Raw genomic sequence first — 50,292 nt, 5'->3', positions numbered from 1 at the left:
TAGAAACTCCTGCTGCCTGAAAAAATTATTTTCAGAAAACCTGCGCTCCTTGGTCCTGCGGGATAACAGGCACAAAAAAACACAGGCCCCTGCAAAGAGCCTGTGCTTTATAGTCCTTTTCGGTTGTCTGGCGATTATAAATCCTGAATGACGCAGCCGCCAAATTCCGGCGAGCAGCTGCCGCCGGCAATGGGAGCTGCTTCCTGTACGGCAAAGTCTGCTTTCCAGAGACCATGGAGGTTGCAGTATGCATATACCGTGCCGGCATCGCCTGCTTCAAAATCTGCTTTCGGTGCCTGACCGGGTTTGAGATAACGGATATCGACTTTGTCATCCGTTACGAGGGCAATCCATTCAATATAATGCTTTTCTTCCATGGGATGCGTTACGGAGCCAACTTCCACTACCAGATGGCTGTCAATTTTCTGCAGCGCCGGTACATGTTTTTCCTTGGCTGCATCTACCGAATCGGGAACGAGGAGCGTATATTTCTGACCGCCAATGGTAAGATCTTTATTCGTATCTACTGCGCCTGCCAATACGACGACAGAACCATCTTGTTCATTGCGATAAAACTGTACTTGTTTCATAGGGCATATCTCCTTTTTGTTAATATTTATCTAAAATTAGTAATTGTTCTTTGTTATGCTCTAATCATACACTACTTTGGTATAGAAGTCAATAGTAAATAATAATTATTTTTAATTATTTCTTATTGACAGCTGCATGGCATACCGGTTTCTGCTTCAATCCCATGACGAACGCATCGTCCGCTTCTTCTGCCCGTTCTTCTACGACGGCATTGGCTTTGGCATTGCGGCCATACAGGGCATAATACAGGAAGAAGCAGACCAGGGCAATGGCGCCGGCAACGGCATAGAGCTGCGGGAAGGTCAGGATATGATGCAGCGAGCCCAGTACATAGGGCCCTACGCCAATGCCCAGGTCCAGGGCGACAAAGTACGTCGACAAGGCGACGCTGATGCGGTGTGCCGGTGTCAGCTTAATGCATACAGCCTGTCCATTGGACATGAACGTGCCATATCCCAGGCCAACAAATACGCCGGCCAGCAGCAGCTGCCAGGCAGCACCGGTCATTTCCAGCAGGAATAAGCCGGCTGCCAGGAAGATGTAACACGGATAGAGGACGTAGTTTTCCCCTTTCCGGTCAAAAATAATGCCCGTCACCGGCCGCGTAACCGTAATGACGACGGCATAGACGACAAAGAAGAAGGTGCTGGCCTGAACCAGATTAATTTCCCGGGCATAGGCGGCCAAAAAGGTGAGGACACTGGAATAGGCAAAGCCCATGAGAAAGCCAATGCCGGAAATGACCATAACCCGGCGTTCCACATAGTTTTCCAGGGTCATGGCCTTCATCTGCTGCCGTTCTTCTTCGCTCAGTTCCATTTCATCAATATGGAGGAAGAAACAGCCGACAATACACAGCACAATCAGTACGGTGCACAGGCCGATGATAAATTCAAAGTTGGAAACCAGCATGAGGAACATGCCCAGGAAAGGCCCAATAGCAGCAGCCAGGCTGGTGCTGAGGCCATAGTAGTTAATGCCTTCCCCTTTTTCATCATCAGGAATGCACGAAGCGACAATGGTGTTGGTCGCCGTGGACGTAATGCCGTAGGCCAGCCCGTTGAGCAGACGGATGAGATACATCATGCCCAGATTGGGGATGTAAAAGTACAGCAGCGTCGTAGCCAGATAGAACAGGATGCCGCCGTACAGCGTGCGGCGCCGCCCGTACAGTTCGATGGCCTTGCCAAACTGAAGGCGGGCCAGTAAGGTACCGACAATAAAAATACCCGATGCCAGCCCGGCTTCGCTGAGCGAGGCATTGAGCTGGTCTTTTGCAACAACAGCAATGATGACCATTAACAGATAATAAATGAGATAGACGACAAAGTTAATTCCCGTATCCAACAGGAAGTCTTTGTTCCAAAGCGATTTCTGCGCTACCATGATACATATGACAACTCCTTTTGTGTGATACCGCTATTCTACTCGCTCTGTCGGGTCTTGTATAATTGAAACATGCGATAAGGGCCATCAGAAAAAACGATATCACGGCACCACGTGATAGGTCTGCTTCATGTACTGAATAAATACCTGTATGGCCTGATAGTTGGGATTGCTTCGTTTATACAGCAGATAGCAGGGCAGGCTGACTGCCGGCGTGATGGCATACATGCCGGCAGCAGTGCCCATGGCTTCCAGAAATCGCTGCGGCAGCAGGGCCCCAATGTGATGCTGCTGGCAGTATCTCCAGATCGCGTACGGCGTGGAAAACCAGGCCCGCGTCTGCGGCGCTGTTCCGGCATGGTGCTGCAGATACCGTTCCAGGTAGTCATTCATCAGATAGTGCGGAGAATACTGGGCCAGCGGATGAGACGTAATAAATTCGGCACTGACTGTCGGCGACGGGACATCGAGGTTCGGCGCATAATACACAATAGGTTCATGACAGAAACAGACGCTTTCATATCCGCTTACATCCATGCCTGGCAGGAGGAACAGCGAAATAATGTCCAGTTCATCGTCTTTCAGCTTCTGCAGCAATTCCCGGGCTTCCAGATTATATACGCGAAAGGATGCGCCGCTGTGATGCTGCTGAAACCAGGCCAGATGGCGGTTCATGTGTACATCTCCCAGGGACAGCATGATGCCGATCGACAGGGGCTGTGCTTCGCCGCTGAATGTTTTCATTTCGCACAGACAGCCTTCCAGTTCGCTGAGCAGCGGCTCTACGCGGAGGAAAAAGTGCTCTCCCGCTTTGGTCAGGTGACTGCCCCGGTTGGAACGGGCAATGAGCTGCACGCCGACGATTTCTTCCAGTTTCTTAATCTGCGCACTGAATGCCGACTGTGTAATATTAGCCGCTTCTGCAGCTGCCGTGAAATTTCGGTACTTTCCATAGATAATAAAATCTTTTAATTGCTGTATACTTGGTAATTCTCCCATTATTTTCTCCTGTATAGAAAAAAAGACACGCCTCTCAGCATGTCCTTTTTTCCAGTATGGCCCTGATTATTCGTCCAGGCCTTCTTCTTCAGCAGCGGCAAACAGTTCTTCGAACTTGATGCGGGCTGCTTCAAATTCTTCTTCCGTCGGTTCTACATAGACAGGTTCGCCGTCTTCTTCATCAATACGGGCGATGATCGTATCCCCTTCTTCTTCGTCGTCGCAAATCTGAACGAGCAGAGAGAAGAGCTTACCGTCGACTTCAATGGTGTCGACTTCTTCAAAATCCGTTTCCGTACCATCGGGAGCGGTGATCGTAATGACCATTACTTCATCCATTTCTTCTGCCATGTTAGCCTCCTTGAGCGTCTAAATAATTCTGTAATATGAGAACAGCTGCCATTTTATCGACAAACTGTTTTCGCTTTTCCCGCCGTACACCGCCCTCCATGAGGACTTGCCGGGCCATGACGGTTGTCAGGCGTTCATCCCAATAGACAAATTCCATCTTGGGCATGACTTTCTGCAGTTCCTGTACGAAGCTTTCTATGTCTTTCATGTTTTCGCTGTAATCGCCGTTCATATGACGGGGCCTGCCGACGACGATGCGGTGGACATCCTTTTCCTGTACCAGCTCCCGGAGGCGCTGGAAATCTTTCTTTTTGGAAACACGCCGTATCGTTTCCACGCCCTGCGCCGTAATGAGCAGGGCATCGCTGCAGGCTACGCCTATGGTCTTTGAACCAACGTCTAATCCTAAAATCCGCATACTACTCCTATAAGCCGCGAGTCTTGACATAGGACCGGACCAGCTCTTCAATGAGCTCGTCCCGTTCAATACGCCGTATATTGCTGCGGGCATTGTTATGGCTCGTAATATACGTAGGGTCTCCGGAAAGGAGATAGCCTACGATCTGATTCACCGGATTGTAGCCTTTCTCTTCCAACGCATGGTATACGTCTTCCAAAATCATCGAAGCGACAGTCTGTTCTTCACTTCTGTTTTTTACAATCATCGTTTCATCGCTAATTGCCATACAATCACATCCTTTGCGACCTTGCGGCCAAAACCATTTTATGCCAGTATGTCACGGACAGCCTGCTGTCCGGCAGCCAGAGCTTCCGTCAGTTTTTCCGGGTCCCTGCCGCCGGCCTGGGCCATATCAGGACGGCCGCCGCCGTTGCCGCCGGCTGCCGTTGCTGCGGCTTTGATAATTTTTCCGGCATGGAGACCTTTTTTCGTATCTGCTTTGGCAACTTTGCAGACAAAGTTCACTTTGCCGCCGTTTACGGCACCGAGAAGAACGACGCCGCTGCCGACTTTATCCATTACCGTATCGGCCAGATCCCGCAGGCCATCCATGGAATCGGCCTGTCCCTGGGCAGCAATGACGGAAACGCCGCCAATGGTTTCCTGCGCAGCCAGAATGCTGTCCAGATCGGATAAGGAAGCTGCTTTTTTCAGGTTCTGTACTTCTTTTTCCGCTTCTTTCAGCGCTGCCAGAAGCTGTTCGACTTTTTCCGGCGCCTGACCGGCTTTGGCCTTGACCAGGGCCGTAATCTGAGCCAGCTGGGCTGCATCTTCCCGGGCTTTGGCCAGGGCAGCTGCACCGGTAACGGCTTCAATGCGGCGGACGCCGCTTCCCGTACCGCCTTCGGACAGAATGCGGAAGGTCCCGATTACAGCCGTCGACGGTACGTGCGAACCGCCGCAGAGTTCGCGGCTGAAGTCGTCTACCGATACGACGCGGACCACATCGCCGTATTTTTCGCCAAACAGGGCAATGGCTCCCTGTTTCTTCGCTTCATCGACAGGCATTTCTTCAATATGGACGGGGACATTTTTCAGGATTTCATCATTTACCATCTGTTCCACATCAGCCAGTTCCTGTGCCGTTACAGGCGAGAAATGGGTGAAGTCGAAACGCAGGTGATCCGGCGTTACCAGGGACCCTGCCTGGGTGACATGGTTGCCGAGAACGCGGCGCAGCGCAGCCTGCAGCAGATGGGTTGCCGTATGATTGCGGGCCAGTGCCATGTGCCGTTCCTGGTCGACAGCAATCTGTACGGCGTCACCGGTACGGAGCACCCCTTCCTGTACGGAAGCAACGAGGTATACCAGTCCGTTCGGCAGCGCTTTGGCATCGGTAACAGCGGCCTTTCCGGCTGCTGCCGTAAGCACGCCTGTATCGCCAAGCTGTCCGCCTCCTTCAGGATGGAAGGGATTGGAGTCGAGAATAACCGTTACTTCTTCTCCGTCCCGGGCTTCCGGCACTTCGACGCCGTCCTTGCCGAGCATGACCACCGTTGCCTGTACAGCCGACGGATCATTGACGAGTTTGCTCTGATCGAGTTTGGTCGTATCCGGCGTCGCTACCTTGGCCGATACGTCTGCATGAGCAGCGCGGGCCCGTTCCTGCTGCTCCTTCATGGCTGCATCAAATCCGTCATGGTCAATGGCTACGCCCTGTTCCTGGGCAATTTCTTCGGTCAGTTCCACCGGGAAGCCGTATGTATCGTACAGCTTGAACACGTCGCGGCCGGCCAGAACCTTCGTATCGCCGGCAGCAGCGAGCAGGCCGTCCAGCAGTTCCATGCCCTGGGCCAGAGTCGTGCTGAACTGTTTTTCTTCCGTATCAATAACTTTACGGATCAGGTCTTCATGATCCCGCAGTTCCGGATATTCCACAGCCATAATGGACATGACCGTATCAATAAGGCGGCTGAGGAACAGGTCCTGAATGCCCAGAAGGCGGCCAAACCGTACGGCCCGGCGCAGAATCCGGCGCAGTACATAGCCGCGGCCTTCATTAGACGGCAGAATGCCGTCAGAAATCATCATCATAATGGCCCGGATATGGTCAGCAATAACCTTCATGGCAATTTTCTGCTGGGGATCGCTGTAATCACCGCCGCTGATTTCGATGACTTTTTCAATAATCGGGAAAATCAGATCCGTTTCAAAGTTGGATTCTTTCTGCTGAATAACCGATGCCAGCCGTTCCAGACCGCAGCCGGTATCGATGTTTTTCTTGGCCAGCGGCACGTATTTGCCGTCTTTCGTCCGGTTATACTGGGTAAACACGAGGTTCCAGATTTCCAGATAGCGGTCGCAGTCACAGCCCACATTGCACGTCGGCTTGCCGCAGCCCCGTTCCGGTCCCAGATCGTAGAAGATTTCACTGTCCGGACCGCAGGGGCCTTCGCCGATTTCCCAGAAATTATCTTCAAATTTGAAAATCCGTTCATCTGCCAGGCCGATCATGTTGTGCCAGTAGTCATAGGCTTCTGTGTCATCGGGGTAAATTGTCACATAGAGCTTGTCCGTATCCAGTTCGAGAACCTTGGTCAGAAATTCCCAGGCCCAGGAAATGGCTTCTTTTTTGAAATAATCGCCAAAGGAGAAGTTTCCCAGCATTTCAAAAAACGTATGATGGCGGGCTGTCCGGCCTACATTGTCAATATCGCCGGTACGAATACACTTCTGGCTCGTCGTCACGCGATACGACGGCGGTACCAGTTTACCTGTAAAATAGGGCTTCAGCGGAGCCATGCCGGCACCAATCAGCAGGAGGCTCGGATCATTTTCCGGAATCAGGGGGAAACTGTGGAGGATTAAATGTCCCTTGCTCTTAAAAAACTCCAAATAGGCTTTACGGATTTCATTACCCGTCATATACTTCATCAAAAACACTCCTTCTGCATTTTCTGTATCATATGAAAAAATTATACGCTCATTTACCCCTGATAAGCAACCTTTTCACAGGATTTTTTCAATTTTCTCTGTCCAACAGAATGTGACGAAATGGCTAGCAAGGCGGCAATGCTTCCCTGCTAGCCATTATCTTGTCTATCGGACCCGCTTTGCGCCGACATACCGATCAGCCCAGTACCGGCTGTCCAGGCTGTCTACACGGATTCCGCCGCTGCTCGTAGCGCTGATAAAGTTGTTGTCGCCTACGTAAATTCCCGTATGCGACACCCCTGGTTCGTAGGTCGTAAAGAATACCAGATCTCCCGGAATCAGTTCGCTTCGCGACACCTTTGCTCCCAGGCGGTACTGTTCGTCTGCCATGCGGGGCAAGGTAATGCCGTTGTGAGAAAAGACGTACTTCGTAAATCCGGAGCAGTCAAATCCATCTGGCGTATTGCCGCCAAATACATAGGGAACGCCAATATACTGATAGGCTGAATTGACGAGCTGGCTGCCCAGTTTATCGGCACCGCGCAGCTTTTTGAGATTCGTATACTGAACGCCTGTTTTCCCCTTGCCTTTATAGGTTTTGCTCTGGTCGGATTTCGATCCACCCTGGGACCCTGCCTTTTCCAGCAGCGTTCTCTTGCCGGTAAGCAAATAATAGGTCCAGCCGCCGACGTTGCCGCTGACCTGTATTTTTTTATCTTTCTGGAATTTTGCTACTGCTTTGGCCATGCTTTTGGAATATACTCCATCCGCTTTGACCTGATAGCCCAGTTTTCGCAGCTGTTTCTGCATAGCCAGTACATCGCTGCCCTTACTTCCTACGGTATAATAGGAAGATGCTGCTCCTGCTGAAATAGCTGTCATGGCGAAGAGAGCCGTCATGCAGCATACTTTACTTACTTTTTTCCACATAGAAAGCCTCCTCTCTGCCTTCCTGTCCCATACAGAAAGGCTTACCGCGTTTTCTGCTCTTCTGAATCGGTACTGCCTGTCTGGCCGAGTTCGGCACGCAGCCAGTAGAGAGGACGGTGTTTGACTTCCTCAAAAATACGGCCGATGTATTCTCCCATAATACCCATAAACATAAGCTGCAGGCCGCCAAGCATGCAGATGACGATCATCGTCGTCGTCCATCCCGGCGCCGCTTCGCCTACAATATGACAATACAGGGCATGCACGATAAGGCCTATGCTCAGCAGGCCGCTGACCATGCCTGTATAAAAGGAAATACGCAGCGGAATTTTTGAATAAGCCATAATGCCGTCCAGTGCAAAGTGGAGCATTTTTCGCATTGAAAATTTAGATTTGCCGGCAAACCGCTTGGGTGCTACAAAAGAGATGGTCTTCTGCTTATAGCCAATATCGCCGATAATGCCGCGAATAAAACGGTCATGTTCCCGAAACAGCTTAAATGTTTCCAGTACGCGGCGATCGACAAGGCGGAAATCCGATCCCCCCGGTGTAATGTGCACCGGTGATACGGCATTGAGAATAATATAGTACCACTTCGACGTCTGCCGCTTCACAAAGCCGGAATCATCTGTCGCCTTCCGTACAGTCTGCACGACGTCGTACCCTTCCCGCCAGCGTTTGACCAGATCGGGAATCATAGCCGGCGGATGCTGTAAATCGCCGTCCATCGTAATGACTGCATCCCCTCTGGCATGATCCATGCCGCACGTAATGGCCAGCTGATGGCCAAAGTTCCGGGCCAGAATCAATGCCCGCACATGGCAGTCCTGCTGACTGAGCCGGCTCAAAATAAGGGGCGTCGTGTCCTTGGAGCCATCATCGACGAAGATGATTTCATAGTTCATCCCCACAGACTGCATGGCCTTTGTCGCTTCTTCATAGAACTTTTCTATATTCAGCTGTTCATTGTATACAGGAACGACAATCGACAGCATAGCTCCGTCTTTCTGATTACATCTATCCATCATTTATTATACCACCCCAAGGTTTTTACTGTCAAAATATGGTCATACCTCATTGTCCTTATCTTAGTTATTATACCAAATGAAGCCTGTATTTTCCAGAAAAATATCCGGCGCCAAACCGGCGCCGGACAGGGCTGTCTGTTATGTCGCTGGCTCCAGCCGTTCCAGCATATGGGCCAGCAGCTGCTGCGTTCCTTCCCGCTTCAGCGACGAGTAGGCAATGGCCTTGTACGCTGTCGGAAACAGGCGGTTGAGCTGAGCCAGATTTTTCTGTTTTTCACTGCTTTTCAGCTTATCTGCTTTCGTGCCGATAATCTGCAGCGGAATGTCATGAGCTGTAAGCCACTCATAGGCCTGACAGTCAATGGAAAGGCCCGGATGCCGCAGGTCGACAAGAAGGCACAGCAAGGTCAGCCGCGGCGATGTCGTTACGTATTGGCCAATAAAATCACTCCAGATCTGCCGGTTCTTTCCCCCGGTCCGGGCAAAGCCATAGCCAGGCAGATCGACGAGAAAGAAGGGGATTTTTCGGATATCCTCCCCATTCCGTTCCCGCAGGGCTGCTGTAAAATAATTAATGGTCTGCGTCTTTCCCGGCTCACCGCTGACCCGGGCCAGGCCCCGGTAATTGCACAGGGAGTTAATCAGGCTGGACTTGCCCACATTGGAGCGCCCCAGAAAGGCAATTTCTCCTCTGTCCCCGGCAGGATACTGATCCGGACGAACGGCTGAGGCAGCATACTTGGGGTTGATGATCTGCAGTTCTGCTGCCATTATGACTTCACCAGTGCCTGATCGAGCACTTCATCCATATTGTGTACAAATACGAAGGTAACGTCTTTTTTGACCGACTGGGGCACATCATCCATATCCCGTTTGTTTTCTTCCGGCAGGAGGATTTTTTTAATGCCTGCCCGATGAGCAGCAATGACTTTTTCCTTAATGCCCCCTACAGGAAGAACGGTTCCGCGCAGCGTAATTTCACCGGTCATGGCAACGTCGTGGCGCACAGGCCTGCCCGTCAGGGCTGAAGCCAGGGCTGTGGCCATGGTAATCCCTGCAGACGGGCCGTCTTTGGGAATGGCCCCTTCCGGCAGATGAATGTGAATATCCAGATGGGAATAAAAATCGTCTTTCAGGCCCAGATCACTGGCCCGGCGGCGAATATAGGTCATGCCGGCTTCAGCCGATTCCTTCATGACACTGCCCAGCTGACCGGTCAGCTTCAGCGTTCCCTTGCCTTTGACGGCTACGGCTTCCGTTTCGAGGACTTCCCCGCCGACCTGCGTCCAGGCCATGCCGGTGACGATGCCGACTTCATCCTGTTTATTCACCGTTTCCGGCAAAAATTTAACCGGTCCCAACATGGCCGGTATATTTTTTACCGACACCGTAAGGGTATCTTCATCAGGAAGGAGCAGGGATTTTCCCACTTTCCGGCACACGGCGCCAATCATCTTTTCCAGCGTACGCACGCCAGATTCCCGCGTATATCCTTCAATAATGGAACGCAGCACGGCATCGGAAAACCGGGCCTGACTGGCGCGCAGACCGTTTTCCTTGATCTGCTTCGGTACGAGGTACTGTTTGGCAATCTGAACCTTTTCTTCTTCTGTATAACTGGTAAACTCAATGATTTCCATTCGGTCCAGCAGAGGCCGGGGAATATCACTGACCACATTGGCCGTCGTAATCCAGAACACTTTGGACAAATCAAAGGGGATTTCAATAAAATGGTCGCTGAAGGCATTATTCTGTTCCGGGTCCAGTACTTCCAGGAGAGCTGCTGACGGATCGCCGCGCATATCGGACGTCATCTTGTCGATTTCATCCAGGAGAAACACCGGGTTCTTGACGCCGGCCTGCTTCATGCCGGAAATAATCCGCCCCGGCAGTGCGCCGATGTAGGTCCGGCGATGGCCGCGGATTTCTGCTTCATCGCGGACGCCGCCCAGGGACACGCGCACATACTTGCGGTTCATGGCCCGGGCAATGGAGCGGGCAATACTGGTCTTGCCCGTGCCCGGAGGACCGACGAAGCACAAAATCGGACCTTTTAAGCTGTGCGTCAGCTGTTTGACCGCCAGATATTCAATAATCCGTTCCTTTACTTTTTTCAGGCCGTAGTGATCTTCATCCAGTACGTTCTGCGCTTCTTCCAGATCGAGCCGGTCTTTTGTTTCCTTTTTCCACGGCAGCGCCATGGCCCAGTCCAGGTACGTACGGATAATGGCCGATTCCGGCATCATAGGCGGCATGGAATCGAGGCGGTCCACTTCTTTCAGCAGCGGTTCTTCTATCTTCTTCGCCAGTTTCATTTTACGGATTTTTTTGCGCAGTTCCTGCATTTCCGTATCTTTATCGACTTTATCGCCCAGTTCCTGATGAATGGCCTTGATCTTTTCGCGGAGATAATATTCCTTTTGCTGCTGATCCAGCTTATTGCGCACTTCCATGTTCAGGGACGATTCCAGATTGGCAATGTCTACTTCCGTATCGAGGAGTTCACTGGCACGGCGGAGCCGCACGCCTACTTCCACCGTTTCCAGCATCTGCTGCTGTACGATAAGGCGCACAGGGAGCTGAGAGGTTACAAAATCGGCCAGAACGCCGGGCAGTTCAATATCCTTCGCCCGTTCTTTCAGTTCATCGCCGTTGCGCAGGTTTTCCAGCCAGCTCATAAACTTCTTGTAAACCAGGCGGCGCAGTGCTTCTTCTTCGACAGCATTTACTTCCACATCGGCAACCTTGACGGCTGCTACTTCCAGGTAGTCCCGCTTATTGGAAAACCCCTGCAGCTGAACGCGGGAAACACCGTCTACCAGAAGGCGGACCATGCCGCCTGGCAGGCGGAGAAGCTGCTGAATCTTCACGACCGTGCCAATCTGATAGACATCATCAAAGCCCGGATTATCAATATCTTCATCGATCTGAGCCGACACGATCAGCATGCGGTCGTGTTCCATGGCGTAATCGACAGCTGCCAGCGATTTATCCCGGCCCACATCAATATGGCTGAGCAGCTTCGGATATACAACAAGCCCCCGCAAAGGGATGAAGGGCATGGCTAAAATATCTTGTTCATTCATATATACTTCACCTTCTTTAATTTAAAAATAAAACTCATTTCCAGCACAAGAAATGAGTTTTATTCTTATAGTATATCATTTTGCCTGTTTTAATACAAGCTCAGGCTCTACGCCTTTGGTTACGCAGTCTTCTGTAACTACGCATTTTTCCACATCTTTGCGGCTCGGCACATCAAACATGACGTCCAGCATAATGCGTTCAATAATGGATCGCAGTCCCCGGGCCCCTGTGTTCCGGCGCAGTGCTTCTTTGGCAATGGCCCGCAGCGCTTCCGGCGTAAAGGTCAGTTCTACATGATCCATGTCCAGCATCTTCTGATACTGTTTGACCAGAGCATTTTTCGGTTCCGTCAGGATGTGAACCATGGCGTCTTCATCGAGAGGATTCAGTGTAACCAGTACGGGAAGACGGCCGATTAATTCGGGAATGAGGCCGAACTTCTGCAGGTCTGTAGGAATAATTTCCTTTAACAGCGATTCTACAGAATGTTCCGTTTTGGAATGAATATCGGCGCCAAAACCCATGTTTTTATCTGTCGTCCGGTTTAAAATCGTCTTGTCAATGCCGTCGAAGGCACCGCCGCAGATAAAGAGAATATTGGTCGTATCGATTTGCAGCATTTCCTGGTGGGGATGCTTCCGTCCGCCCTGAGGCGGAACACCGGCAATGGTGCCTTCCAGGATTTTCAGCAGCGCCTGCTGTACGCCTTCACCGGAAACATCGCGCGTAATCGACGGATTTTCCGATTTCCGGGCAATCTTATCGATTTCGTCGATATAGATAATGCCCCGTTCGGCCTTGGCAATATCGTAATCTGCTGCCTGAATCAGTTTGAGCAGACAGTTTTCAACGTCTTCGCCAACGTAACCGGCTTCGGTCAGGCTCGTCGCATCGGCAATGGCAAAGGGAACATCCAGCAGCCGGGCCAGCGTCTGAGCCAGCAGGGTTTTGCCGCTCCCTGTGGGACCGACCATGATAATGTTGGATTTCTGCAGTTCTACGTCTTCGACGACACTGTGGGTCTGCAGCCGCTTATAGTGGTTGTACACGGCAACGGACAGTGTCTTTTTGGCCGCTTCCTGGCCGATGACATATTCATCCAGCGTTTCCTTGATTTGATGCGGCGTCGGCAGATCTTTCAGTTGGAAGTCAGACGATACATCCTGTTTTTCTTCTTCCAGGATGTGCTGCGCAACGGCAATGCATTCGTCGCAAATATACACGCCTGGCCCGGCAATGAGCTTCTGCACTTCACTTTGCGGCCGGCCGCAGAAACTGCATCTCGGTTCATCGTTCTTATCGTTCACAAGTCTTCCTCCTGTTTCTCTAGTCTTTTACCGCATCCTGAGGACGAGTCAGGATTTCATCGACCAGGCCATAGGCCTTGGCATCGGCGGCAGTCATGAAGTTATCCCGGTCCGTATCCTTCTGGATAACTTCAATAGGCTGACCCGTATGCTGAGCCAACAGGCCGTTCAGTTCTTTCCGCATCCGCAGGATTTCACGGGCATGGATTTCAATTTCCGTAGCCTGGCCCTGCACACCGCCCAGAGGCTGGTGAATCATGACCTGCGAATGAGGCAGGGCAAAGCGCTTGCCCTTTGCGCCGGCTGCCAGCAGGACAGAAGCCATGCTGGCTGCGGAACCGACGCAGATCGTCGAAACGTCCGGCTTAATATACTGCATCGTGTCATAAATAGCCATGCCGGCTGTAACGACGCCGCCGGGACTGTTAATGTACAGATGAATATCCTTGTCTGGATTATCAGCTTCCAGAAACAGAAGCTGAGCAATAATAATATTTGCCGTCGTATCGTCAATAGGACCTCCCAAAAATACGATGCGGTCCTTCAGAAGACGGGAATAAATATCATAGCTTCGTTCACCCTGCGACGTCTGTTCGACGACAATGGGAACATACATACTCATATAAACACCTCCGGATCTTACGCTTCCGGTTTGTCTTCAGCCTTTACCTTTTCTACTTCAGGTTCTTCAGCCTTGGCAGCTTTTTCATTCGTATCGACAGCATTCTTCAGAATGAAGCTTGCTGCTTTCTTGCGGCCAACAGACTGGACAAGCATGGGAACGCGGTTTTCTTTCATAATAATTTTGTAAACTTCTTTCGGATCAGCGCCGAAGTTCTGGGCCATCGTAATGATTTCTGCCTGCAGATCAATGTCTTTTACTTCAATCTTTTCTGCTTTGGCAATGGCTTCGAGAACCAGATCCATCTTGACGTTTTCTTTGGCCGGTCCGGCATACTGTTCTTTCAGTTTGTCCATATCCTGGCCCATGTATTTCAGATAGTCATCAAGATTCATGCGCTGTGTTTCCAGTTTCATCGACAGTTCTTCGATCATCTGATCGATTTTGTCATCAATCATGACCTGGGGAATATCTACTTCCGCAGCGTTGACGGCGGTCTTCAGTACTTCGGAATTGAATTTTTCCAGAGCCTGGAAGGACGCTTTCGATTCCAGACGCTTGCGGATATCGGCTTTCAGTTCATCAACGGAATCAAACTTGCCGGCTTCTTTGGCAAATTCATCGTCAATGGCCGGAAGTTCACTCCGTTTTACATCGTTGACTTTAACGGCAAATACAGCTTCTTTGCCGGCCAGAGATTTTTCAAAGTAGTCTTCCGGGAACGTAACAGTAACGTCCTTTTCATCACCGGCCTTGCAGCCCAGCAGCTGATCTTCAAAGCCCGGAATAAAGCTGCCCGAACCGATCTGCAGCGGATATGCCTTGCCTTCGCCGCCTTCAAAGGCCTTGCCGTCTACAGTGCCTTTGAAATCAATAATGGCAAAGTCGTCTTTTGCCAGTTCCGTTCCTTCCGGAGCTACGACGAGCTTGGCGTGCTGTTTCTGGAGGTTAGCCAGTTCTTTGGCTACATCTTCGTCCGTAACGGAAACCGTATCTTTGGCAATGGCAATGCCTTTGTATTCGCCCAGCTTAACAGCCGGTTTCTTGGTAATTGTTGCTTCGAATACGACATCTTTACCCTTTTCATCAGAAATAACTTTGATTTCCGGATCCGTTACAGGGACAATATCCTTTTCTTTTAATGCATCGCTGTACGCTTTATTGGCAATGGCTTCAAAGACTTCCTGTTTGACAGCATCTTTGCCCAAGAAGCTTTCCAGTACCATGCGCGGAGCCTTGCCTTTACGGAAGCCAGGGATATTGACCCGGCTTGCCAGGTTTTTGCAGGCTGCGGCAGCTGCCTTGGAAGCATCCTTTGCAGGAACTTCAATATGCAGGGTTACTTTGTGCTGGTCTACTTCATTAACAGTTACGTTCATTCTAATTATGTCCTCCTTATGGGTTCTTCACCCTAAATTATCTCTAAAATACCATACTACGCTCTCCATCATACCACAACTTTACTTTTTTTACAATAAACTTTTTGACTGGCTGCAGTACCTAAAAAACGGCTTCCGCAGAAGCCGTTTTTCCTGTAGAGCCGGCTGCTACCGCAGTTCGCAGCCCAGTTTTTCCTTCAAATCGGCAATGATGGCATCGACGGGTTCCTGAATATCGCTGTCGGTCAGCGTGCCTTCTTCAGACCGGAATACCAGCGCGTAGGCCAGGCTCTTGAATCCGCGCGGCACCTGCTTGCCTGTGTACATGTCAAACAGGTGAACTGCTTCCAGATGGGGGCCGCCGTCAGCTTTGATAACATCGACAATGGCCGCATTGGTGACGGAAAGAGGCGCCAGGAAGGCCAGGTCGCGGCTGGAAGCCGGGAATTTGGCTACTTTGTGGTAGTCCGGGAGCAAGTTGACCATGGGCAGCAGCTGAGTCAGGGACATTTCAAACAGGTAAACCGGACCGGCTACATCATAGTTATCCATGGCTTTCGGATGGAGTTCGCCAAACCGGCAGAGAACCTTGCCGTCTTTGACAAACTGCGCAGCTTTGCCCGGATGAAGCGGTGCAAAGTCAGATACTTCCAGATCGGCATGAATGCCAAGGCCCGTGAGAACGGCTTCTACCAGTCCCTTGACATCGTAAAAATCATAGGGCTGTGCCGTATTGGGCCATTCACCGCCAGGGCGCTTGCCGTACAGCAGGCCCGATACGTACAGTTCCTGGTCCGGAAGTTCCGTAATGGGCAGGGATTTTGGCTTGTATACCGGCGCAATTTCATAAATGCCAACCGATTCATTCTTAACGGCCTGATTGCGGACCAGTACGTCCATGAGCGACGGAATCAGGGTCGTCCGCATCCACGGAAATTCTTCCGTAATCGGGTTCAGAATCGGCACGGCCTTATATACGGGATCGCCTTCAGGAAAGAGCAGTTTCTTCAGGGAATCAGGGTGAACGAAGCTGAATGTCACCGTTTCATTCAGGCCGCAGCTGCTCAGAAGGGCGGAAACTTTTTCGCTGACCTGATGATCATAGCCTTCTTCACCTTTGGAAATGTTGGCCCATGGCCGGGTCGACGGAATGTGTTCATACCCATATACGCGGGCTACTTCTTCGGCAATATCCGGCATTTCCGTGCAGTCGCCGCGGTACGACGGAACGTCGGCAGTCAGCTGGTCTCCGTCTTTTTCGATAGCAAACTGCAGCGTTTCGAGCATGCCGATCATTTCGGCTTCCGCAATATCTGTTCCCAGGAACGTATTGATCTGTTTGGCTGTAAAGGATATTTTCGTCGGTTCTACCGGCCGGGGATAGACATCGACAACACCCTGGGCGACATCGCAGGCTCCCATTTGCTGCAGCAGCTGAGCACAGCGATCGAGGGAATGAATGCACCCTTCCGAATCGAGGCCCCGTTCAAAGCGGGCTGATGCTTCCGAGCGCAGTCCCAGGGACCGTCCAGTATGACGGATATTGGAGCCCTTAAAGGACGCACATTCCAGAATAACCGTTTTCGTATCTGCCGTTACTTCCGAATCATAGCCGCCCATAATGCCGGCAATGCAGCACGGTTTCGCTTCATCGGCAATGACCAGCATGTTGTCCGTAAGCTTGCGGTCCACGCCGTCCAGGGTCTTCATGGCTTCCCCTGCCGCTGCCCGGCGGGCAATGAGATGATGGCCTGCTACTTTGTCATAATCGTAGGCATGAAGAGGAATGCCCAGCTCGATCATGACATAGTTCGTTACATCGACGACGTTGTTAATCGGACGGACGCCGGATTTGCGCAGGCGCTGCTGCATCCATAAGGGAGACTTGCCGATTTTGACGTTCACTAACAGGCGGGCTGCATAGCGGCTGCACAGGTCTTCATCAGCAATGGATACTTTGACTTTGCCGCTAATCGATTTTTCACATTCATCGACAGTAATATCCGGATAGGACGCCTGTTTGCCGCTTAATACGGCAAATTCACGGCTCAGACCGACCATGGAGAAGCAGTCGGCCCGGTTTGGCGTCAGTTCATATTCGTAAACGACGTCGCGGGCATCCAGATAATCGGCAGCATCGACGCCAATGGGCGTATCTTCCGGCAGAATCCAGATGCCGTTCCGTTCTTCCGGCAGCAGGACGCTGTCGTCAAAGCCCAGTTCATGAGCCGAGCAGAGCATGCCGTTGGAAGGAACGCCGCGCAGTTTGGATTTCTTGATCTTTACGCCGCCAGGAAGATGGGCGCCGTGAACGGCAACGGGAACGATCTGGCCGACGCGCACATTGGAAGCGCCTGTTACGATCTGCAGCTGTTCACTGCCCACATCGAGCTGGCAGACAACCAGTTTATCCGCATCAGGATGCTTGTCGATCTGCAAAATTTTCCCTGTAATGACTTTTTTAATTTCTTTCCCCCAATATTCCACGTGTTCTACAGGAATACCGGCAATAGTCAGTTTATCTGCAAAGGCCTGCAGGTCCTGCGTCATATCGACGTCTACATATTCCTGCATCCATTTTAATGAGCTTTTCATTCTTTCTGTACCTCCTAGAACTGATTCAAGAACCGCATGTCGTTTTCATAAAACAGACGCAGATCGTCAATGCCGTACTTGAGCATGGCAATACGTTCCACACCCATGCCGAAGGCAAAGGCGCTGACTTCATTGGGATCATAGCCATTCATGCGCAGCACATTGGGATTGGTCATGCCGCAGCCGAGGATTTCCAGCCAGCCCGTATGGGAGCAGACACGGCAGCCTGTGCCGCCGCACATGACGCAGGAAATATCGACTTCTGCACTCGGTTCCGTAAAGGGGAAATAGCTGGCCCGGAAGCGTACTTTCGTCTGCGGCCCGAAAATATCGCGCAGGAAATCTTCCAGCATGCCTTTCAAATCGGAGAAGCGAATTCCCTTGTCGACAATCATGCCTTCCATCTGATGGAAAACCGGCGAATGAGTTGCATCATAGTCACAGCGGTATACTTTGCCGGGAGCAATGATCTTAAACGGTTCGTTCGGTTTGTGAGCCTGCAGGGTCCGCGCTTCCAGCGGCGACGTATGGGTCCGCAGGAGAATGTTGTCTGTTACATACATGGAATCCTGCATATCCCGGGCCGGATGATCTTCCGGCAGGTTCAGGCACTGGAAATTGTAATAATCCGATTCAATATCCGGGCCTTCGACGATGGAAAAGCCCATGCGCAGGAACGATTCTTCCATGAGACGGCGCGTCAGATGGAGCGGATGTTCATGGCCCATAACCGGTTTTCTTCCCGGCAGGGTAATATCAATTGTTTCCGACTTAATCTTGTCTTCCAGCGCCCGGGCTTTCAGTTCTTCCATTTTCGCTTTCAAATGGTCTTCAATAATGCCCCGCGCCGTATTGACGAGCTGCCCCACTTTAGGCCGTTCTTCTTTGGAAAGGCTTTTCAGTTCTTTCATAATCGACGTCAGTTCGCCTTTTTTGCCCAAATACTTGACACGTATATTCTGCATGTCCTGCAGTGTTTCACTTTTTGCGATCTGTTCGTCTACGGCTGCTTTAATAGCCTCAATTTTATCGCTTATCATCTGTCTGTTCCTCCTCTGATAAAAAAAGACTTCCGCCCCCTGGTGCAGGGGCGAAAGTCTGATTTCGCGGTACCACCCTAATTTGTTCTTTCCCGTTCTGTAACGGGAACACCCGTCGGACCTACTGGCTTCAATCCGAAACTCCAAAGTGAAATGCCCAGAACTGACGCCTAGGAAACTCTCAGTCTCCGGTTTCCTCTTCCTGTAGGCGTTCTCCTGCCCTGCGCTGTCTTTATCATCGCCGCAATGACAATATTAAGGTTTCTGTTATGTATTGTATCAGTATAACGTCTTATTTGCAATAACCAATCGCTGAATTTGGTTGGTTCCTTCATAAATCTGCATAATTTTGGCATCGCGCATGTATTTTTCCACAGGATATTCTTTAATATATCCGTAGCCGCCCATAACCTGAACGGCATCGGTAGTTACGCGCATAGCCACATCAGAGGCGTTGCATTTGGCAATCGCCGCTTCCCGGCTGAAGTCCATTCCCTGGTCCTTCATCCAGCAGGCCCGATGTACGAGGAGCCGGGCCCCTTCTACCTGCATGGCCATGTCGGCAATCATGCTCTGTACCATCTGGAACGAAGCGATGGGCTTGTCAAACTGTACGCGGACTTTTGCATATTCACAGCACGCATGGAAGGCGGCCTGGGCAATGCCGACCGATACGGCACCGACAAAGGGACGGGCTGCATCAAGGGTATTCATGGCAATGCGGAACCCCTGGCCTTCCCGGCCCAGACGGTCTTCTACAGGAACAAAGCAATCCTGGAAAATGAGTTCCGTCGTATTCGATGCGCGGATGCCCATTTTATTTTCTTCTTTGCCAATCGTAAAGCCCGGTGTTCCCTTGCGGACAATAAATGCCGTCAGTCCGCGGATCCCGCCGGTCTTGCGGGTATTGGCAAATACGACAAATACTTCAGCCAGGGCACCGTTGGTAATAAAGCACTTCGTGCCGTTTAATACATAGCCCTTGCCGTCTTCCGTTTTCACGGCCCGCGTCGAAACAGAGCCGGCATCAGAACCGGTTCCCGGTTCGGTCAGAGCAAAGGCAGCCAGATTATCTTCATTAATAATATCAAAATACCGCTTTTTCTGGTCGTCATTGCCGGCAATAATAACAGGATACGAAGCCAGCGCATTGGCAGCAACTGTCGTTGCTACGCCGGCACAGCCCTTGCCGAGTTCTTCATAAATAGCAGCAATCGTTACGGCATCCAGTCCGGCACCGCCGAATTCTTCCGGAATCGCCACGCCGAGAAGTCCCTGAGCTGCCAGTTTTTCCAGCAATCCTTCATGCAGTTTGCCTGTTTCATCCATTTCAGCTGCATACGGTACGATTTCCTTTTCCACTAAATCACGAACAACCTTGATCAGTTCCTGCTGTTCTTCGTTATATCCAAAATCCATCCTGTTTAACCAACCTTCCCTGTTAAATACATATCTAGTCCAACCGTCCCAAAACGTAAAAAGAAGAACGGCCTTTCACTACAATACCGCCATCTTCGTCAAAGCATTCGCATTCTGCCACAATGGTCTTGCCGCCGTGATGGACGACCTGACCAATGCCGGTAATGCGGCAGCCGGACGGGACGCGGCGGATATAGTTCATATTAATTTCCAGCGTCGTCACCTTATATCCCAGCGTACGGCTGGCCATCCCCATAAGGGTATCGCAAAACGCAGCCAGGACCCCTCCTGACGCTATACCCCGATAGTTGCACAGGTGAGGAGAAATATCAAAGCCCAAACGTACCCACCCTTCATCAATGTCTTCGATTTCTGAAGGTAAATTGCGAAAATATGGCGTTCGGCTGAATATGCCCTGCTGAATATTTCGCAGCCGCCTGCGAAGTGCTTCATCACTGCGCCGTCTGTCCGTCAGCATCGGTGTCTTCACCTCCAAATACAAACGGGCCGGTTACGAAAAACGTTCCCTTGCCGTGTGCCAGATACCGTTCCTGGTTATCATAGAAATCGCACAATGCCACCATCGTCGTATGCCCTTTGTGGATGATCTTTACTTCTGCCCGAATCGTCGTATCGGAAAAAGCCGGGCGCAGATAGTTCATTCCCAGATCCAGGGTAAGGACGGCATTGCCGCAGACTGCACAGGCAATTTCCATCGCCGAGTCTGCCATGGCATACAAGACGCCGCCATAGAGTGTGCCATTGGGATTTTCCCACGATGACCCTCTATTCTGAAACACGAGAACCGTACTTTCTTCATCGGCTTTGGCGATGTGAAAATCCATAAAACGATCAAAAGGATTTTTATGCAATTCTCTGTCCACTGCTGCTACATCTGCCTGCATCGGCAGCATCACTCCTTCAGGCCGCTGAATATAAACACTTTTACATTTTACTATATCAGTAAAAAAACATCAAGCAAAAATAAAGGATTAATTTTGCCTCCTTAACAAGCGCAGCTGCCAAATGATGAATATATCCTGAAACACACAGAAACGCTTCACAGCCTGTTGTGCTGCGAAGCGTTTCTGTATACGGACATGTCTGACCTGGTTTTTACCCCCACACTCGCCTGCTGGAAGGTTCGCTCCTAGATGGTCTGCATCCCCCACTACTGCTTCTCTCGCTTTTTGCGGCAGGTCTTACGTCTAGGCCGCACTATGATCAGGATGACTTTGCATCCCTTACGTGGATCGCTTTGCCTGCGACTGGCATCGACTTTCAACCACAGCACATGTCCTGTTTATTATACGTGGCCATGCGCGCCGGTGTCAATAGTCCGGCCTATCAGGGCGAAACGCGGTCTTCTTTTCCCAGCAGATAGTGCTTGTTAATAAACTGCGTATGCAGCAGCGCATGCGCCGCAGGTCCCAGGGGCTCGCCTAAAAAGCCGGCATAGACATCCCGGACTGCTTCATCCTGCCAGCTGCCATGACGCGGATTATTGGCATCAGCCTGATAGATGGCTTCCATGCGGGCCCGCTTGGCCGGTATTTCATCGGCCATTTCCGTTCTGGGCTGGCCGCCGCCGCCAATACAGCCGCCAGGACAGGCCATGATTTCAATACACGTATATTTTTTCCACGAATGTTTTTCTTTCAGGCGATTAATAAAGGCCCTGGCATTTCCCAGGCCGCTGACGACGGCGACGCGGAAGAGGGCATCTCCAATGGAAACAGATGCTTCTTTCACGCCAGTCAGTCCGCGGACAGGCGTGAAATGCAGAAATTCCTCATCGACTTTGCCTGTCTCTTCATAGGCAAAGGTCCGCATCATCGCTTCCATCATGCCGCCGCTGGCGCCGACCAGCATAGCCCCGCCAGATGCCCTGTGAAACGGCGCATCATACTGTGAAGCCGGCATATCGGTCAGGTTCATGTCTTTTCTTCGCATCCAGTTGGCCAGTTCCCGCACGGTCAGGCAGTAATCGGTATCCCGCATATCCGGTTTCTGCCAGAACTGGCCGGCAGCATTGCGTTCCGGCCGGGAGATTTCCGCTTTTTTTGCCGTACACGGCGTAATGCTGACCGTAACGATCCGTTCCGGATCGACATGAAGGGTTTTGGCAAGGTACGTTTTAATGACAGCGCCCATCATGCTCGTAGGGCTTTTAGCTGTTGACAAATGAGGAAGCAGTTCAGGGAAAAAGATTTCCATAAATTCAATCCACGACGGGCAGACACTGGTAAACATGGGCGTCAATTCCCGGTGTTCCTTCAGGCGCTGCCGCAGTTCGGCCACTTCTTCCATGACGGCAATATCAGAGGCTGCATTGGTATCAAAGACGTAATCGCCGCCCAGTTCCCGCAGGGCTCCAATAAGCTTATCTTCCACATTCGTTCCATAAGGCAGGCCGAACTCTTCTCCCAGGGCCACCCGTACAGCGGCACCGGTCTGGAATACGACGATTTTATCGGGATCTGCCATAGCCTGCTCGATATAGGTTTCCTGAGAAATGCTCTTGGTTGCGCCAAAGGGGCAGACCAGCGAACACTGTCCGCAGTGCACGCAGATCGGCGTGTCTCCTGTGCTGGCCAGGGAATAATATCCCGTCACCGTCATAACCTCTGCACAGCGGCGGCGGCAAAGGGAGCAGTTCTGGCACTTTGTTCCGTCAAAGCGAATGGATATATTATGTTCATCCACAGCCACGCGATGATCGAGCATGGCAAAATGGCTGGTAAAATCCTGATCCCGCCGCCGTTCGGCATCCTGATAAATGGCATCGCTGCAGCAAATAGCCACAATATCGACAATATCTTCAGCAGAGCATCCCCGGGACAGATCCATAATAGGTTTGGCCGTCCCTTCCAGAAGAGGCCCCAAGGCGATGGCGCCATAGAGATGCTGCAAAATCTTATAGCAAATATTGCCGGACTCCAGATTGGGAAATACCAGAACATTAGCCTGACCGGCAACGGTTGAACCCGGCGCTTTGTAGCGGGCAACGCGGGGAATAATGGCCGCATCGGACTGGAGCTCGCCGTCGAAATCAAAATCCACATTCCGGTCCCGCAGCAGCCTGGCCGCTTCCCGCACACGGTCCACCTGTTCTCCTGATCCGCTTCCCAGGGTCGAATACGACAGGAGCGCCGCCTTCGGGTCCAGGGTCTGCACCGTACGCCGCGCCCGGTGTACACAGTTTACCGTAATATCGGCCAGCTGCTGTGCCGTCGGCTCAATGACGACGCTGGCATCGCCAAGGACGAAAATGCCGTCGTCGCCAAACTGGGGCTTGTCCGTAATGATAATGAAGGAACTGCTGACCGTGGAAATACCAGGATGCATGCCGACAATCTGCAGGGCTGCCCGAATCAGATCGGCTGACGGCACCGTCGCCCCGCCAACCATGCCGTCAACAATATCAAAAGCCACGAGGCACGCGCCAAAGCAAATGTAATCTGTTAAAAGAATTTCCCGGGCCTGGGAAACAGTCATGCCCTTCTTGCGGCGCTTCTCTGCATAAAAGCGGCTGAATGTATCCAGCATGGGATACGTTTCCGGATCAATAATTTCTACGCCGTCCAGGTCGATCTGGTATTTAAAGGCCCGTTCCATCAGCTGCCGCGGTTTGCCGACGAGGACCGTCTTGGCAAACCCTTCCGTTTCAATTTGATCGACAGCCTGAAGTATCCGGCGGCTGTCCGATTCAGGCAGGACGATTTTTTTCTGCTGTCTCCCTACACGTCTCTTCAGATTATTCATGAACCGTGACATACGTCATTCCTTCTTTCACGAACTGATCGGTTCTACATTGTCTTCTCTCCCTAACATATAGTGTTTATTGACATACTGCGTGTGCAGCAGCTGCTCAGCCCGTTCACTCAGGGGCTTATCCAGGAATCGGGCATAGAGCTGGCTCAGTTCCTGATTCTGCCAGCTCGAATGGATAATATTTTCCCGGTCCAGGGCATATACCGATTCGATACGGGCTCTCTTGGCCGTAATTTCCTGGGGCATCTTCGTCCGCGGCTGGCCGCCGCCGCCAATGCAGCCGCCCGGGCAGGCCATGACTTCAATGAAAGCATACTTCTTCCACGAGTGATTTTCTTTCAGCACGTTCATAATCTTGCGGGCATTCCCTAGCCCGCTGATGGCGGCAACGCGGATAATATCGTTGCGGAACGTAATGGATGCTTCTTTGACGCCGTCTAATCCACGAACAGGCGTAAAGTTCAGGAAGTTCTTATCGGCAACCCGGCCCGTATCCAGATATACCAGCGTCCGCAGCGCTGCTTCCATCACGCCGCCGCTGGCGCCGAAAATCATGCCGGCACCTGACGATTCGCCGAATACGGAATCATACGCCGAGTCTTCCAGGCTGTTAAAGTCAATGTTTCGGCTACGCATCCAGTTGGCCAGTTCCCGCGTCGTAATGCAGTAGTCAGTATCGCGGATTTCCGGCTGATCCCAGTATCTGCCGGCTGCATTATGTTCAGGCCGTTCAATTTCCGCTTTCTTTGCCGTACACGGCGTAACGCAGACAGTAACGATCTTCTTCGGGTCCAGGTGTTTTCGATCGGCAAAATAGGTCTTAATCATGGAACTGAGCATGCTGATCGGACTTTTTGCCGTCGACAAATGGGGAATCAGTTCGGGGAAGAAAATTTCCGTAAATTCCACCCATGACGGGCAGCAGCTCGTAAACTGGGGCAGCAGTTTCTTTTTATTTTCCAGTCGGTCCAGCAGCTCTGACGCTTCTTCCATAATCGTCAAATCGGCACCAAAGTTAGTGTCAAATACATAGTCTCCGCCTAAAGCCCGCAGAGCAGCGATCAGTTTCCCCTGCACCATGGAGCCGTAAGGCATGCCGAATTCTTCGCCCAACGCCACGCGCACGGCCGGTGCGGTCTGGAAAATAACAATCTTGTCAGGATCGTCTATATCCCGCTGGATGAACTCACTTTGCGATACGCCATTAGTAGCATCAAACACACAGGTCAGGGCACATTGGCCGCAGTTGACGCAAATAGGCTTGTCTCCCGTACTTTCCAGCGAATAATACCCCGTAATGGTCATGACATCAGCACAGCGGCGGCGGCACAGGGTGCAGTTCTTACACTTGCTTTCGTCGAACTGAATAGACACATTATGCTTGGCAATAGCTACGCGGCGATCGAGTTTTTCAAAGCGGCTCGTAAACTCAATATCCCGCTTCCGTTCTTCTTCCATATAGATGGCATCACTGCAGCAGACAGCCATGACATCGACAATATCTTCAGGCGAACAGCCGCGGGGCAAGTCCATAACCGGCTTTTTCAGCCCCTGCAGCATAGGACCGACAGCCTGGGCGTCGTATAAGTATTTCAGCATTTTGTAGCTCACATTGGCAGCCGACAGGTTTGGGAAAATCAGAATATTGGCCTGGCCGGCTACGGCAGAATCGGGAGCTTTATTCTGGGCAATACGGGGAACAATGGCCGTATCCAGCTGCAGTTCACCGTCAAAGGCAAAATCTACGTTCCGGTCCCGCAGGAGCTGGACTGCTTCCCGTACGCGATCTACTTCCTCACCTTCGCCGCTGCCCATGGTGGAATACGAAAGGAGCGCTACCCGCGGGTCCAGAATCTGTACGGTCCGGCGGGCCCGTTCCACGCAGTTGGCGGCAATATCGGCCAGCTGCTGCGCCGTCGGCTCGATAATGACGTCAGGGTCGCCGATAACAAAAATACCGTCATCGCCAAACTGGGGCTTATCGGTAATCATGATCATCGTACTGCTGACAGTGGTTACGCCAGGGTGTACGCCAATGAGCTGGAGCGATGCATGAAGGACTTCTGATGACGGATCAGTAATGCCGGCTACCATGCCGTCAGCAATATCAAAGGCTACCAGACAGGCACCGAAGCGAATAGGATTCTGCAGCAATATGGTCCGTGCTTCTTCTTCCGACATACTGCCTTTGCTGGATTTTTCTGCATAATACTTGCTGAATTTGTCCAGCATGGGATACGTTTCCGGATCGATAATTTCTATGCCGTCCAGATCGATCTGGTATTCTCCGGCCCGCTCAATCAGTTCGTGAGGCCTGCCGACCAGAATAGGACGGGCAAACCCTTCGGTCTGCACCATTTCTACGGCCTGCAGTACACGGCGGCTGTGCGATTCAGGCAACACAATTCTTTTTACTTTTTTGGCTACGCGCCGCTTCAGGTTATTCATAAAACGAGACATGTAAGACACCTTCTTTGCTGATAGTAAAGAATAACACCTGCCCATTCACAATTACTAGACAATTATCCTTACGTATTATTCTACTATAATTTTTACGAATCTCAATTATCTTAATAAATCAATATAGTTAGAATGCAAGCTATGCGTTTTGCGCATAAAAAATCTCTCTTTACAGGAATACCATTTCTGTATTTCTGCAAAGAGAGATTCCAGGCTCTTACACCATCCGTATTAGAACTTATACCCCATACCGACCTGCCAGCCTTTTACTTCATCATCATAGTTGTCGACATCAACGCTGCTGCTGCGATATTTAACATGGGCATCCCAGTCAGACGTCAGGTCGTACCCCAGGCCTACTTCATAGGTGTTTACGTCATCGCCGACACCGACAGACGCAAATCCCTGGAGCCGGTCCGTCAGAGGAAGCTGTCCTTTGACGCCGACCTGATATCCATAGGACTTCGTATTGTTATACGTTTCCGTCTTGACATAGGAACCGCCTGCATATACAGACAAATTCGGCGCCAAGCGATAGTTGCCAATCAGATAATTTTCGTTAATTTTATTGCCATTGTCGCCTTTTGTGTAGTTGTTGGCATACTGCACATCGAACCGTTCACTCAGGGCATAGGTTACATCGCCGCCTGTAAACCGGCTGTCTGCGGAGCGACTGCCTTCTTCCTGATCAAATCCATAGTTGACATTGGCTTTGAAATCTCCGGCCTGCTGATCTTTCAGCGGTGCTGCCATCGATACGGCACCGATCGAAAGAAGGGCAGCCAATACAGCTGCTAATGCTGTTTTTTTCATGAAAACCACCTCCATTATACACATATACATTATATATTATACGCTATTTCCCGGGAAAAGGCAAAATCTGCCCACTTGTCCCATACCGCCGCAGCAGTTCTTCTCCGGCATCGATAACCTGCTGCATGGGAATAACGGAAATGCCTTTGTAGTGTCCTTCTTTGATAATCTTCTTCATGCTCTTGCCCAGTTCATAGTGATCCGTCGATTCCAGGACGATAGCCTTATCCGTATAGGGACCGTATAATTTGGGGTTGCTCGGGCCATACAGGGCCACTACAGGAACGCCCTGACTGACAGCAATATGCATGGGACCGCTGTCATTGGTAATAAACAGGGAGCAGCGCCGAATGGCAGCAGCCAGTTCACCAATGGAAAACTTCCCTGTTGCCACGATGGGCCTGGACTCCATGAATGATGCCGCTTCCTGTACCATGGCTTTGTCCATGGAGCCGCCAAAAAAGACGCAGCCATATCCCTGGCCAGCAAAGTAATCGGCAACAGCGGCAAAGCGCTGCGGAGGCCACCGTTTCTGCGGAACAGCACTGCCAATATTAAAGCCAATGAGCCGCCTGTCTTTCGTCACGCCCTGATCTGCATAAAAATCATGAGCCCTCTTGTCCCAGGCCGGGCAGGTAAAGAGCTGCAGGCCGTCATTGCGGTAATCATCAATTCCCAGCTGCTCCAGTACGTTCATATACATGTCGGCAGCATGGAGATGAATCCGATCCAGCCGCGTATACCGATCCATGAAAGGGCGAAACAGAAAATGGCTCATGCCCAGAAATTCCCTGGCCTGAATGACCGTCGCCAGAAAGGACGTCCGTTCGTTTGGATGCAGGTTGATAAGTACATCGTAGTGATTCTGGTGCAGCTTCCTGCCAATGTGCCACAATGCGCCGATAGAATTATCTTTCCCTTTTTTATCGACTGTCACGACGTGATCGACATTGGGATTATACCGGACAACATCGGCAACTTTTTCATCGACAACCAGGGTAATGTCCGAGCCCTGGGCATGACGGCGCAGGACCTGCAGAAACGGCGTAATCAGGACCAGATCACCTAAATGCATTAAAAAGGTAACAATAATTCGTTTGTGCCGCAAATTAATCATATATTCACCTTCTTCATGACAGTTTCGTATGTTTTCCACACATCGTCTACCCTAATCTGAGCCATGCAGGCCGGATCGTCGACTAAGGGCCGTTCCGGCGAAGCCTGAGAGGTCGGCGAAATCATGAGATGGATATACTGGCTGTGAATTCCGCCGTACGGGCCGGTCCGATCGGGACAAGTCGGACCAAAGAGGGCGATGAGTTCCTTTTTCAGCGCATTGGCCACATGGAGCGGCCCTGTATCAGCGCTGATATACAGGCAGGACATGGAAATGGCCGCCATAAGTTCCCGCAGTGTCGTCAGCCCTGTATAATCGAGGACCTGCGGTGATGCTGCGGCCCCGGCAATGGCCCGCCCTTTTTCCTGATCGTCCTTACTGCCCAGGAGCAGGACATTCATGCCTGAAGCGGCTGCACGGCGGACAAAATCCTGCCAATACGCCAGGGGCCATTCCTTGACGGCCCAGCGGGCACCGGGAACGACGGCAATATAAGGCCCCGTAAATCCGGCATCGGCAAATTTTCGCCGCAGCCCATCCTCTTCTTTCTTCACCGGCGGCAGCGGAAATTCCACGGCATCGACAATGCCGCCCAGGGCCCGGACCGTATCGAGATATCGTTCAATAACGTGTCCATATTGATTGGGCCCTTTCAGGCCTTTGCTTACGAGAAAACTGCCTTCCCGCATTTCCCAGTAGCCATATTTTTCCCTGGCGCCGCTGTTAAAGGCAACAATGGCACTTTTGGCCAGGCCCTGCAGATCCAGACACAGGTCGAAATGATAGGCATGAAGAGTCCGGCGCAGGTGCCACCAGTATGCCGGCGAAGTAAGCCGTTTTTTATCAATATATACGACATCATCAATATAGGGCTTACCTGGCAGAACAGCGGCAAAATTAGGATGCACTGCCCAAACAATACGCGCTGAGGGACAATTTTCCCGCAGCGCGTAAACGACAGGCAGCGCATGGAGCACATCGCCAAGGGAACTCATCTTGACAATCAGAATATTCTTATATGCTTTCACGCTGATTCCTTTCCTGAATGATTTTTTGTACAAACGTCAATAACGAACCTCCGGAAAACAGATAGCCCTTCATGCCGGCCCGCTCGCCGCATTCTACGTCACGGGGCATATCGCCGATCATAAAGGACCGGGACAGGTCGATGTCATGCTCTCTGGCCGCCTGCAGCACCATGCCCGGCGCCGGCTTTCGCCAGTCGCTTTGCCGGTCATACTGAGGAACCGGTGCGCCCGGCAGATAAGGGCAGTAGTATACGGCTGCAATGGGGCCGCCGGCTTTCGCTGCCTCCTGGCACATCCATTCATGAAGAAGGCGGACATCTTCTTCCGTATAGTAGCCTCTGGCCACGCCGCTCTGATTGGTTACGACAATGCTCATATATCCGGCCTTTGCCACATAGGCCAGGGCCTCTTTGGCACCGTCGACCCACTCAAAATCCTGAATGCGCCATAAATAGGATTTATCCACATTCAGCACGCCGTCGCGGTCAAAAAACACGGCCTTTCTCATTCAAAATACCCGTCACTCTGTTCCAGAATCCGGCAGTATTCGCGAACTGCTTCGGGAAGCAGCGTAAACCCGCGGTCATATCCGGCTTTCATGAGCTTCGTCGTATCGGCCTGGGTATAACTCTGGTATTTTCCCTGCAGGATTTCCGGGAACGGTACATATTCAATATGACCTTTTCCGCAATAGTCAATAATGCCCTGTACAAATTCATTAAACGTATGGCCTGTGCCGGTGCCGCAGTTAAAAATACCGGACAGTTCCGGATGTTCCCAGAAATAAAAGATAACATTCACAACGTCGCCGACATAAATGAAGTCGCGGATCTGTTCGCCGTCTCCATATCCTGCCGTTCCCTTGAACAGCGTTATCTTGCCTGTTTTCTGCAGTTCATGGTATTTCTGATAAATCAGCGAAGCCATGCGGTCTTTATGATTTTCCTGCGGCCCAAAGACGTTAAAATAGCGGAACCCTACGATCTGGCTCTTGGCCAGGGGCATCATGCGGCGGACATAGCGGTCAAACTGCAGCTTCGAATAGGCATAGGGATTGAGTGCCTGTTCGCACTGCGGTTCTTCCTTAAAGCCATGTTTGCCGCTGCCGTACGTCGATGCAGAAGACGCATACAGGAAGGGAATCTTACGCTGCATGCAGTAGTGCAGCAGATTTTTGCTTCCTTCATAATTATTTTTCATCATATACCGGCCGTCGTAATTCATCGTATCTGAGCAGGCACCTTCATGGAATACGACGTCAATATAGCCGCAGTCGAACGTATCGTCAGCCATGGCATCATCAAAATCTTCGTAATCTATGTAGTCATAAAATGCCAGGCCCTGTAAATTCCGGCATTTGCGGCCGTCTGTCAGATCATCTACGATGAGGATATCATCAATGCCGCGGTCATTCAGATGCTTCACAATATTGCTGCCAATAAAACCGGCTCCGCCTGTTACAATTTTCATAATTTTCCCTTCTTTACTAAATCACGTATTTTTTCAATCAGTCCCGTCGTCGAATAGCCTTCTTCAAAGGATATAATTTCCACGCGCTTGACATATTCGCGGCCAATAACGTCTTCGGCTTTGTAATCGCCGCCTTTGACGAGAATATCCGGCCGGAGAACGCGCAGCAGTTCAGCCGGCGTATCTTCATTGAAGATGACGACTTCATCGACACAGTCCAGGGCACTGAGCAGGATAGCCCGGTCTTCCTGGGCGACGAGAGGCCGCGTTTCTCCCTTCAGGCGCCGGACGGAATCATCGGAATTCAATCCGACAATCAGATGCTGTCCCAACATGGCTGCCTGCTGCAAATACAACACATGGCCGCGGTGCAGAATATCAAAGCAGCCATTGGTAAACACGACAGTTTCCCCGTTTTTCTGCCACTGCCGCACCTTTTCTGCCGTTTCGTCCCACGTAAGAGCCCGGTACGGTGCCCAGCGAACAGGATGCCATTCATCCCACAGCTTGAGGAGTTCACTGCGGTGAATCGGATAGGTCCCTACTTTGGTCACGACGACGCCGGCAGCGGCATTGGCAATCTGCAGACCCGTACGGATCGACAAATGGCCGGCAACAGCTGATAAAAAGGAAGCTGCTACAGTATCACCGGCACCGGACACATCAAATACGTCTTTCGCCACAGCCGGATTATTCCATACCTTGCCGTCCCGGCCAATGACGGTAATGCCTTTTTCCGAACGCGTGACCATGAGGTGAGCAAACTCGTATTTCCTGTGAAGCTCTCTGGCAGCTGTCACTACGGCGTCGCCTTCATTCGGTACGCGCCGCCCCAGGCAGTCACTCAGTTCTTTCATATTGGGCGTGACAAAATCAGCACCATTATACTTGGACCAGTCCGTGCCTTTCGGGTCGACGAGGACGGGAATTCCTGCGTTCCTGGCAGCAGCGATGACCTTGGCTGCCAGACTGCAGGTCAGTACGCCCTTCTGGTAATCAGACAGAATAATGCCGTCCAGCCCGTCAGCAATGCGCATTTCCAGCCAGTGTCCAATATAGGCTTCTTCATCGGCCTTAAGGGATGCAGCCTCTTCAAAATCAAGGCGCACCATTTGCTGCCGCGCACCGAGGACGCGCATTTTCGTCGTCGTCACATGGCCGTCGCGGACAGCAAGGCCCGTGCCGTCAATGCCGGCATCCTTCAGCAGCTGCCGGAGCAGCACGGCATTATCATCATTACCGATAAGACCGCTCAGAAAGACGTGGCAGTCCAGGTTGGCCAGATTGGCGGCAACATTGGCAGCGCCGCCCAGAACCGACGAGATATGGTCTACTTTATTGACCGGAACAGGCGCTTCCGGTGAAATCCGGTCTACACTGCCAAAAATATAGCGGTCTACCATAATATCGCCAATGACGGCAATACGAAGCCCGGGAAGGACGGTATTCAAAAAGTTGTCAATATAATTTTCAGTCATTCCTGTCGCCTCTTTCCCTGCCGTTCCGGCCTGTCACATTCCCGTATTTTCTGCCCATAAGGCGCTGCAGCTCTTCCATAAAGCTGCCCAGATCGGCAAACTGCCGATATACGGAAGCAAAGCGAACATAGGCTACCTCATCGACTGTAAGCAATTCGGCCAGCACCATTTCGCCGATTTTTTCGCTGGTCACTTCCTGTACGAGAGTATTGCGAATATTTCGCTCTACATGTATGACAATGTCCTCCAGCTGCTGCCGCGTGACGTTCCGTTTATTGCAGGCCCGCAACAGACCGTTCAGTATTTTATTGCGGTCAAACAATTCCCGGCTTCCGTCCCGCTTAATGACGATGAGCTGCACTTCTTCCACCATTTCATAGGTCGTAAAGCGCTTTCCGCAATGCTGACATTCCCGGCGGCGGCGAATGGCCTTTCCATCGTCAGTAGCTCGTGAATCTGTAACTTTCGTATCATCATTCCGGCAAAAAGGGCATCTCATACTGCGTCTCTCCTCCTAACATCGGCGCTATTGCCGTGCATTTTCAAAAAAAGCGGGTCCGCCAGGATCCGCTTTTCCAGTATACTGCTTATCTCATCCACGTAGGAATTTCTACGCCGCCTGCTTCCCGGGTGTCACTGCCGGTCTTTACGCTGCCGTTCTGGCCAAATGCAGGGATAGACGACGGTTCTTTGCCAAATCCCGTAGCAACGACAGTAATACGGATGGAGTCTTCCATATCCGGATCGATGACAGAACCAAAGATGATGTTTGCGTCCGGATCCACTGCTTCCGCAACTTTTTCTGCCGCTTCATTGATTTCATACAGGCTGATGTCAGGACCGCCTGTTACGTTGAGCAGAATGCTCTGGGCGCCGTCAATACCCGTTTCCAGCAGGGAGCTGTGAATAGCTCCGTCAACAGCTTCAACAGCACGGTTTTCGCCGGAACCTACGCCGATGCCCATGATGGCTTCGCCCTGGTCGGACATGATGGTCTTCACGTCAGCAAAGTCCAGGTTAATCAGGCCCGTCGTCGTAATCAGGTCGGAAATCCCCTGTACGCCCTGACGGAGAACGTCATCGGCAACGAGGAACGCATCTTTCAGCGGCGTTTTCTTGTCAATAATCTGAAGCAGTTTGTCATTAGGAATCGTAATGATCGTATCTACTTTTTCTTTTAAGTAGGCAGCGCCTTTTTCTGCCTGTTCTTTCCGGCGTTTGCCTTCAAATGCAAAGGGTTTGGTAACGACAGCAACCGTAAGGGCGCCCATTTCCTTGGCACATTCGGCAACGATCGGCGCAGCGCCTGTGCCGGTACCGCCGCCCATGCCGGCTGTGACGAAAACCATATCGGCACCCTGAAGGGCTTTGATAATTTCTTCCTTGCTTTCCAGTGCTGCCTGTTCGCCAACCTGAGGATTGGCACCGGCACCAAGACCACGGGTCAGTTTTTCACCGATCTGAATTTTAACATCTGCCTTCGATACTTCCAGTACCTGGTCTTCTGTGTTGACCGAAATAAACTGTACACCCTGAAGTCCGCTTTCTATCATACGGTTGACAGCATTATTTCCGCCGCCGCCAACGCCAATTACTTTTATATTTGCAAACTCTGCCATGTTACTTTTTCCTCCTTCAAAATCGTGAATACTGCTGTATACATAGGATTCTCTATTATTTTACACTATCTGGAAAAAATTATCCATATTTTTTTTATGTAAACCCATCCTATTTGCTTTTGACCAGGGGGGCCCGTATATCCGTATCAATATACTGAACCATCATATGCCGCTGCTGCACTTCCTGCAGCAGCTCTTCCGTAAGCTTTGCCCGTTCTGCCGGGTGGTCGCCTGTCCCCAGATAAATAGGCAGGGAATCACTCGTATAGGCAATGAGGTTGGTTTCATTTCCCACATTGACTTCGGCAATGGTCTTCAGAATATCCGGCGGCAGTTCCTGCAGATACGCCAGTCCCCGTGCAATGGGACCGTCGCTGATAGTATCACCCAGCAGGAGCGCATCCATTTTGGTACCTGTAATGATGGGAACGGAAATGCCCTGAATCTGCGGCTGTATATCCATGACGGTGCCTTTGGCATCGACATAGGCAAAGCCATACAGCGTCCGGACAACAGCAGCTGCTTTTCGTTCCGTCAGCGTAATGCGTATGGCCGCCGGAAATTCCCGCTTTACTGTGACAGCGCTGATGCGCAGATCCTTCTGCATCCGTTCCTGCATATCGTCCGGCGACAGCTGAATGACATTGACATACCCTGGCACGCCGGCAGCCCGACGTACGTCTTCTGCCGTCAGCGCTTCATTGCCTTCAATAAGGAGAGTGCCGAACGAAATCGGTGCCACCCGCAGCAGCAGCCACAGAACCAAAACTCCCAGAACACCTCCGGCGATTGCCAGGCGGCTGCGCTTTTTCCGCCGGCGCCGGCGGCGCAGGCTGTCCTTTTTCTTTCGGCGCAGACGGCGGCGCTTTTCCCCAGGTTCCGGCTGTTCTTTCTTTTCGTTTCCCGGCGTCAGGTCATCCAGCGGATCGTGTTCAATCTGGGGAGGAATAAACACATCGCTGGTTCGATGGAGTTCGGGCAACGTGTATCTGTCCTTTGGCATATCAGAATTTACCTACAGAAGCTTCCAGCAGAATCTTTTCACATAAATCGGCAAAGGAAAGGCCCATGGCCTTGGCTGCATCCGGCACCAGACTGGTCGCTGTCATGCCGGGGACCGTATTGATTTCCAGAACAAAAGGATTGCCCTTTCCGTCTGTCATCAAATCGACGCGGGCTACGCCGCTGCAGTGGCACAGGTGGAACACGCGCAGCGCCAGGTCCTGCATCTCTTTGGTCAGTTCTTCTGACACCGGTGCCGGGCAAAGATGGGTAGACACGCCTGGCGTGTATTTGGAATAATAATCGTACTTTCCTGTAGACGACACGATCTGAATAACCGGAAAGGCCAGGTCATCCATGACAGCAACCGTAAATTCATCGCCAGTCAGAAAGGCTTCGGCAATAATGGAATCGCCATATTTGAAGGCTTCATCGAGGGCGCCTTTCAGCTGCGATTCTTCTGTAACAATGACCGTGCCAATGCTGGAACCCTGTCCGGAAGACTTGATGACTACAGGCAGGGAGAAGCGGCTGTGCAGATCTTTCAAAATAGCATCCGTTCCCTGGGAAGCAAAGTAATACGCAAAGGGAGCTGTCGGAATACCGGCCCCCTGAAAGGCGCACTTGCTCATGACTTTGCTCATGCCTACGGCACTGGCCATGACGCCGGGACCTGTATAGGGAATGCCCATCATTTCACACATGCCCTGTAGCACGCCGTCTTCACCGTACCGGCCGTGCAGGGCATTGAAGACGACGTCAATATGGCGTTCTTCCAGTTCTCTGGCCAGTTCATGCGGCACCAGCTCGATCGTTTCCGTATGATATCCCTTTTCATTCAGCGCTTTGGCCACCGAGGTCCCAGTATTGCGCGAAACAGCTGCTTCCGTTGAAGGGCCGCCTACGATGACGGCGATTTTTTTCTCTTTCATCATTTCCATAGTCCTGTGTATGCTCCTATTTTCTGACTGCTTCTAAATAACGTTCGCCTACTTTGTAAATATCGCCGGCTCCCATGGTGATAATCAGGTCGAAAGGCCGGGATGTTTCCTCCAGGTACGCAACAACGTCATCAGCATGGGGAATATACCGCACATCCTGCCCTGTCGTTTCCCGCACCTTATCGGCAATCAGCTTGCCTGATATGCCGGGAATGGGATCTTCACCGGCACTGTACACGTCGGTGACGATGAGCTCATCTGCCTTGGCAAAGGCCGCTCCATATTGGTTGAGCAGGAGTTTCGTCCGCGTATACCGGTGCGGCTGGAACACGCATACGACGCGGTGCGTCCCCATGTCCCGGGCTGCCGTCAGGGTGGCATTGATTTCTGTCGGATGATGAGCATAATCGTCAACGACCCACACGTCTTTGACGATTCCCTTCGTCTGGAACCGCCGTTTTGCTCCGTGAAAATGAGACAGCGCTTCTGCTATTCCGGCAAAGGGAATGCCGCAGTGAAGGGCGACGGCAATCGTTGCCAGGGCATTGAGCACATTATGCCGACCTGGAACATGGAGCACCACTTCTCCCAGGTGTGTACCCTGGAACGAGACGTCAAAGTGCAGCCGTCCTGCCACATAGTGAAGATTGGAAGCCTGATAATCTGCAGGCTGATCAATGCCGTACGATACATATCGGCGCTGTACGTGCGGTGCCAGCGCACGGATGCGTTCATTTTCCACGCACAGCACAGCCAGTCCCGTTTCCGGGTCCAGCTTCTGAATAAATTCTTTAAACGCTTCTACCACATTGGCCAGTGAGCCGTAATGATCCATATGGTCGGCGTCAATATTCGTCACTACAGCAATGTACGGTTTCTGCTTGAGAAAGGTTCCGTCACTTTCATCGGCTTCGGCAATGACATATTTGCCCTTGCCAAGGATGGAATTACTGTGCAGGTAATCGACTTCGCCGCCAATGACAATAGTCGGGTCCATATGATTTTCTTCAAATACCTGGCCCAGCATGGACGACGTCGTCGTCTTGCCGTGAGCACCGGCAACGGAGATTCCCTTACCCCAGGTCATGATATGGACAAGGGCGTCAGAACGATGGATGACCGGAATCTGCCGGCGCCGCGCTTCAACGACTTCGGCATTGTCGCTGCGGATAGCCGAAGAAACGACGACGACCTGCGCATCTTCCAGGTTTTCCCCTTTCTGTCCAATACAGATGCGGGCCCCTTTTTCTGCCAGCCGTCTGGTAATATCCGATTCTCTGATATCAGAACCGGATACGTCATATCCTTTTTCTATGAATACATTGGCAATAGCCCGCATACCTGCGCCGGCAATGCCAACAAAATGTATTTTTCGTATATCGTCAAGATTAACCATGGTCTTTCTTACACATCCTTTATTTAGTGAGAGCTGTGCCGACAGCGGGCAATGGATAACGCCAGGGTGGCAATATCATGGGCTGCCTGCGGTTTCCCCAATGCCTTGCTGGCCTTGGCCATGGCTGCCAGGGCCTGCGGATCCTCTTTAAGGTGCAGAATTTCTTCCAGCAAATCCCGTCCGGTCAGCATTTTGTCCAGAATCATTTTGGCGGCGCCGCACATGACCAGAGCCTGGGCATTATAGCGCTGATGATCTTCTGCGGCATAGGGATAGGGAATCAGAATAGATGGTACGCCCCGGACCGTCAGCTCTGCCAGTCCTACGGCACCGGCGCGGTATACGGCCAGATCAGCAGCGGCCAGGGCTGCCGGCATGTGATGGAGATAGGGAATGATCCGGCTCCCTTCTCCGTAGCGGCCCTTGCCGTCAATGCCGTCGAGCTGCTTGACGACCCGATCGTATTCATGATCGCCTGTTACATGCAGGATTTGTATATCCTTGGCATTGGCAAAATATTTATGTACTTCTATCATGGCAGAATTGATGCTTCTGGCCCCCCGGCTGCCGCCGGCTACGAGGAGCGTAAATTTATGAGGATCCAGCCCCAGCATCTGCCGCCCTTCTTCTTTTGTAACTGTCAGAATATCCTTGCGGACGGGATTTCCCGTATATACCAGTATATTCTTCCGCTTGAACCGGCCTGCCGCTTCCCTGTATCCCAAGGCCACACGAGTGACAAACTTGCTCAAAATCATATTGGTCACGCCAGGAATGACGTTCTGTTCCTGAATCAGTGCCGGCACGCCGCTCAGGCTGGCTGCCAGCAGCACGGGACCGCAGACAAAGCCGCCTGTCCCGATGACGACGTCCGGCTTAAACTTACGGATAATACCTTCTGCCCGAATCAGGCTGGCCGCCGTTTTCCCCAGCGTAACCAGGTTGCGGAAGGAGATTTTTCGTTCCAGTCCCCGTACATCCAAGGTAACAAACGGCAGTCCTTCTTTAGGGATCAGCGTATTTTCCAATCCAATTTTAGAACCTACATATAAAAACTCCGTCGGTTCGATGTCGGCAATTGCCCGGGCAATCGTAATTGCCGGATAAATATGCCCGCCTGTTCCGCCTCCGGAAATAATGACTCGGCGCATGTCTTCGTCCCCCATTACCAGATTACTAACTGCTATATTGCGTTGACAATGCCTTTAAAGACCCGTCCGCGCTGTTCATAATTATCATACATATCATAACTGGAGCAAGCCGGCGACAACAGCACGGCCTGCGGTGCCTTGGCAATCTTGCGGGCCATCATAATGGCCTGTTCCATACTGTACCCGGCACGGCGAATATCTGTAATGCCCGCCTTTTTAGCTGCTTCTTCAAACCGGTCAGCTGCATTGCCGATAAGGATAAGGGTATCGACTTTTTTCGCTGCCAGCGCCATAAACTCATCAAGAGGCGTCATCTTATCGTATCCGCCGGCAATGAGAATCAAATGACCGGAAAAGGCTTCCAACGCCTTAATGGAAGCGTCCGTATTGGTTCCCTTGGAATCATTGTAATACGTAACGCCATGAATGACGCGAACTTTTTCCAGTCTGTGTTCTACGCCTTTAAAGCTCATCAGTACCTTGCGGATCACATCCAGCGATACGCCGGCAGCATGAGCCAGAAGAGACGCAGCCAGGCAGTTCTGTATATTATGGCGGCCAAACAGATGCAGGTCCCTATCCCGGCAAATAACCGTATCGGCACCGTGGAGGCGAAGGATGAGAGAGGTGCCGTCATAGAAGGCCCCTTCCGGCACTTCCCTTTCCGTTGAAAACCACAGAATATGACCTTTCATCCGGTCTGCCATGGCCCGAACCCGAGCGTCATCATAATTGAGCGCCGCAAAATCGTGACTGTCCTGATTGCGGAAAATCCGTTCTTTCGCAGCAGCATAGGCTTCCATCGTATGATGACGGTCCAGATGGTCTGGCGTAATGTTCAGAATAACCGCAGCCTTCGGCTTCAGGGTCTGCGTCAATTCCAGCTGAAAACTCGACAGCTCGGCTACTACGACGGCCGTGGCCGGCAAATCTTCTGCCAGTTCCGATAATCCGGCGCCAATATTGCCGCCTACTACGGTCTGACGGCCTGAAGCCTTCATCATTTCACCGAGAAGAGTCGTTGTCGTCGTCTTGCCGTTCGTACCGGTAACGCCCAGTATTTCCGCATTCGTAAGACGGCAGGCCACTTCGACTTCGCTCCAGACAGGAAGTCCGCGGCGCAGGGCTTCTGCTACCAGCGGCATTTCCGGAGAAATAACCGGTGATGGAACGACAATATCCACGCCCTCGAGAAGACCCATATCCTGACTGCCGAAAACCAGCTGCACACCGGCAGCGGCAAGTTCCGGCCATGGTTTTTCTGACGTATCAATATTTTTTTTATCATTCAGTACGACGCTGCCGCCGTGCCGGGCCAGGGCCAGCGACGCAGCTTGGCCGCTGATACCGGCGCCGAGAACCAGTATATGTTTGCCTGTAAAATCCATAATGCTCATTTGCCAACACCTGCTTTGCCATGAAAATGAATGTATTCATATCCGCTTTATTTTGTCGTCAAGACGACGATAATCGCCAAAATAGCCATAAGAGCGGAAAAACTCCAAAAAACAGTAACGACCTTGACTTCACTCCAGCCAGATAATTCAAAATGATGGTGAATAGGACTCATCTTAAAAATCCGGACACCTCGCGTTTTAAACGACACGACCTGAATAATGACCGACAGCGCTTCGACTACGTACAGCCCTCCGGCCAGAATCAGCAGCAGTTCGGTCTTCGTCAAAATAGCCATTGCCGCCAGGGCCCCGCCTAAGGCCAAAGAGCCCGTATCGCCCATAAACATCTTGGCCGGATGCTGGTTGTAAAACAGAAAGCCCAGGCATGCACCGGTCAGAGCGGCGCTGAAGACGGCAAAGTTGACATAGCCGAGAGCCACGGCAATGACGACATAGGCAACGGACGTAATGGCACAGGAGCCTGCAGCCAGGCCATCAAGGCCATCAGTAAGATTTACAGCATTGCTCGTGCCGACGATCATGATAAATACGACGAAGTAATAGAAAAATCCCAGGTCAATATTCAGTGACGTAAAGGGAATCCACAAAGTCGTAGGGAACTGAAGAAATTCTTTTAAGATAAAGCAAAATATGGCGGCCATAATAAACTGGCCCAGTAATTTTTGCTTTGCTGTCAATCCCAGGTTCCGGTGTTTTACCGCCTTGATGGCATCATCCAGAAACCCAATGACGCCGTGTCCCAAGGTCAGGAATAAGGCCAGCCCCTTGCGCAGGTCCGTCGGATTGAAGACCAGGCAGGAAACGACAAGGGCTGCTAAAATAAGGATGCCCCCCATTGTCGGCGTACCGGCCTTGTATTTATGACTTTGCGGTCCTTCTTCCCGTTCAGACTGACGGGCATGAAATTTCTTCAGCTGCTGAATAACCGGTTTTCCCAGCACCAGGGCGACGACTAAACTGACAGCAAATCCAAAAATCAGGGTGTTTAACATTCACATGACTTCCTTTCCATATAAGGCAGTATCTTTTCCATGGCAAAGCTGCGGGATCCCTTGAGCAGAACCGTATCCCCCGGCTTCAACAAAGACTGCAGGAGCGCAGCCCCTTCGGCATGCGTCTCCGTCGTATACACGGCCGTCATTCCTTCACTGCGGGCAGCAGAAGCAATGTTTTCTGCCAGCGTCCCCAGCGTAATCAGAATGTCAATATGCTCTTTTACAACCAGGCGGCCTATATCTTCATGAGCCTTCTTAGCCCACTGTCCCAGCTCGCCCATACCGGCGAGGAACGCAATTTTGCGGCCCTTCGTCAGATGAGCCAGCGTCTGGACAGCAGCGGCCATGGAGGCCGGATTCGCATTATACGTATCGTTAATAAACGTACAGCCGCCGATATGAATCAGTTCCTCCCGCATGGGCATGCCGGCGTAGGAAGCCAGTCCTTTCTGTATCTGTTCTGTCGTCACGCCGGTCAGTCTGGCAACGGCTACGGCTGCCAGGGCATTATATACGTGATGCCGCCCAATAACCGGCACCGTTACGTCAAAGGATTCCCCTCCTGACTGGCACGTAAAGGACACACCCCGTTCATCTGCCGAAATCCGGCAGGCCTGTACATCAGCCTGCGCCTGTTCGCCATAGGTAACGACGGTGCCGCGGCATTTGTCTGCCATGGCGGAGACATAGGGGTCGTCACCATTTAATACAGCCGTGCCATTGGCCGGAATGGCTTCTACCAGTTCCCCTTTGGCCCGGGCAATATTGTCCTGCGAGCCCAGCAGCTCAATATGGCAGATACCCACATTGGTTACGACGCCGATTGTCGGCTCGGCAATGGCCGCCAGGGCTGCAATCTGTCCCAGACCGCGCATGCCCATTTCTACGACGCAGGCTTCATGCCGGTCTGTCAGCTGGAGCAGCGTCCGGGGCAAGCCGATTTCATTATTGAAGTTCTTTTCTGTCTGCAGGACCTGCAGTTTTTGCGAAAGAACGGTAGCAATCATATTCCGCGTCGATGTCTTGCCGACAGAGCCCGTTACAGCAATGACGGGAATGGAGAAACGGCGCCGGTGGAACCGGGCCAGATCCTGATAGGCCTGCAGCGTGTCCGTTACGACAATCACTGTCAGGGGCAGGCTGCGGTATGCATCGCGCCATTCCGATACGACAGCGCCGGAAGCGCCGGCTTCAGCTGCTGCCGCCACAAAGGCATGGCCATCAAAGGTTTCCCCTTTCAGGGCGACGAACAGGGACTGCGGCGCAATAGTCCGCGTATCGGTAGACACGTCGGAAAAATGCTGTTCAGACCTTTTCCCGCAGGCTACAGTGCCGCCTGTTGCCTGCAGTACGTCTTGCAGTGAAAAGGAAGCCATCAGTGATTCCCCTTTCGAGCCAGCACGGCGTTGCGCGCTTCTTCGCGGTCGTCAAAATGAATGGTGCCGCTGTTTAAAATCTGATACGTTTCATGACCTTTGCCGGCAATGAGAATAATATCTCCTGTCTTTGCCAGTTCTACAGCCCGGCGAATAGCCGAGCGGCGGTCTACAATGACTTCATGGTGCTGACCTGGCTTGAGGCCCTGTTCTACGCCGGCTTCGACTTCCCGGACAATGGCTTCGGGATCTTCCGAGCGGGGGTTATCAGAGGTAACAATGGGAATATCTGCTTCCTGGGCCGCAATTTTCCCCATAATGGGCCGTTTCGTCCGATCCCGGTCACCGCCGCAGCCGAATACGGCAATGATGCGGTTTGGCTTCATGGCCCGTGCTGTGGTCAAAGCCTTTTCCAGGCTGTCCGGCGTATGGGAATAATCGACGACAATGGCAAAATCCTGGCCCGCTTCAACCAGTTCAAACCGCCCGGCAACAGCATGGAAGGTCTGAATGGCGCTGTCAATGGTCTTGGTATCGACACCTTCGGCGTGAGCGGCACCAATGGCGGCCAGCGTGTTGTACACATTGAACAGGCCGGTAATGTTCATATTGAGGTGAACACTGCCAAAAGGCCCGGTGACGTCAAAGGACGATTTTTTCAGTTCTACTTTCAGATTGGAGCCCTGCAGGTCTGCTTTCTTTTCTACGCCGTACGTCAGTACCTTGCAGTGGCAGGCCCGGAGAATATGATCGGCCCAGTCGTCATCAATATTGACAATGGCCGTCTTGTTATCTTTGACGTGATCCGGCGCCGACAGGCTCTGAAACAGCTTGGCCTTGGCAGCGACGTAATTTTCCATGGTCTTGTGGAAATCGAGGTGATCCTGCGTCAGATTGGTAAATACAGCCGTATCGAATTCAATGCCTGCTACCCGGTTCAGTGCCAGGGCATGGCTGGATACTTCCATGACGACGTGAGTCATGCCTTTTTCCAGCATAAGCGCCAGAAAGCGCTGCAGTTCTACTACATCAGGAGTCGTATTGTGAATCGGCAGTTCTTCGTCATCAATGAGGGCATGAATCGTGCCGAGAACGCCCACATGATGGCCTGCAGCCCGCAGGATATGAGCAATAATGTGGGTCGTCGTCGTCTTGCCGTTCGTGCCGGTAACGCCGATCATGCGCATCTTTTTTCCGGGATAATCATAAAAATAAGGCACCATGTCTTCCAGGGCGTGATGTATTTCCGGCGTCATAATCTGAACCGTTCCCTTCGGCAGATCCAGATGTTTTGTCGTCAGTACGGCAACTGCCCCTTTTTCAACGGCCTGAGCGGCAAAGGCAGCGCCATCGACATGGACGCCGGAAATGCAGACGAACAAATCACCGGGCTGTACATTACGGGAATCAGACGTAATCCCCGTAACAGGCGTATTGGCGGCGCCGTCCAGATTGTATATTCCCTTCATTTGCTTGCAAAGTTCTCCTACTGTTTTCATCATATATCCTCCTCAATCTATTCGCTGTGGCAGAACAAACAACAATAGCAGCCTTACCAAAGGCTGCTGACGTCGTCATATTAGGGGCTGACTGCCTCCGTCTGAGACGGCGGGCCGTACAGAATATGCGCCGGCGCCGTCATACCCAGCTTCGTAGTCGCCATCGTATAAATCCGTTCTGCCGTGTCTAATCTCGCAATATCAATACGCAGGGCATCATTGTCCCGCTGCAGCTGTCGGACCTGCTGCTTTTCCTGCATCAGGGCATAGGTATAGTTCGATTTGACTGCTGCAATGGAAATACTTGCCAGGATGATGGAAAACACAAGCCCCAGCAGCAGCCCTATACGCTTCATAAAGGTCACAATATGTTTTTTTTCTGCCTTTGACCGTTTCTGCATGTACCATTCCCGCGGTTTTCCTGCAGCCGACATGTATTCTGCTTTTCTGGCCAACATGTCCATCCCTCCCATTTCCGAATACCCTGACGCCTATAGATGAATGCCTACGCGCAGCTTGGCACTCCTCGCCCGGGGATTCTGCTCCAGTTCCGCTTCCGACGGGACGATTACGTGACTCTTCTTCTGCAGTATCGCCTTGTGGCCGCACACGCAGACCGGCAGGTCAGGCGGACAGATGCAGTCCGTCGCCATCAATTTAAAGGCCTGCTTGACAATACGGTCTTCCAGGGAATGAAAGGTAATCACGCAGATATGACCGCCTGGCTTCAGGCGATGGGCCGCCGCTTCTACAGACTCCCGGAGAATCCCCAGTTCATCATTTACTTCGATGCGAATGGCCTGAAAGGTCCGCTTTGCCGGATGGGGGCCGTCTTTCCGGGCACCGGCAGGAATGGCATGTTTAATGATCTGCACCAGTTCTTCCGTCCGTTCTACCGGCTTTTCCCGGCGCGCCGCAGCAATAAAGGACGCAATGCGCTTGGCCCACCGTTCTTCGCCGTATTCCCTGATAATGCGGTATAAATCGGCTTCGCTGTACGTGTTCACTACGTCATAGGCACTTTTGTTCTGACTTCGGTCCATCCGCATGTCCAGCGGACCGTCCTGCATATACGAAAAGCCCCGTTCCGGCGTATCCAGCTGATAACTGGACACACCCAGATCAAACATGACGCCGTCGACGGCATCAATATTCATTTCATCAAGCACATCAGACAGACTGCTGAAGTTGCGCTGTACCAGCCGGTGCCGGCAGACAATTCCTTCCAGCCGGGCCGATGCTGCAGCAATGGCATCGGCATCCTGATCGAGCCCAATAAGCAGCGCTCCAGGCTGCAGCCGGTCTGCCAGGGCCCGGGAATGGCCGCCTCCGCCCAGCGTACAGTCCACATATATGCCGTTCGGATCGGTCATGAGATTGTCGATTGTTTCGCTTCGCAGCACGCTCACATGATGAAACTCCATGGTACCTCCTAAAAATCAAGCTCCAGCGATTCGTCCAATGTTTCAGCAATATCTTCTATATCCGGAACGACAGCCGCTGTATAGGCTTCATATACATCTTTCGCCCAGATTTCTATTTTATCTCCTGTTCCCAGAACGATGACGTCCTTCGTCAGTTTTGCATAGGCCCGCAGGGATGGGGGAATCAGAATGCGCCCCTGCTTGTCAAACTCGATCTCTGCAGCGCCGCCGAACAGAAAACGCTTGAAGGCACGCACACTTTCTTTGGACGCCGTCAGTTTTTTCATGCGCTCAGCGAGCCGGACCCAGCTTTCCATCGTATACACGGACAGACACCCTTCGAGACCACGGGTAACCACACACTGGGCGCCTAATTCCTCGCGGAATCTGACAGGCATGATGAGGCGGCCTTTTGCATCAATCGTATGCCCATGTTCGCCCATAAACATATGCCGCCGCCCCCTTCTCGCCTCTTTCACTATTCACCACATTTTACCACATTTTCACACCACCTGACAATAAATATCACGGTGAATAGAAAAAAGTATAAAAAAATCACCATGCCGAAGCATGGTGATGCAATAGTCAAAAAGGAGAAGTCACGTAAATGCTGTAATCGCCTGGTACACATCGTCATCCATGCGAATATCCTTCTGCCCCAAACGCTGAAGATCGCAGTAATGCAGCAGCTCGTCCAGACTATACACAGCAGGATCCGGAAGCAGTCCGCCTTTCCAGGCCAAATAGGACAACACCTGCGCTGCCGTCACGCCATGACTGCGAAGTTCCCGGACCGTAATGCCGTGCTGCCGCTTGGACAGGCGCTGTCCCTGTCCGTCAATCAGCATAGGTACATGAGTATACACTGGCGGCGTATACCCGAGCAGCTCCATGAGCCAGATCTGCTGCGCCGTCGACGACAGCAGATCACGGCCGCGCAGGACATGTGTAATAGCCATGGCCCCGTCATCAGCCGACACAGCCAGCTGGTACGCATATAAGCCGTCAGCCCGGCGAAGGACAAAGTCGCCGCACGATGTTGGCAGAAACGCTTCCTGCCGGCCATAGATGCCGTCAGAGAAGGCAATGTGCCGCGGCGGCACGTGGATGCGAAAGGACGGCGCTTTTTTCATTTGCCGCCGCTCTTCGTCGGTCAGACCGTAACAGTGGCCGTCATAGACCGTGTGCTCCCCAGCATGCGGGGCGCCAATGGCCTGCAGGCGCGCGCGGCTGCAATAGCATGGATACAGCAGGCCCCGTTCCTGGATAGACTGCAGGCACGCCGCATAGAAATCATACCGCTGCTGCTGCACATAAGGCCCACAGGCACCGCCTGCATCTGGCCCTTCATCCCAGGTCAGCCCAAGCCAGCGCAAGTCCTCCAGCAGGGCCTGCTCAAAGACTGGCTTGGACCGCTGCTCATCAATATCTTCGATCCGCAGCACCAGCGTGCCGCCGGCCTGACGCACCTGGAGCCAGCAGAGAAACGCCGTCCATACATTGCCCAAATGGATATATCCTGTCGGACTGGGCGCAAACCGTCCTCTCATCGCTTCCTCTCCTAATCAGGCAGCGATACGAGATGGTCAAACAGGGCCGATTCCTGCCGGATTTTCGCTTCACCGCCCATGACGCAGAGGTTGTTGTCAGCCATGACGTCGCGGATCATCGGTGCCAGGGCGCGGATATCCTTGGCTTCTGCCGTCAGAAGCTGATTGCGGCGATGCTGAATCAGTTCCTGCGTCAGGCCCGTAAAGTACCGGTTCATGGCCTTATCCCCACGCAGCGACGGCGTCAGGGGTACATCAATCCGGCTCAGCGTACCAATGACGTATTTGGTCATTTCCCGAGCTGATACGTCGAAGTGTTCCAGATAGTCTGCCAGCTGGTCATAGGCCGTAACAGTACTGCCCAGATTCGGGTCCCGATAGGAGCAGAAGACCATGTCGCCGTTGCCGTAAAAACGGGTAAAGGCACCGTATGCCCCGCCCTGAACGCGGACTTTGGTCCATAAATAGCCATACTGCAAAATCGTGTCCAGTACCATGAGCGCTCCCGTATAGGCATAGCCGTGACTGCGGAAATTGCCGCCTTTGGCCACGTACTGCACCTTGCCACTGGTCATGATGCCTTCGTTTTTGCGGGACAGTGCAAACTGGCACAGCCCCGACGGGGCAGACCCGGCAGGAAGTGCATTGGTCCAGCGGGAAAGGGCGGCAGCAGCCTGTTCTTTTTCTGCCGTACTGCCCGTAATCTGTACAGTCATGGCAGCGCGGCTGAAAATCTTCTTCATCACATCGGCCAGACGCTTGCCTACAGCCTGGCTGTTTTCCCGGATATGGGCTGCAACCTGGCTGATCCATTCGTAGTACGAGAACTCACCGGCATCGCAGAACGCTTCTACAGGCGATACATAGGACAAAACGCGGTGCATGACAATGGTGTGGCCCCGGCGGAAGGCATCCATATCCCAGCCGGCCTTCGTTTCTTCCACCAGTTCAATGAGTCGGCTTTCATTCGTAAACACCGTTTCCGTCGAAATTTCCCGCAGCAAGTCAATCAGTTTGCCAATATGCTGGCTCAGGACCTTTGCCTTATATTTGAACACCGGTACATAAGCCCGGTTATCTTCCCGGTCCGCAAAGGCCGATACAGAATAATCAATGCCGCCGGTATACAAATCGATGAGCGAAGCCAGTTCGCCGTACGTATGGGATTTCGTATCCAAATCGCCGATCAGATCACTCAGCAAGTACACATAGGGCAGGTCTTCCGCCGTCACGCCGCGCAGGTCAAAGTACGCATTGACGTAGGTAATGCCATTGGTGAAATCCGGGACATAGCAAAAACGCACGCCGCCGGCTTCGCCGACAGTCATGTCAATATGTTCCGCTTCATGGTCCAGATCCTCCCGCGACAACGTCGGAATGGACAGGAGCGCTTCCGGCGAATCCGGTGCCGCCTGCCGGGCTTTCAGGGCCTTGGCTGACGCAATAATGCCGTCAATTTCTTCTGCCGACAAGGTCGCTTTATAAGCTGCCAGCTTTTTCGCCACTTCCTCTTCATGCCGTTCTGTCAGTCCCGGTTCGGGAATCAGGGAAATAAGGGCATAATAGGAATTGTCGAGAATATATTTTTTCAGAATATCTTCGTAATAGGTCGTCTGAATCCCGTCGCGCAGCGTCTTGAGGGCATCTTCATAGCGCAGTGTATCCAGAGGATCGCCGTCATAGAGCCACGTATCCATGCAGCGAATACCGTAAATAAGACCTTTCGGGCGGCCGGCAAAGTCCGCTTCGCGCAGCGTAAATTCCACGCGGTTCAGAGCCCCTTCCAGCAGTTTCTTGTCCAGTCCCTGCTGTACCATGTCGCTCAGAACCTGGCGGACAACGGATAAGATCCGTTCCTGCTTGTCCGGGTCGGAACCGTTGACAGAAATTCCCCAAATAGGCTGCAGCAGACCGTCCTGGAAATCGCCGGAAATATCCTTGCCTACACCGGCATCGACCAGGGCCTTTTTCAGCGGTGCCGCCGGCGACTGGAGCAGTACGTAGGTCAGAATCTTAAAAGCCAGTCCCAGTGTGGGATTCAACGCATCATCAATGACGTAGGTAAGGCTGTGCAGCGTCTTGTGAGCTGTTTTTTCTTCCGACCCGATGCCGTACGGATAGGACTGCACCACCGGTGTTACCGGAGCCTGCCGGCGAATGGCCGAATCTACAGGCTGGACTGTAAACTTGCTCAGATATTCCCCGTCAATGAACGCCAGGGTTGCGTCTATATCCATGTCGCCGTACAGGAATATGTAGCTGTTCGACGGGTGATAATATTTTTCGTGGAAGGCCACAAAGGCTTTCTGCGTAAGCTGGGGAATATCGTCGGGATCGCCGCCCGATTCGACGCCGTATGTCGTATCAGGGAAGAGATTGGTCATGACATGCCGTTCCAGCTGCGAATCAGGAGAAGAAAAGACGCCTTTCATTTCATTAAATACGACGCCGCTGTACGTCAGCGGTGCATCAGGCGATTCCAGCTCATAATGCCAGCCTTCCTGCATGAGGACCTGCGGGTCTTTCAGCATATTCGGAAAGAACACGGCATCCAGATAGACATCCATGAGGTTTCTGAAATCCTTGTCGTTGCGGCTGGCCACAGGATACATGGTCTTATCGGGAAAGGTCATGGCATTGAGGAACGTATTCAAAGAACCCTTGACCAGTTCAACAAACGGTTCCTTCAGGGGAAACTTCCGGGAGCCGCACAGCACGGAATGTTCACAAATATGAGGAACACCGGTGCTGTCCGTCGGCGTCGTGCGGAACGAAATCGAAAACACCTTATTATCATCTGTATTCTGCAAATACAGCAGCCGCGCCCCTGACTGGACGTGGTGCATTTCATAAGCCTGACTGTCCACTTCGCTGACGTACACCGACCGGTCTACGCGAAAGCCGTGGATGAGGCTGCCTTCCTGCAATACCATAATACTACCTCTTTTCTGTAACTTATTGTATAATCAGCTGTTCCAGTTCGCTGACAGTAGATGCAAAAAAATCAGGCGGCACATCGCGCCGTTCCTGTTCGCTGCCATAGCCATAGCCGACGAGAATGACGGGAATCCCCGTTTCCCTGGCGCCGATGACGTCAAACTTCCGGTCCCCTGCCATGACGGCATGACCTGCAGCCTGAGGGCCTATATAGTCCAGAATCCGCCGCATCACATCGGCCTTCGTATCGAGAGAACCTACGGCCGGACCGGCGATTTTTTCCACATACGGCGCAATGCCAAACTTTTCGCAAATGGCCTGGGCATGAACCTGGGGCTTGGACGTAGCCACAAAAGAATGGATACCCCGTTCCTGCAGCCGCTTCAGCATGGGCACAATGCCGTCAAAGGCACGGTTTTCAAACTTGCCTATTGTACTGTACCGTTCCTGAAAATAAGCATAGAGCTGACGGGCTTTTGCTTCAGAAAACCCGTACACATCCAAAAACGTGCGCATCAGCGGCGGTCCCACAATGATATGGCGGTCCAGCCGCCCGTCAGTCGATTCGCCCATCTTCTCCAGCCCATACGCCACGGACCTGACGATTCCTTCCTGCGAATCCGTCAATGTCCCATCTAAATCAAACAACACATACGTGTACATTCTGTCCTCCTGCCCTGTAAAGTGAAACACGTATATACTATACCATAATCGTGGCAAATGAGCCAGCTATAGAGACAACTAAATCTATCCTTACTGCTTTTATGTATTGCAAC

43 protein-coding genes are annotated in these 50,292 nt (G+C 52.1%); all 43 read right to left on the bottom strand.

Translation table 11 applies throughout. The annotated features are described in order from the left end of the window. Positions 1 to 134: 134 nt before the first annotated feature. Entirely contained in the window at positions 135 to 590 is a 456-nt protein-coding gene (locus Q3886_RS00225; protein ID WP_301859070.1) for a desulfoferrodoxin family protein, read from the bottom strand. Between the two features lie 115 nt (positions 591 to 705). Beyond that, positions 706 to 1,977 carry an MFS transporter gene (locus Q3886_RS00220; RefSeq protein WP_301859069.1) on the bottom strand — a complete coding sequence of 424 codons (1,272 nt, stop codon included), beginning with the start codon at positions 1,975 to 1,977 and terminating at the stop codon, positions 706 to 708. Between the two features lie 102 nt (positions 1,978 to 2,079). After that, a complete protein-coding gene (locus Q3886_RS00215) occupies positions 2,080 to 2,976 on the bottom strand; it encodes a LysR family transcriptional regulator (RefSeq protein ID WP_301859068.1) in 897 nt (298 codons plus the stop codon). 66 nt (positions 2,977 to 3,042) lie between these two features. Beyond that, positions 3,043 to 3,327 carry a DUF1292 domain-containing protein gene (locus Q3886_RS00210; RefSeq protein WP_301859067.1) on the bottom strand — a complete coding sequence of 95 codons (285 nt, stop codon included), beginning with the start codon at positions 3,325 to 3,327 and terminating at the stop codon, positions 3,043 to 3,045. Position 3,328: 1 nt separating this feature from the next. Continuing rightward, positions 3,329 to 3,745, bottom strand: coding sequence for a Holliday junction resolvase RuvX (gene ruvX, locus Q3886_RS00205; RefSeq protein WP_301859066.1), 417 nt, complete (start codon positions 3,743 to 3,745; stop codon positions 3,329 to 3,331). 7 nt (positions 3,746 to 3,752) lie between these two features. Beyond that, entirely contained in the window at positions 3,753 to 4,013 is a 261-nt protein-coding gene (locus Q3886_RS00200) for an IreB family regulatory phosphoprotein (RefSeq protein ID WP_301859065.1), read from the bottom strand. A 38-nt stretch (positions 4,014 to 4,051) separates the two neighbouring features. Further along, the gene (gene alaS, locus Q3886_RS00195) at positions 4,052 to 6,652 is read right to left on the bottom strand and encodes an alanine--tRNA ligase (RefSeq protein ID WP_301859075.1); all 2,601 of its coding nucleotides are present in this window, start codon (positions 6,650 to 6,652) and stop codon (positions 4,052 to 4,054) included. A gap of 174 nt (positions 6,653 to 6,826) precedes the next feature. After that, positions 6,827 to 7,591, bottom strand: coding sequence for a C40 family peptidase (locus Q3886_RS00190; protein ID WP_301859064.1), 765 nt, complete (start codon positions 7,589 to 7,591; stop codon positions 6,827 to 6,829). 41 nt (positions 7,592 to 7,632) lie between these two features. Further along, on the bottom strand, positions 7,633 to 8,616 hold the full coding sequence (locus Q3886_RS00185; protein WP_301859074.1) for a glycosyltransferase family 2 protein: 984 nt from the start codon (positions 8,614 to 8,616) through the stop codon (positions 7,633 to 7,635). Positions 8,617 to 8,757: 141 nt separating this feature from the next. After that, a complete protein-coding gene (gene yihA, locus Q3886_RS00180; protein ID WP_301859063.1) occupies positions 8,758 to 9,390 on the bottom strand; it encodes a ribosome biogenesis GTP-binding protein YihA/YsxC in 633 nt (210 codons plus the stop codon). Then, positions 9,390 to 11,705, bottom strand: a complete 2,316-nt coding sequence (gene lon / locus Q3886_RS00175) for an endopeptidase La (RefSeq protein ID WP_301859062.1) — start codon at positions 11,703 to 11,705, stop codon at positions 9,390 to 9,392. The genes yihA and lon overlap by 1 nt, the downstream gene beginning before the upstream one ends. A gap of 75 nt (positions 11,706 to 11,780) precedes the next feature. Continuing rightward, complete coding sequence (clpX, locus tag Q3886_RS00170) at positions 11,781 to 13,013, bottom strand: ATP-dependent Clp protease ATP-binding subunit ClpX (RefSeq protein WP_301859061.1); 1,233 nt, start codon at positions 13,011 to 13,013, stop codon at positions 11,781 to 11,783. Between the two features lie 19 nt (positions 13,014 to 13,032). Further along, positions 13,033 to 13,635, bottom strand: coding sequence for an ATP-dependent Clp endopeptidase proteolytic subunit ClpP (gene clpP, locus Q3886_RS00165; protein WP_301859060.1), 603 nt, complete (start codon positions 13,633 to 13,635; stop codon positions 13,033 to 13,035). Between the two features lie 17 nt (positions 13,636 to 13,652). Further along, positions 13,653 to 15,014 carry a trigger factor gene (gene tig, locus Q3886_RS00160; RefSeq protein WP_301859059.1) on the bottom strand — a complete coding sequence of 454 codons (1,362 nt, stop codon included), beginning with the start codon at positions 15,012 to 15,014 and terminating at the stop codon, positions 13,653 to 13,655. Positions 15,015 to 15,182: 168 nt separating this feature from the next. Further along, a complete protein-coding gene (gene pheT / locus Q3886_RS00155; protein WP_301859058.1) occupies positions 15,183 to 17,609 on the bottom strand; it encodes a phenylalanine--tRNA ligase subunit beta in 2,427 nt (808 codons plus the stop codon). Between the two features lie 14 nt (positions 17,610 to 17,623). Beyond that, positions 17,624 to 18,649 (bottom strand): phenylalanine--tRNA ligase subunit alpha, encoded by a 1,026-nt coding sequence (gene pheS / locus Q3886_RS00150; protein ID WP_301859057.1) that lies wholly within the window; start codon positions 18,647 to 18,649, stop codon positions 17,624 to 17,626. 279 nt (positions 18,650 to 18,928) lie between these two features. Then, positions 18,929 to 20,068: an acyl-CoA dehydrogenase family protein gene (locus Q3886_RS00145; protein ID WP_301859056.1), complete on the bottom strand. Its 1,140-nt coding sequence runs from the start codon at positions 20,066 to 20,068 to the stop codon at positions 18,929 to 18,931. Positions 20,069 to 20,102: 34 nt separating this feature from the next. Continuing rightward, on the bottom strand, positions 20,103 to 20,546 hold the full coding sequence (locus Q3886_RS00140) for a PaaI family thioesterase (RefSeq protein WP_301859055.1): 444 nt from the start codon (positions 20,544 to 20,546) through the stop codon (positions 20,103 to 20,105). Continuing rightward, a complete protein-coding gene (locus Q3886_RS00135; RefSeq protein WP_301859054.1) occupies positions 20,521 to 20,973 on the bottom strand; it encodes a PaaI family thioesterase in 453 nt (150 codons plus the stop codon). Before Q3886_RS00135 ends, Q3886_RS00140 begins: the two co-directional genes overlap by 26 nt. Positions 20,974 to 21,415: 442 nt before the next feature. Beyond that, the gene (gene pta / locus Q3886_RS10020) at positions 21,416 to 23,845 is read right to left on the bottom strand and encodes a phosphate acetyltransferase (protein WP_367881535.1); all 2,430 of its coding nucleotides are present in this window, start codon (positions 23,843 to 23,845) and stop codon (positions 21,416 to 21,418) included. Between the two features lie 15 nt (positions 23,846 to 23,860). Then, positions 23,861 to 26,302 (bottom strand): [FeFe] hydrogenase, group A, encoded by a 2,442-nt coding sequence (locus tag Q3886_RS10015; RefSeq protein WP_367881534.1) that lies wholly within the window; start codon positions 26,300 to 26,302, stop codon positions 23,861 to 23,863. 231 nt (positions 26,303 to 26,533) lie between these two features. Then, positions 26,534 to 27,115, bottom strand: a complete 582-nt coding sequence (locus Q3886_RS00110) for a porin (protein ID WP_301859053.1) — start codon at positions 27,113 to 27,115, stop codon at positions 26,534 to 26,536. 43 nt (positions 27,116 to 27,158) lie between these two features. Continuing rightward, the gene (locus tag Q3886_RS00105) at positions 27,159 to 28,232 is read right to left on the bottom strand and encodes a glycosyltransferase family 9 protein (RefSeq protein WP_301859052.1); all 1,074 of its coding nucleotides are present in this window, start codon (positions 28,230 to 28,232) and stop codon (positions 27,159 to 27,161) included. Beyond that, positions 28,229 to 29,260, bottom strand: a complete 1,032-nt coding sequence (locus tag Q3886_RS00100; protein ID WP_301859051.1) for a glycosyltransferase family 9 protein — start codon at positions 29,258 to 29,260, stop codon at positions 28,229 to 28,231. Before Q3886_RS00100 ends, Q3886_RS00105 begins: the two co-directional genes overlap by 4 nt. Beyond that, positions 29,247 to 29,768: an HAD family hydrolase gene (locus Q3886_RS00095; protein ID WP_301859050.1), complete on the bottom strand. Its 522-nt coding sequence runs from the start codon at positions 29,766 to 29,768 to the stop codon at positions 29,247 to 29,249. Before Q3886_RS00095 ends, Q3886_RS00100 begins: the two co-directional genes overlap by 14 nt. Beyond that, positions 29,765 to 30,730: an ADP-glyceromanno-heptose 6-epimerase gene (rfaD, locus tag Q3886_RS00090; protein ID WP_301859049.1), complete on the bottom strand. Its 966-nt coding sequence runs from the start codon at positions 30,728 to 30,730 to the stop codon at positions 29,765 to 29,767. The genes Q3886_RS00095 and rfaD overlap by 4 nt, the downstream gene beginning before the upstream one ends. Continuing rightward, entirely contained in the window at positions 30,727 to 32,208 is a 1,482-nt protein-coding gene (gene rfaE1, locus Q3886_RS00085) for a D-glycero-beta-D-manno-heptose-7-phosphate kinase (protein WP_301859048.1), read from the bottom strand. The genes rfaD and rfaE1 overlap by 4 nt, the downstream gene beginning before the upstream one ends. After that, a complete protein-coding gene (gene nrdR / locus Q3886_RS00080) occupies positions 32,201 to 32,707 on the bottom strand; it encodes a transcriptional regulator NrdR (protein ID WP_301859047.1) in 507 nt (168 codons plus the stop codon). The genes rfaE1 and nrdR overlap by 8 nt, the downstream gene beginning before the upstream one ends. A gap of 88 nt (positions 32,708 to 32,795) precedes the next feature. Further along, a complete protein-coding gene (gene ftsZ / locus Q3886_RS00075) occupies positions 32,796 to 33,827 on the bottom strand; it encodes a cell division protein FtsZ (protein WP_301859046.1) in 1,032 nt (343 codons plus the stop codon). 109 nt (positions 33,828 to 33,936) lie between these two features. Continuing rightward, positions 33,937 to 34,830, bottom strand: a complete 894-nt coding sequence (locus Q3886_RS00070) for a cell division protein FtsQ/DivIB (protein WP_301859045.1) — start codon at positions 34,828 to 34,830, stop codon at positions 33,937 to 33,939. A 1-nt stretch (position 34,831) separates the two neighbouring features. Then, positions 34,832 to 35,770 (bottom strand): D-alanine--D-alanine ligase, encoded by a 939-nt coding sequence (locus Q3886_RS00065; RefSeq protein WP_301859043.1) that lies wholly within the window; start codon positions 35,768 to 35,770, stop codon positions 34,832 to 34,834. A 16-nt stretch (positions 35,771 to 35,786) separates the two neighbouring features. After that, positions 35,787 to 37,166: a UDP-N-acetylmuramate--L-alanine ligase gene (gene murC, locus Q3886_RS00060; protein WP_301859042.1), complete on the bottom strand. Its 1,380-nt coding sequence runs from the start codon at positions 37,164 to 37,166 to the stop codon at positions 35,787 to 35,789. A 23-nt stretch (positions 37,167 to 37,189) separates the two neighbouring features. Next, positions 37,190 to 38,317: an undecaprenyldiphospho-muramoylpentapeptide beta-N-acetylglucosaminyltransferase gene (gene murG, locus Q3886_RS00055; protein WP_301859041.1), complete on the bottom strand. Its 1,128-nt coding sequence runs from the start codon at positions 38,315 to 38,317 to the stop codon at positions 37,190 to 37,192. Positions 38,318 to 38,349: 32 nt separating this feature from the next. Then, positions 38,350 to 39,714 carry a UDP-N-acetylmuramoyl-L-alanine--D-glutamate ligase gene (gene murD / locus Q3886_RS00050; protein WP_301859039.1) on the bottom strand — a complete coding sequence of 455 codons (1,365 nt, stop codon included), beginning with the start codon at positions 39,712 to 39,714 and terminating at the stop codon, positions 38,350 to 38,352. Between the two features lie 47 nt (positions 39,715 to 39,761). After that, on the bottom strand, positions 39,762 to 40,727 hold the full coding sequence (gene mraY, locus Q3886_RS00045; protein ID WP_301859037.1) for a phospho-N-acetylmuramoyl-pentapeptide-transferase: 966 nt from the start codon (positions 40,725 to 40,727) through the stop codon (positions 39,762 to 39,764). Then, positions 40,721 to 42,106: a UDP-N-acetylmuramoyl-tripeptide--D-alanyl-D-alanine ligase gene (gene murF, locus Q3886_RS00040; RefSeq protein ID WP_301859035.1), complete on the bottom strand. Its 1,386-nt coding sequence runs from the start codon at positions 42,104 to 42,106 to the stop codon at positions 40,721 to 40,723. The genes mraY and murF overlap by 7 nt, the downstream gene beginning before the upstream one ends. Then, positions 42,106 to 43,605, bottom strand: coding sequence for a UDP-N-acetylmuramoyl-L-alanyl-D-glutamate--2,6-diaminopimelate ligase (locus Q3886_RS00035; RefSeq protein WP_301859071.1), 1,500 nt, complete (start codon positions 43,603 to 43,605; stop codon positions 42,106 to 42,108). The genes murF and Q3886_RS00035 overlap by 1 nt, the downstream gene beginning before the upstream one ends. A gap of 80 nt (positions 43,606 to 43,685) precedes the next feature. Next, complete coding sequence (locus tag Q3886_RS00030) at positions 43,686 to 44,063, bottom strand: cell division protein FtsL (RefSeq protein ID WP_301859034.1); 378 nt, start codon at positions 44,061 to 44,063, stop codon at positions 43,686 to 43,688. Positions 44,064 to 44,096: 33 nt separating this feature from the next. After that, entirely contained in the window at positions 44,097 to 45,029 is a 933-nt protein-coding gene (gene rsmH, locus Q3886_RS00025) for a 16S rRNA (cytosine(1402)-N(4))-methyltransferase RsmH (protein WP_301859033.1), read from the bottom strand. An 8-nt stretch (positions 45,030 to 45,037) separates the two neighbouring features. Beyond that, the gene (gene mraZ, locus Q3886_RS00020; protein ID WP_301859032.1) at positions 45,038 to 45,478 is read right to left on the bottom strand and encodes a division/cell wall cluster transcriptional repressor MraZ; all 441 of its coding nucleotides are present in this window, start codon (positions 45,476 to 45,478) and stop codon (positions 45,038 to 45,040) included. A gap of 150 nt (positions 45,479 to 45,628) precedes the next feature. Beyond that, positions 45,629 to 46,579, bottom strand: a complete 951-nt coding sequence (gene gluQRS / locus Q3886_RS00015; protein WP_301859031.1) for a tRNA glutamyl-Q(34) synthetase GluQRS — start codon at positions 46,577 to 46,579, stop codon at positions 45,629 to 45,631. A gap of 11 nt (positions 46,580 to 46,590) precedes the next feature. Continuing rightward, positions 46,591 to 49,512 (bottom strand): insulinase family protein, encoded by a 2,922-nt coding sequence (locus Q3886_RS00010; RefSeq protein ID WP_301859030.1) that lies wholly within the window; start codon positions 49,510 to 49,512, stop codon positions 46,591 to 46,593. 22 nt (positions 49,513 to 49,534) lie between these two features. After that, positions 49,535 to 50,179 (bottom strand): HAD hydrolase-like protein, encoded by a 645-nt coding sequence (locus tag Q3886_RS00005; protein ID WP_301859029.1) that lies wholly within the window; start codon positions 50,177 to 50,179, stop codon positions 49,535 to 49,537. Between the last annotated feature and the right edge of the window lie 113 nt (positions 50,180 to 50,292).

It is taken from the genome of uncultured Megasphaera sp. (assembly GCF_958350005.1).
Classification (GTDB): domain Bacteria; phylum Bacillota; class Negativicutes; order Veillonellales; family Megasphaeraceae; genus Megasphaera.
The sequence above is the reverse complement of the archived record's forward strand: the minus strand, read 5'-3'. Positions and strand labels throughout refer to the sequence as shown.

Bases quoted from the DNA above. Each gene is read 5' to 3' on its own strand.
- Q3886_RS00220 (WP_301859069.1), bottom strand. From the start codon at position 1,977: ATGGTAGCGCAGAAATCGCTTTGGAACAAAGACTTCCTGTTGGATACG.
- Q3886_RS00185 (WP_301859074.1), bottom strand. From the start codon at position 8,616: ATGGATAGATGTAATCAGAAAGACGGAGCTATGCTGTCGATTGTCGTT.
- Q3886_RS00010 (WP_301859030.1), bottom strand. From the start codon at position 49,512: ATGGTATTGCAGGAAGGCAGCCTCATCCACGGCTTTCGCGTAGACCGG.
- tig (WP_301859059.1), bottom strand. From the start codon at position 15,014: ATGAACGTAACTGTTAATGAAGTAGACCAGCACAAAGTAACCCTGCAT.
- alaS (WP_301859075.1), bottom strand. From the start codon at position 6,652: ATGACGGGTAATGAAATCCGTAAAGCCTATTTGGAGTTTTTTAAGAGC.
- mraY (WP_301859037.1), bottom strand. From the start codon at position 40,727: ATGTTAAACACCCTGATTTTTGGATTTGCTGTCAGTTTAGTCGTCGCC.
- Q3886_RS00215 (WP_301859068.1), bottom strand. From the start codon at position 2,976: ATGGGAGAATTACCAAGTATACAGCAATTAAAAGATTTTATTATCTAT.
- ftsZ (WP_301859046.1), bottom strand. From the start codon at position 33,827: ATGGCAGAGTTTGCAAATATAAAAGTAATTGGCGTTGGCGGCGGCGGA.
- rsmH (WP_301859033.1), bottom strand. From the start codon at position 45,029: ATGGAGTTTCATCATGTGAGCGTGCTGCGAAGCGAAACAATCGACAAT.
- Q3886_RS00105 (WP_301859052.1), bottom strand. From the start codon at position 28,232: ATGATTAATTTGCGGCACAAACGAATTATTGTTACCTTTTTAATGCAT.
- yihA (WP_301859063.1), bottom strand. From the start codon at position 9,390: ATGGCAGCAGAACTGCAGATCATCAACCCCAAGTATGCTGCCTCAGCC.
- rfaD (WP_301859049.1), bottom strand. From the start codon at position 30,730: ATGAAAATTGTAACAGGCGGAGCCGGTTTTATTGGCAGCAATATTGTG.
- pheT (WP_301859058.1), bottom strand. From the start codon at position 17,609: ATGAAAAGCTCATTAAAATGGATGCAGGAATATGTAGACGTCGATATG.
- clpP (WP_301859060.1), bottom strand. From the start codon at position 13,635: ATGAGTATGTATGTTCCCATTGTCGTCGAACAGACGTCGCAGGGTGAA.
- Q3886_RS00200 (WP_301859065.1), bottom strand. From the start codon at position 4,013: ATGGCAATTAGCGATGAAACGATGATTGTAAAAAACAGAAGTGAAGAA.
- pheS (WP_301859057.1), bottom strand. From the start codon at position 18,649: ATGATAAGCGATAAAATTGAGGCTATTAAAGCAGCCGTAGACGAACAG.
- Q3886_RS00135 (WP_301859054.1), bottom strand. From the start codon at position 20,973: ATGCAGGCAGATGTAGCAGCAGTGGACAGAGAATTGCATAAAAATCCT.
- Q3886_RS00210 (WP_301859067.1), bottom strand. From the start codon at position 3,327: ATGGCAGAAGAAATGGATGAAGTAATGGTCATTACGATCACCGCTCCC.
- murF (WP_301859035.1), bottom strand. From the start codon at position 42,106: ATGGCTTCCTTTTCACTGCAAGACGTACTGCAGGCAACAGGCGGCACT.
- pta (WP_367881535.1), bottom strand. From the start codon at position 23,845: ATGTCACGGTTCATGAATAATCTGAAGAGACGTGTAGGGAGACAGCAG.
- murC (WP_301859042.1), bottom strand. From the start codon at position 37,166: ATGGTTAATCTTGACGATATACGAAAAATACATTTTGTTGGCATTGCC.
- Q3886_RS00005 (WP_301859029.1), bottom strand. From the start codon at position 50,179: ATGTACACGTATGTGTTGTTTGATTTAGATGGGACATTGACGGATTCG.
- gluQRS (WP_301859031.1), bottom strand. From the start codon at position 46,579: ATGAGAGGACGGTTTGCGCCCAGTCCGACAGGATATATCCATTTGGGC.
- Q3886_RS00140 (WP_301859055.1), bottom strand. From the start codon at position 20,546: ATGCTGACGGACAGACGGCGCAGTGATGAAGCACTTCGCAGGCGGCTG.
- Q3886_RS00065 (WP_301859043.1), bottom strand. From the start codon at position 35,770: ATGGAAATGATGAAAGAGAAAAAAATCGCCGTCATCGTAGGCGGCCCT.
- lon (WP_301859062.1), bottom strand. From the start codon at position 11,705: ATGAATGAACAAGATATTTTAGCCATGCCCTTCATCCCTTTGCGGGGG.
- Q3886_RS00145 (WP_301859056.1), bottom strand. From the start codon at position 20,068: ATGGATTTTGGATATAACGAAGAACAGCAGGAACTGATCAAGGTTGTT.
- ruvX (WP_301859066.1), bottom strand. From the start codon at position 3,745: ATGCGGATTTTAGGATTAGACGTTGGTTCAAAGACCATAGGCGTAGCC.
- murG (WP_301859041.1), bottom strand. From the start codon at position 38,317: ATGCGCCGAGTCATTATTTCCGGAGGCGGAACAGGCGGGCATATTTAT.
- mraZ (WP_301859032.1), bottom strand. From the start codon at position 45,478: ATGTTTATGGGCGAACATGGGCATACGATTGATGCAAAAGGCCGCCTC.
- nrdR (WP_301859047.1), bottom strand. From the start codon at position 32,707: ATGAGATGCCCTTTTTGCCGGAATGATGATACGAAAGTTACAGATTCA.
- Q3886_RS00035 (WP_301859071.1), bottom strand. From the start codon at position 43,605: ATGAAAACAGTAGGAGAACTTTGCAAGCAAATGAAGGGAATATACAAT.
- Q3886_RS00070 (WP_301859045.1), bottom strand. From the start codon at position 34,830: ATGCCAAAGGACAGATACACGTTGCCCGAACTCCATCGAACCAGCGAT.
- rfaE1 (WP_301859048.1), bottom strand. From the start codon at position 32,208: ATGACTGAAAATTATATTGACAACTTTTTGAATACCGTCCTTCCCGGG.
- Q3886_RS00225 (WP_301859070.1), bottom strand. From the start codon at position 590: ATGAAACAAGTACAGTTTTATCGCAATGAACAAGATGGTTCTGTCGTC.
- Q3886_RS00110 (WP_301859053.1), bottom strand. From the start codon at position 27,115: ATGAAAAAAACAGCATTAGCAGCTGTATTGGCTGCCCTTCTTTCGATC.
- Q3886_RS00030 (WP_301859034.1), bottom strand. From the start codon at position 44,063: ATGTTGGCCAGAAAAGCAGAATACATGTCGGCTGCAGGAAAACCGCGG.
- Q3886_RS10015 (WP_367881534.1), bottom strand. From the start codon at position 26,302: ATGTCTCGTTTTATGAATAACCTGAAGCGGCGCGTAGCCAAAAAAGTA.
- murD (WP_301859039.1), bottom strand. From the start codon at position 39,714: ATGAGCATTATGGATTTTACAGGCAAACATATACTGGTTCTCGGCGCC.
- Q3886_RS00095 (WP_301859050.1), bottom strand. From the start codon at position 29,768: ATGAGAAAGGCCGTGTTTTTTGACCGCGACGGCGTGCTGAATGTGGAT.
- Q3886_RS00190 (WP_301859064.1), bottom strand. From the start codon at position 7,591: ATGTGGAAAAAAGTAAGTAAAGTATGCTGCATGACGGCTCTCTTCGCC.